Annotated in this window: 49 protein-coding genes and 3 pseudogenes (2 of these 52 running past the window's edge); 45 read left to right on the top strand and 7 right to left on the bottom strand. The window is 33.1% G+C overall.

The genetic code is table 11. The features are described from left to right. The 5 genes from carB to MHI13_RS13945 form a co-directional block, all read left to right on the top strand. On the top strand, positions 1 to 643 hold the 3' portion of the coding sequence (carB, locus tag MHI13_RS13965; RefSeq protein WP_058121861.1) for a carbamoyl-phosphate synthase large subunit. Its footprint begins 2,531 nt before the window's first position; only the last 643 of its 3,174 coding nucleotides appear in the window; its start codon lies beyond the left edge, outside the window; the stop codon is at positions 641 to 643. Positions 644 to 675: 32 nt separating this feature from the next. After that, positions 676 to 1,368 carry an orotidine-5'-phosphate decarboxylase gene (gene pyrF, locus MHI13_RS13960; protein WP_064210536.1) on the top strand — a complete coding sequence of 231 codons (693 nt, stop codon included), beginning with the start codon at positions 676 to 678 and terminating at the stop codon, positions 1,366 to 1,368. Continuing rightward, positions 1,368 to 1,979 carry an orotate phosphoribosyltransferase gene (gene pyrE, locus MHI13_RS13955; protein WP_030065303.1) on the top strand — a complete coding sequence of 204 codons (612 nt, stop codon included), beginning with the start codon at positions 1,368 to 1,370 and terminating at the stop codon, positions 1,977 to 1,979. The genes pyrF and pyrE overlap by 1 nt, the downstream gene beginning before the upstream one ends. Positions 1,980 to 2,005: 26 nt before the next feature. Then, positions 2,006 to 2,224 (top strand): hypothetical protein, encoded by a 219-nt coding sequence (locus MHI13_RS13950; protein ID WP_064210537.1) that lies wholly within the window; start codon positions 2,006 to 2,008, stop codon positions 2,222 to 2,224. A gap of 373 nt (positions 2,225 to 2,597) precedes the next feature. Further along, a complete protein-coding gene (locus MHI13_RS13945) occupies positions 2,598 to 2,999 on the top strand; it encodes a VOC family protein (protein WP_064210538.1) in 402 nt (133 codons plus the stop codon). 62 nt (positions 3,000 to 3,061) lie between these two features. Here the strand turns inward: MHI13_RS13945 and MHI13_RS13940 are convergent, their stop codons facing one another. Further along, positions 3,062 to 4,759, bottom strand: coding sequence for an Rqc2 family fibronectin-binding protein (locus tag MHI13_RS13940; protein WP_064210539.1), 1,698 nt, complete (start codon positions 4,757 to 4,759; stop codon positions 3,062 to 3,064). A gap of 300 nt (positions 4,760 to 5,059) precedes the next feature. Between MHI13_RS13940 and gmk the strand changes: the two genes are divergently transcribed. The 4 genes from gmk to priA all read left to right on the top strand — a co-directional run bounded on the left by gmk (position 5,060) and on the right by priA (position 9,725). Continuing rightward, positions 5,060 to 5,683, top strand: a complete 624-nt coding sequence (gene gmk / locus MHI13_RS13935; protein WP_002435146.1) for a guanylate kinase — start codon at positions 5,060 to 5,062, stop codon at positions 5,681 to 5,683. After that, a complete protein-coding gene (rpoZ, locus tag MHI13_RS13930; RefSeq protein ID WP_064210540.1) occupies positions 5,683 to 5,895 on the top strand; it encodes a DNA-directed RNA polymerase subunit omega in 213 nt (70 codons plus the stop codon). Before gmk ends, rpoZ begins: the two co-directional genes overlap by 1 nt. 222 nt (positions 5,896 to 6,117) lie before the next feature. Beyond that, positions 6,118 to 7,317, top strand: coding sequence for a bifunctional phosphopantothenoylcysteine decarboxylase/phosphopantothenate--cysteine ligase CoaBC (gene coaBC, locus MHI13_RS13925; RefSeq protein WP_064210541.1), 1,200 nt, complete (start codon positions 6,118 to 6,120; stop codon positions 7,315 to 7,317). Beyond that, complete coding sequence (priA, locus tag MHI13_RS13920) at positions 7,317 to 9,725, top strand: primosomal protein N' (RefSeq protein WP_064210542.1); 2,409 nt, start codon at positions 7,317 to 7,319, stop codon at positions 9,723 to 9,725. Before coaBC ends, priA begins: the two co-directional genes overlap by 1 nt. Before the next feature lie 110 nt (positions 9,726 to 9,835). Here the strand turns inward: priA and MHI13_RS13915 are convergent, their stop codons facing one another. After that, positions 9,836 to 10,039: a TM2 domain-containing protein gene (locus MHI13_RS13915; protein WP_002435184.1), complete on the bottom strand. Its 204-nt coding sequence runs from the start codon at positions 10,037 to 10,039 to the stop codon at positions 9,836 to 9,838. Between the two features lie 221 nt (positions 10,040 to 10,260). On the opposite strand from MHI13_RS13915, the gene MHI13_RS13910 reads away from it, so the two are divergent. Genes MHI13_RS13910 through pknB form a run of 6 tightly spaced genes read left to right on the top strand, consistent with a single transcriptional unit; the run spans position 10,261 to position 16,825 of the window. Then, positions 10,261 to 10,749: a peptide deformylase gene (locus tag MHI13_RS13910; protein WP_064210543.1), complete on the top strand. Its 489-nt coding sequence runs from the start codon at positions 10,261 to 10,263 to the stop codon at positions 10,747 to 10,749. Continuing rightward, positions 10,742 to 11,674 (top strand): methionyl-tRNA formyltransferase, encoded by a 933-nt coding sequence (fmt, locus tag MHI13_RS13905; RefSeq protein WP_064210591.1) that lies wholly within the window; start codon positions 10,742 to 10,744, stop codon positions 11,672 to 11,674. Before MHI13_RS13910 ends, fmt begins: the two co-directional genes overlap by 8 nt. Continuing rightward, positions 11,671 to 12,978: a 16S rRNA (cytosine(967)-C(5))-methyltransferase RsmB gene (rsmB, locus tag MHI13_RS13900; RefSeq protein ID WP_064210544.1), complete on the top strand. Its 1,308-nt coding sequence runs from the start codon at positions 11,671 to 11,673 to the stop codon at positions 12,976 to 12,978. The genes fmt and rsmB overlap by 4 nt, the downstream gene beginning before the upstream one ends. 2 nt (positions 12,979 to 12,980) lie before the next feature. Beyond that, a complete protein-coding gene (rlmN, locus tag MHI13_RS13895; protein WP_002435140.1) occupies positions 12,981 to 14,075 on the top strand; it encodes a 23S rRNA (adenine(2503)-C(2))-methyltransferase RlmN in 1,095 nt (364 codons plus the stop codon). A 6-nt stretch (positions 14,076 to 14,081) separates the two neighbouring features. Beyond that, positions 14,082 to 14,825 (top strand): Stp1/IreP family PP2C-type Ser/Thr phosphatase, encoded by a 744-nt coding sequence (locus MHI13_RS13890; protein ID WP_064210545.1) that lies wholly within the window; start codon positions 14,082 to 14,084, stop codon positions 14,823 to 14,825. Further along, entirely contained in the window at positions 14,822 to 16,825 is a 2,004-nt protein-coding gene (gene pknB, locus MHI13_RS13885) for a Stk1 family PASTA domain-containing Ser/Thr kinase (RefSeq protein WP_064210546.1), read from the top strand. Before MHI13_RS13890 ends, pknB begins: the two co-directional genes overlap by 4 nt. A 63-nt stretch (positions 16,826 to 16,888) precedes the next feature. Here the strand turns inward: pknB and MHI13_RS13880 are convergent. Next, a pseudogene (locus tag MHI13_RS13880) lies at positions 16,889 to 18,076 on the bottom strand (CynX/NimT family MFS transporter). A gap of 176 nt (positions 18,077 to 18,252) precedes the next feature. Between MHI13_RS13880 and rsgA the strand changes: the two are divergent. From rsgA to MHI13_RS13865, 3 genes are read left to right on the top strand one after another with little or no spacing between them, the layout of a single operon-like run. Further along, positions 18,253 to 19,128, top strand: coding sequence for a ribosome small subunit-dependent GTPase A (rsgA, locus tag MHI13_RS13875; RefSeq protein ID WP_064210547.1), 876 nt, complete (start codon positions 18,253 to 18,255; stop codon positions 19,126 to 19,128). Beyond that, positions 19,128 to 19,772 carry a ribulose-phosphate 3-epimerase gene (gene rpe / locus MHI13_RS13870; RefSeq protein ID WP_047796184.1) on the top strand — a complete coding sequence of 215 codons (645 nt, stop codon included), beginning with the start codon at positions 19,128 to 19,130 and terminating at the stop codon, positions 19,770 to 19,772. Before rsgA ends, rpe begins: the two co-directional genes overlap by 1 nt. A gap of 6 nt (positions 19,773 to 19,778) precedes the next feature. Further along, a complete protein-coding gene (locus tag MHI13_RS13865) occupies positions 19,779 to 20,414 on the top strand; it encodes a thiamine diphosphokinase (protein ID WP_064210548.1) in 636 nt (211 codons plus the stop codon). A 98-nt stretch (positions 20,415 to 20,512) separates the two neighbouring features. Here MHI13_RS13865 and rpmB read toward each other — a convergent pair whose 3' ends face one another. Further along, on the bottom strand, positions 20,513 to 20,701 hold the full coding sequence (gene rpmB / locus MHI13_RS13860) for a 50S ribosomal protein L28 (RefSeq protein WP_002435210.1): 189 nt from the start codon (positions 20,699 to 20,701) through the stop codon (positions 20,513 to 20,515). A gap of 366 nt (positions 20,702 to 21,067) precedes the next feature. Between rpmB and MHI13_RS13855 the strand changes: the two genes are divergently transcribed. The 20 genes and pseudogenes from MHI13_RS13855 (at position 21,068) to rplS (ending at position 42,569) form a co-directional block, all read left to right on the top strand. Further along, the gene (locus MHI13_RS13855) at positions 21,068 to 21,442 is read left to right on the top strand and encodes an Asp23/Gls24 family envelope stress response protein (protein ID WP_002435187.1); all 375 of its coding nucleotides are present in this window, start codon (positions 21,068 to 21,070) and stop codon (positions 21,440 to 21,442) included. 14 nt (positions 21,443 to 21,456) lie between these two features. After that, positions 21,457 to 23,118 carry a fatty acid kinase catalytic subunit FakA gene (gene fakA, locus MHI13_RS13850; protein ID WP_064210549.1) on the top strand — a complete coding sequence of 554 codons (1,662 nt, stop codon included), beginning with the start codon at positions 21,457 to 21,459 and terminating at the stop codon, positions 23,116 to 23,118. Positions 23,119 to 23,342: 224 nt separating this feature from the next. Next, entirely contained in the window at positions 23,343 to 24,410 is a 1,068-nt protein-coding gene (locus tag MHI13_RS13845; protein ID WP_064210550.1) for a Leu/Phe/Val dehydrogenase, read from the top strand. Positions 24,411 to 24,702: 292 nt separating this feature from the next. Continuing rightward, positions 24,703 to 25,308 (top strand): annotated as a pseudogene (locus MHI13_RS13840) (thermonuclease family protein); the annotation flags it as partial. Next, entirely contained in the window at positions 25,288 to 25,563 is a 276-nt protein-coding gene (locus MHI13_RS13835; RefSeq protein ID WP_227416344.1) for an excalibur calcium-binding domain-containing protein, read from the top strand. The pseudogene MHI13_RS13840 and the gene MHI13_RS13835, both read left to right, overlap by 21 nt. A 193-nt stretch (positions 25,564 to 25,756) precedes the next feature. Continuing rightward, a complete protein-coding gene (recG, locus tag MHI13_RS13830) occupies positions 25,757 to 27,805 on the top strand; it encodes an ATP-dependent DNA helicase RecG (RefSeq protein WP_340761318.1) in 2,049 nt (682 codons plus the stop codon). Between the two features lie 314 nt (positions 27,806 to 28,119). After that, the gene (gene fapR / locus MHI13_RS13825) at positions 28,120 to 28,689 is read left to right on the top strand and encodes a transcription factor FapR (protein WP_002435186.1); all 570 of its coding nucleotides are present in this window, start codon (positions 28,120 to 28,122) and stop codon (positions 28,687 to 28,689) included. Then, positions 28,682 to 29,668: a phosphate acyltransferase PlsX gene (plsX, locus tag MHI13_RS13820; RefSeq protein ID WP_064210553.1), complete on the top strand. Its 987-nt coding sequence runs from the start codon at positions 28,682 to 28,684 to the stop codon at positions 29,666 to 29,668. The genes fapR and plsX overlap by 8 nt, the downstream gene beginning before the upstream one ends. Then, the gene (fabD, locus tag MHI13_RS13815; protein ID WP_002435219.1) at positions 29,661 to 30,587 is read left to right on the top strand and encodes an ACP S-malonyltransferase; all 927 of its coding nucleotides are present in this window, start codon (positions 29,661 to 29,663) and stop codon (positions 30,585 to 30,587) included. The genes plsX and fabD overlap by 8 nt, the downstream gene beginning before the upstream one ends. Beyond that, positions 30,580 to 31,314 (top strand): 3-oxoacyl-[acyl-carrier-protein] reductase, encoded by a 735-nt coding sequence (gene fabG, locus MHI13_RS13810; RefSeq protein WP_002435264.1) that lies wholly within the window; start codon positions 30,580 to 30,582, stop codon positions 31,312 to 31,314. Before fabD ends, fabG begins: the two co-directional genes overlap by 8 nt. Positions 31,315 to 31,903: 589 nt before the next feature. After that, entirely contained in the window at positions 31,904 to 32,137 is a 234-nt protein-coding gene (locus MHI13_RS13805) for an acyl carrier protein (RefSeq protein WP_001830184.1), read from the top strand. Between the two features lie 140 nt (positions 32,138 to 32,277). Further along, positions 32,278 to 32,991: a ribonuclease III gene (gene rnc / locus MHI13_RS13800; RefSeq protein WP_211181864.1), complete on the top strand. Its 714-nt coding sequence runs from the start codon at positions 32,278 to 32,280 to the stop codon at positions 32,989 to 32,991. A gap of 126 nt (positions 32,992 to 33,117) precedes the next feature. After that, positions 33,118 to 36,687, top strand: a complete 3,570-nt coding sequence (gene smc / locus MHI13_RS13795; protein WP_340761314.1) for a chromosome segregation protein SMC — start codon at positions 33,118 to 33,120, stop codon at positions 36,685 to 36,687. Next, a complete protein-coding gene (ftsY, locus tag MHI13_RS13790; protein ID WP_002435227.1) occupies positions 36,684 to 37,943 on the top strand; it encodes a signal recognition particle-docking protein FtsY in 1,260 nt (419 codons plus the stop codon). The genes smc and ftsY overlap by 4 nt, the downstream gene beginning before the upstream one ends. After that, the gene (locus MHI13_RS13785) at positions 37,930 to 38,262 is read left to right on the top strand and encodes a putative DNA-binding protein (RefSeq protein WP_002435170.1); all 333 of its coding nucleotides are present in this window, start codon (positions 37,930 to 37,932) and stop codon (positions 38,260 to 38,262) included. Before ftsY ends, MHI13_RS13785 begins: the two co-directional genes overlap by 14 nt. Before the next feature lie 29 nt (positions 38,263 to 38,291). After that, a complete protein-coding gene (ffh, locus tag MHI13_RS13780; RefSeq protein ID WP_002435148.1) occupies positions 38,292 to 39,659 on the top strand; it encodes a signal recognition particle protein in 1,368 nt (455 codons plus the stop codon). A gap of 675 nt (positions 39,660 to 40,334) precedes the next feature. Then, on the top strand, positions 40,335 to 40,610 hold the full coding sequence (gene rpsP / locus MHI13_RS13775) for a 30S ribosomal protein S16 (protein WP_002453071.1): 276 nt from the start codon (positions 40,335 to 40,337) through the stop codon (positions 40,608 to 40,610). 262 nt (positions 40,611 to 40,872) lie between these two features. Then, on the top strand, positions 40,873 to 41,376 hold the full coding sequence (gene rimM / locus MHI13_RS13770; RefSeq protein WP_030064768.1) for a ribosome maturation factor RimM: 504 nt from the start codon (positions 40,873 to 40,875) through the stop codon (positions 41,374 to 41,376). Next, positions 41,376 to 42,113: a tRNA (guanosine(37)-N1)-methyltransferase TrmD gene (gene trmD, locus MHI13_RS13765; protein WP_064210555.1), complete on the top strand. Its 738-nt coding sequence runs from the start codon at positions 41,376 to 41,378 to the stop codon at positions 42,111 to 42,113. Before rimM ends, trmD begins: the two co-directional genes overlap by 1 nt. 105 nt (positions 42,114 to 42,218) lie before the next feature. Further along, a complete protein-coding gene (gene rplS / locus MHI13_RS13760) occupies positions 42,219 to 42,569 on the top strand; it encodes a 50S ribosomal protein L19 (RefSeq protein ID WP_002436293.1) in 351 nt (116 codons plus the stop codon). 576 nt (positions 42,570 to 43,145) lie between these two features. Here rplS and MHI13_RS13755 read toward each other — a convergent pair. The 3 genes from MHI13_RS13755 to MHI13_RS13745 all read right to left on the bottom strand — a co-directional run bounded on the left by MHI13_RS13755 (position 43,146) and on the right by MHI13_RS13745 (position 49,410). Further along, entirely contained in the window at positions 43,146 to 43,763 is a 618-nt protein-coding gene (locus MHI13_RS13755) for a hypothetical protein (protein ID WP_241497411.1), read from the bottom strand. A 447-nt stretch (positions 43,764 to 44,210) separates the two neighbouring features. After that, on the bottom strand, positions 44,211 to 46,817 hold the full coding sequence (locus MHI13_RS13750; protein WP_064210556.1) for a YfhO family protein: 2,607 nt from the start codon (positions 46,815 to 46,817) through the stop codon (positions 44,211 to 44,213). Further along, positions 46,810 to 49,410: a YfhO family protein gene (locus tag MHI13_RS13745; RefSeq protein ID WP_064210557.1), complete on the bottom strand. Its 2,601-nt coding sequence runs from the start codon at positions 49,408 to 49,410 to the stop codon at positions 46,810 to 46,812. The genes MHI13_RS13750 and MHI13_RS13745 overlap by 8 nt, the downstream gene beginning before the upstream one ends. A 279-nt stretch (positions 49,411 to 49,689) precedes the next feature. Here MHI13_RS13745 and ylqF point away from each other — a divergent pair. The 7 genes and pseudogenes from ylqF to trmFO form a co-directional block, all read left to right on the top strand. Further along, a pseudogene (ylqF, locus tag MHI13_RS13740) lies at positions 49,690 to 50,573 on the top strand (ribosome biogenesis GTPase YlqF). Continuing rightward, positions 50,557 to 51,327 (top strand): ribonuclease HII, encoded by a 771-nt coding sequence (locus MHI13_RS13735; RefSeq protein WP_064210558.1) that lies wholly within the window; start codon positions 50,557 to 50,559, stop codon positions 51,325 to 51,327. The pseudogene ylqF and the gene MHI13_RS13735 overlap by 17 nt, the downstream one beginning before the upstream one ends. Before the next feature lie 107 nt (positions 51,328 to 51,434). Next, positions 51,435 to 52,601: an ADP-forming succinate--CoA ligase subunit beta gene (gene sucC, locus MHI13_RS13730; protein ID WP_002436291.1), complete on the top strand. Its 1,167-nt coding sequence runs from the start codon at positions 51,435 to 51,437 to the stop codon at positions 52,599 to 52,601. Positions 52,602 to 52,622: 21 nt separating this feature from the next. Beyond that, positions 52,623 to 53,531 carry a succinate--CoA ligase subunit alpha gene (gene sucD / locus MHI13_RS13725; protein ID WP_064210559.1) on the top strand — a complete coding sequence of 303 codons (909 nt, stop codon included), beginning with the start codon at positions 52,623 to 52,625 and terminating at the stop codon, positions 53,529 to 53,531. A gap of 225 nt (positions 53,532 to 53,756) precedes the next feature. Continuing rightward, positions 53,757 to 54,629, top strand: a complete 873-nt coding sequence (gene dprA / locus MHI13_RS13720; protein ID WP_064210560.1) for a DNA-processing protein DprA — start codon at positions 53,757 to 53,759, stop codon at positions 54,627 to 54,629. A 177-nt stretch (positions 54,630 to 54,806) separates the two neighbouring features. Continuing rightward, a complete protein-coding gene (gene topA, locus MHI13_RS13715) occupies positions 54,807 to 56,882 on the top strand; it encodes a type I DNA topoisomerase (protein ID WP_030064789.1) in 2,076 nt (691 codons plus the stop codon). Between the two features lie 25 nt (positions 56,883 to 56,907). After that, positions 56,908 to 57,671, top strand: partial view of an FADH(2)-oxidizing methylenetetrahydrofolate--tRNA-(uracil(54)-C(5))-methyltransferase TrmFO gene (trmFO, locus tag MHI13_RS13710; protein ID WP_030064791.1) — the 5' portion only. It continues 544 nt past the right edge of the window; 764 of the gene's 1,308 nt are visible here — the first part of the coding sequence; the start codon lies at positions 56,908 to 56,910; the stop codon falls past the right edge of the window.

Here is a 57,671-nt window from a genome sequence, read left to right as displayed (position 1 = left end):
GAGTAAAATTACTGACATTCAAATGGCACAACTTGCTATGCGTTCTATTATGGGACATAAATTAGCTGATTTAGGTTATCATCAAGGAATTCAACCATACTCTGAGGGCGTCTTCGTTAAAGCTCCTGTATTTAGCTTTAATAAATTGAAGAACGTAGACATTACGCTTGGACCTGAAATGAAGTCAACTGGAGAAGTTATGGGTAAAGATCTTACTCTTGAAAAGGCGCTTTACAAAGGACTTACAGGTAGCGGTGTAGAAGTAAAAGATCACGGAACAGTATTAATGACAGTAAGTGATAAAGATAAAGATGAAATCGTGAAAATAGCACATCGCTTAAATGAAGTTGGCTATAAAATTTTAGCAACAAAAGGTACAGCTGAAAAACTTGAAGACAATCAAATACCTGTTGAAGTTGTAGGTAAAATCGGTGGCGAAGATGATTTACTTACTCGTATTCAAAATGGTGAAGTACAAATCGTTATTAATACGATGACGAAAGGTAAAGAGGTTGAACGTGATGGATTCCAAATCCGCCGTACAACTGTTGAAAATGGTGTACCATGTCTGACATCACTTGATACTGCAAGTGCATTGACTAACGTAATTGAAAGTATGACTTTCACGATGAGAAATATGTAATACAAAGAATGAATGATTGAAGGAGTATTTAAATGAGAAATTTACCAATCATTGCATTAGATTTTAAATCTGCAGAAGAAGTGAATACCTTCTTAGACCAATTTAATGAACCATTGTGTGTCAAGGTTGGTATGGAATTGTTTTACCAAACAGGTCCTGGACTTATTCAATCTCTAAAAAAGAGAGGCCATGATATCTTTTTAGATTTAAAATTGCATGATATCCCTAATACTGTAAGTAAAGCTATGGAAGGATTAGCGCGATTAGATGTAGATTTAGTTAACGTTCACGCAGCTGGCGGTGTGAAAATGATGGAAGAGGCTAAAAAAGGTTTAAGTAAAATTAATCCAAATACTAAAATCATTGCAGTAACGCAACTTACCTCTACTACTGAACAACAGTTGCATGAAGAGCAAAATATTCATACGACTATTGATGAAGCGGTACTGAATTATGCTCGCCTTGCTCATAAATCTGGTTTAGACGGAGTGGTGTGCTCACCACTTGAAGCTGAGTTAATTTCTCAAGAATTAGGTCCTGAATTTATGAAAGTCACTCCCGGAATTAGACCTAAGGGCGCGGCTCAAAATGATCAACAGCGTATTACTACTCCCGAAGAAGCGCAAACTTTAGGATCTACACATATAGTAGTAGGGAGACCTATAACACAAAGTGATCGTCCTGTAGAGAGCTATCAAAATATCAAAGAAAGTTGGTTAGGTTAATGGCTAAAGAAATTGCAAAAGCTTTATTAGATATTGAGGCAGTCTCCTTGTCTCCGAATGATTTATATACTTGGAGTTCTGGGATTAAATCTCCAATCTATTGTGATAATCGTGTCACTCTAGGTTACCCGTTAGTGCGTAATGCTATTAGAGATGGTTTAGCACGCTTAATAGATGAACATTTTTCAGAGGTAGAAATTGTGTCTGGTACTGCAACTGCAGGTATTCCTCATGCTGCTTATATTTCTGAAAAGATGGAACTACCAATGAACTATGTTCGTTCTAAAAGTAAAAGCCATGGTAAACAGAATCAAATTGAAGGCGCTAAAAGCGAAGGTAAAAAAGTTGTAGTTGTTGAAGATTTGATCTCTACTGGTGGTTCTTCAGTAACAGCTGTAGAAGCTTTAAAAGAGGCTGGTGCTGATGTACTTGGTGTGGTAGCAATTTTCACGTATGGTCTGAAAAAAGCAGATGATACATTCCACAAAGCAGGAATTCCGTTTTATACTTTAAGTAATTATAATGAATTAATTGAAGTTGCGAGGGAAGAAGGAAAAATTTCTGAAGATGATATTCAGACTTTAGTTGATTGGAGAGACAACTTGTCATAAGATAAGTTTATAAAGGGGGAAAGTGAATGACGCAAAGAGATAAAAATAATCATCTTTATATTACGATGAAGCATTGTAATGATTTTCTAAAAAGACAAGATGATTATAGAACCCCAAAAAACTTAAAAAGTATTGACGAAAGTGTTCGAGATTTCTCAGAATCAGTAAATGATAATGCGTTTACACATTCTGGTGATATATTTAAAAGAGCTAAAGAAAGTTTACGTCATAAAGGTCAATTATAGACGAAAATTAAATATGAAAATTTTAAGAGCCAAAGTACTTGGAATTTCAAGACTTTGGCTCTTTCTCATTAGCGTATAAATACTTTAGTGAGCAACCAACCGATTAGTAAAACAATTAATAATATTAAAATGGGTAAACCGTAGTGAATTAACATCTTCCGTAAACCTCCCTATATATAAAATATTATATTCATATTGTTATGTGAGAATAAGATTAGGGTAAGCGATCTTATAAATCATCAAATAAACGAAGACATAGTTTTTTCATCTGTATCACGATATTCTACAATATAAGAGTTATCATGTTAAAATAATATACGAGATACTTAAATTGGTAAAGTAATTAAATTTTTAAAACTAGGGGAGATATAAAGTGGAAATACCTAAAATAACAACATTTCTTATGTTTAATGACCAAGCTGAAGAAGCAATTAAGTTATATACAAGTTTATTCGAGGATAGTGAAATATTGACGATGGTTAAATATGATGAAGATGGCCCTGGTACTCCAGGATCAGTACAACACTCTATCTTTACTTTAAATGGCCAAGTATTTATGGCAATTGATGCTAATAATGGTGAAGAATTACCTATGAATCCTGCCATGTCATTATATGTCACTGTTAAGGATACTATGGAAATGGAACGTTTATTTAGTGGTTTGAAAAAAGAAGGCGCTATTCTAATGCCTAAAACTGAAATGCCACCTTTTAGAGAATTTGCATGGGTGCAAGACAAGTTTGGCGTGAGTTTCCAACTCGCTTTACCAGAATAAGAATAAAATATATTAAAAACTCCGTACGGTAACTTATCAAGGTTATCGTACGGAGTTTTTTATTAAGATTCTTTCATTTGTTGAATTTTATCATAGTCAGGTGTTGCATATAATGTTTTTTGATTATCATATGTCACAAAGCCAGGTTTTGCACCTGAAGGTTTGTGAACATTTCTAATTTCTGTATAATCCACTGGAATTTGACCAGAATTTCCTGCTTTAGAGAAGTAACCAGCTAACATTGCAGCCTCTTTAATTGTTTCATCACTAGGGCTATCATTTAAGATAACGACATGAGAACCTGGTATATCTTTAGTATGGAACCAAATATGAGATTTTTGTGCTTTTTTATTTGTTAAGTAGTCATTCTGCTTATTATTTTTACCGACTAAGATCGTATCTCCGTCACTTGAGCGATACGTTTGAAGTTGAATTTGCGCATTCTTTTTCTTTTTAGTATTTTTACGCTGTTTCATGAAACCTTGGTCAGCTAATTCGTCACGAATATCATCTATATCGTCAACAGTAATATGTTCTAATTGTTGTTCAATATTTGAAAAGTAATCAATGTTTTCTTTCGTTAATTGTATTTGATGATCTAATTCATGTTCTCGTGTTTTTAGACGATTATACTGCTTATAGTAGTATTGAGCATTTACTGAAGGTGATTTGGTTGGATTGAGCGGAATGGTTACCTCTTCGCCAGTATAATAATTTAGTGCTGTTACCGATTCATCACCTTGTTTAATTCTGTAAATGTTTGCAGTGATTAATTCACCATAAAGTTGTTGAGTTTCTTTATCCTTAGCACTCTCATATTCATCAATTAACTTACTTAATTTATTTTGTTGTTTTTGCAACTGTTGTTGTACAAATCTTACTAAATCATTTGCACGTTGTTTAACACGTTCTCGCTCTCCTCGAGCATCATAATAACGATCAAGTAAATCGTTAAGTGAATCATATTCTACTACATCATCATAAAACTGATTTAATTTCATAAAATAAAAATCTTCCTTGCCTGTCTCATGATTTTTATGAAAAACAGGGGTCGGAGATAATTGAGTTTCAGCCATAACTTCATCGTATGCTTCAGGTAGCGTATCTTGCGTCATAAATTGTCGGCGACTAACTATTTCATTTGTAATAAGTGGGCTAAACCCTTCAAATGAATTTAATAATTGTTTTGAAATTTTACCTGAATTAAAATCAATATATTTTAGAGCCTCTTGTCCAGAAATTTCGTAAGGATTTAACTTATTTTGGCTTGGAGGAGCTTCATATTCAAACCCAGGCATTACCGTACGATATTGGTTAGTATTTGGTGTTAAATGCTTAAATCCTTCAATAATTTTACGATTTTCATCTACAAGAATAAGGTTACTGTGTTTACCCATAATTTCTAATATAATTGTACGATGCAGTGTGTCGCCGATTTCATCTTTACTTTTTATATCAATTTCAACGCGACGGTCATTGCCAATTTGGCGTATATTTTCTATAAAGCCACCTTCTAAATGCTTACGAAAGACACGTGCGAACATAGGTGGATTAAATGGGTTATCATATTTTTTATCAGTAATTTGTAACCTTGAAAAGCTAGGGTGAATTGATAATAGTAATTGATGATTTTTGCGGTTTTGTCGTACTACCATAATAATAGTATCGTTTTCCGGTTGATTGATTTTGTGAATACGGCCTGAAACTAAACTTTGAAGTGATTCAACCATCTTTTTAGTGAATAAGCCATCATATGCCATATTTATCTGCCACCTTAAAAATTTTCATTCATCATATTTTAACATGCGTTGTTTATACGGTCATTGTTTTAGTTTTATAAAATATAAAATGGTGATAATAGAAGTAAAATAATTTAATTGATATGAAGGCATTAAGGCGTACTATTTATCAATATGAGAATTTAAGGATTACATTAACTAAAGTTAATGCATTAAGAGTCACTAAATCGTTTTTAACTATTAAGTGACTCTATACATTCTTTAGTTTGGTATGATATTATATTTAAATAATAGAAGAATAGCTTAGAGAGGTCGTAAGGCATGGATAATGAAAAAGGATTGCTAATTGTTCTTTCAGGTCCTTCTGGTGTTGGCAAAGGAACTGTTAGAAAACAGATTTTTGATGATCCCACTACTTCATATAAGTACTCTATATCAATGACTACTCGTAACATGCGCGAAGGTGAAGTAGATGGTGTAGATTACTTTTTCAAAACGAAAGAGCAGTTTGAAGAGTTAATTAAGGACGATCAATTTATTGAATATGCGGAATATGTAGGCAATTATTATGGTACGCCAGTTCAATATGTTAAAGATACTATGGATCAAGGTTACGATGTTTTCTTGGAAATAGAAGTTGAAGGCGCAAAACAAGTAAGAAAAAAATTTCCTGATGCATTGTTTATCTTCCTTGCGCCACCAAGTCTTGACGACTTAAGAGAGCGCTTAGTTGGCAGAGGCACTGAATCAGATGAGAAAATTCAAAGTCGTGTTAACGAAGCACGTAAAGAAGTTGAAATGATGAATCTATATGACTATGTAGTCGTAAATGATGAAGTTGAACTTGCTAAAAATCGAATTCAGTCTATAGTAGAAGCTGAACATTTAAAAAGAGAGCGCATCGAAGCTAAATATAGAAAAATGTTATTGGAGGCAAAAAAATAATGTTAAATCCACCGTTAAACCAACTTACTGCAAAAATTAATTCTAAATATCTTATCGCAACTACTGCCGCGAAAAGAGCGCGCGAGTTAGACGAAAAACATGAAACAGCACTTATTGAAAATTATCATTCAGCTAAACCAGTTGGTAGAGCATTAGAAGAAATTGCTGATGGTAAAATTGAACCAGTCATTCCTGAAGAATTCTTAGGTTAAAATTTTACTTTAATCTATAATTTTGACACACCTTATTAAGGACACATATTAGAGACGTGTGATCCGTAATAAATTAAGGTGTGTTTTTTTAATTATTAAACTTATTTGTGTATAATAAAATTAAATTTGAAGAACAGGTATCATGCTCTACTTAAGCATAGAACTTAAACATTTTAACCTTTTAAATGAATATTTTAAGTAAAGTATCAAGGAGATTATATAATGAAACACATTTTATTAGCTGTAACTGGTGGCATTGCAGCATATAAAGCGATAGATTTAACGAGTAAGCTAACACAAGCGGGTTATGAAGTGAGGGTAATGCTTTCTAACCATGCACAAGAGTTTGTTACACCACTTTCATTTCAAGCAATTAGCAGAAATCCAGTTTATACCAATACTTTTAAAGAAGAAACACCAGAAGAAATTCAACACGTGTCATTAGGTGACTGGGCTGATGCAATTATTATAGCGCCAGCTACAGCTAATACAATTGCGAAGTTAAGTGTTGGCATCGCTGACGACATTATTACATCAACGTTACTTGCTACTGAAACACCGAAGTTTGTTGCACCAGCAATGAATGTGCACATGTATGAGAATCCTCGTACTCAACATAATATTGAAGTTCTCAGAGGAGATGGCTATCAATTCATTGAACCAGGAGATGGCTATTTAGCTTGTGGTTATGTAGCGAAAGGCCGAATGGAAGAACCATTGCAAATTGTGTCCGTGATTAACCAATTTTTCAACAATGATAAAGTTTCGTCTGATAGTTCATTTTCAGGAAAGAGAGCTTTAGTAACTGCAGGCCCTACGGTTGAAGTGATTGATCCGGTGAGATATGTCACAAATCGTTCTTCAGGTAAAATGGGTTTTGCATTAGCTGAGGCTCTTAGAGATAAAGGAGCTGAAGTGACACTCATTACTGGCCCTACTCAGTTAACTGATCCTACGGGTATAAACGTGATACATGTTCAAAGTGCAGAGGATATGTTTAATGCCGTAAAAGAAAGATATGATGCACAAGATATTGTTTTTAAAGCGGCGGCTGTTTCAGACTATACACCTTCAGAAGTGCTTGAACATAAGATGAAGAAACGTGAAGGGGATTTATCTGTTACCTTCAAGCGTACTACTGATATCTTAAAGTATTTAGGTGATAATAAAAAGCATCAATACTTAGTAGGCTTCGCTGCAGAAACTCAAAATATTGAAGCATATGCGCAAGATAAATTAGCGCGTAAGAATGCTGATGTCATTATCTCGAATAATGTAGGTGACCAATCTATAGGATTTAGTTCTGATGATAATGAATTGATGATGCATTTTAAGAATAAAGATGTGGTTAGTATTAAGAAGGGTAAAAAAGTAGAATTAGCTAAACAAATTTTAGATGAATTAGAAACTAGGTGGCAATGATGATTGCAAAAGTAATTGTTGATATACCATCCAAGAGTGTTGATTTTAAATTTGATTATATTGTGCCAACTCATTTAGAAAGTGTAGTTCAGGTTGGTGTGCGTGTAATTGTTCCATTTGGGCCTCGTACTATTCAAGGTTACGTGATGGATATTCAAGATAAGCCAGATGAAGATGTTAACATCTCCAAGCTTAAAGCTATTAAAGAAGTTCAAGATATTCAACCAGAGCTAACTCCAGAGCTTGTTCAATTAAGCGAGTGGATGAGTCATTATCATGTCACCAAACGTATATCTGTACTTGAAGCAATGTTGCCAAGTGCAATAAAAGCAAAATATAATAAAGCTTTTGAAATAATTAAGGGAAATGATTTATCTGAAAAAATTTTGAAGAAATTTAATAAAGATGGTCATTATTTTTACAAAGACGCGCAACATAATAATGATTTAGACGACATGCTTTCTCTAATGAAAGAGGGATTGGTACAAGAAGTCACTTTATTGTCTCAAAATATTAAGAAGAAAACACAAAGAGCAATTGCTATAAAAGAAGAATTCAATGGTGATGATGTTCTAGCTCGACTTGAAAAGTATGCGAAACAATATGATTTATACGCTTTCTTATTAGAAGAATCGCATCGTACCATATTTTTAAAAGAGATAGAAGATATTGGGTTCTCTAAGTCTAGCTTAGATTCTCTAATTAAAAAGGGCTACGTTGAAAAATATGATGCTGAGGTTAACCGTGATCCATTTGCGAATCGTATATTTGAACAAGAAGAAAAACGTCAACTTACCACTGATCAACAACAAGCTTATGAAGCTGTTAAAAATAAAATTGATCATGATGAATCTAGAACATTTTTACTACATGGTGTAACAGGTTCAGGTAAAACTGAAGTTTACCTACAAACCATAGAAGCAGTTTTAAACAAAGGTAAAGAGGCGATGATGCTTGTACCAGAAATTGCACTTACGCCTCAAATGGTTTTACGATTTAAACGTCGTTTTGGAGATGATGTTGCTGTACTTCACTCAGGATTATCTAATGGTGAACGTTATGATGAATGGCAAAAAATCCGTGACGGTCGTGCACGTGTAAGTGTTGGTGCACGTTCGAGTGTGTTTGCACCTTTTAAAAATTTAGGAATTATTATTATTGATGAAGAACATGAATCTACATATAAACAAGAAGATTATCCAAGATATCATGCGAGAGATATTGCACAGTGGCGTAGTCAATATCATCATTGCCCTGTCATACTCGGAAGTGCGACACCAAGTTTAGAAACATATGCAAGAGCGGAGAAAGATGTTTACGAATTATTATCATTACCAAATAGAGTGAATCAACAAGGACTACCTCATATTGATATTGTAGACATGCGTGAAGAATTAAGCGAAGGGAATCGTTCTATGTTCTCCAATGCGCTTAAAGAAGCTATACAACAACGCTTAAATAAAAAAGAACAAATCGTACTTTTCTTAAATAGAAGAGGATATGCTTCATTTATGTTATGTAGAGATTGTGGGTACGTTCCGCAATGCCCTAACTGTGATATTTCATTGACATATCACAAAACGAGTGATCAACTAAAATGTCATTATTGTGGTTATCAAGAAACACCACCTAATTTATGCCCAAATTGTGAAAGTGATCATATTAGACAAGTAGGTACAGGAACACAACGTGTAGAGGAATTATTATATAAAGAATTTCCAGAATCAAGAATTATACGAATGGATGTAGATACAACTTCTAAGAAAGGTGCACATGAAAGATTATTAAATGACTTTGAAGCGGGTAAAGGGGATATCCTCTTAGGTACACAAATGATTGCAAAAGGTTTAGATTACCCTAATATCACATTAGTCGGAGTGTTGAATGCAGACACCATGCTTAATTTGCCTGATTTTCGGGCAAGTGAACGAACGTATCAATTATTGACTCAAGTTTCCGGTCGTGCTGGGCGCCATGAAAAAGAGGGTCAGGTCATCATACAAACATATAATCCGGAACATTATGCTATTGAAGATGTGAAACTTAACGATTACCTCACGTTTTATCAAAAAGAAATGAACTTTCGTAAACTAGGGAAATACCCACCTTATTATTTCTTAATCAATTTTACAATTTCTCATAGAGATATGAAAAAAGTGATGGAAGCGTCAAAACACATTCACCAAATATTATTGCAACATTTAACTGAGAAAGCTTTAGTATTAGGGCCATCTCCTGCAGCATTATCTAGAATAAATAATGAATACCGTTTTCAAATATTAGTAAAGTATAAAAGTGAACCACAATTACATCAGGCACTTCAATATTTAGACGATTACTATCATGACCAGTATGTAAAAGAAAAATTAGCACTTAAAATTGATATTAACCCACAAATGATGATGTGATATTAAAAAAGTGTACTAACATGATAAATATAAATGGCAATTTCTGTATTAACTTTACAGAAATTGCCTTTTTTAAAATTTATATTAGAAACAGCTATAAACTTCTAAATTTACATTGTAACATTACCATTTTCATCAGCTGGTCTGAATAGAGTTAAAATGGCACTGATAATAGCTAAAATATGAGGAATGGCTGTCCAACAGAATAAAAGATGCATAATACCCTGGAATGACTTACCAGCGTAAAATTTGTGGATGCCGAAGCTTCCTAGAAAAACAGCTAATAAAATATATATCACTTTATTTACTTCCATGATGGTCACCTCCGGTCAGAAATTTAAGTTATTATTAAACTTACCTTACTTAGTATTTTATTAGGTCACAATATAAAATCAATTATTTTACTTTCTCTTTAATCAAATTCAGACTAAAGTTGCAAGAAATTTAAATAATTATTCACACTTTCAAGAAAGGTCGCAATTTCAATTTAAGTAAGTTATAATGATATGATGAATTTTAATGAGGAGCCGTTAGCATGACAGTAAAGAAATTGGTTAAGTCTACACATCCGTTACTAAAAAAAGAAAGCAAGACCGTGAATCGATATGATGACCAGTTAAAATCATTGTTAAAGGATTTGGAAGATACTCTATATGAAGAAGAGGCTGCTGCAATTAGTGCACCACAAATTGGTGTGAATCAACGTGTTGCATTAATCGATATGGAACTTGAAGGGCTTCTTCAATTAATCAACCCAGTCATAAAAAGTTATTCTGATGAGGAAATTACAGACCTTGAAGGTTCAGTTTCTTTACCTAATGTTTTTGGTGAAGTAACTAGAAGTAAAATGATTGTTTTACAATGCAATGATGTAAATGGAAATCAAGTTGAATTGACTGCTTATGATGATGTAGCTCGAATGATATTACATATGGTAGATCATTTAAATGGTATCCTTTTTACAGATAAAGCGAATCGTATTTTAAATGAAGATGAAGTGGAGGCATATTTTGAAAATGAGTAAAATTATATTTATGGGAACACCTGACTTTTCAACTAAAGTACTAGAAATGTTAATTGCAGAACATGACGTGATTGCAGTAGTGACACAACCCGATCGTCCAGTTGGTCGTAAAAAAGTCATGACACCACCACCAGTTAAAAAAGTAGCGCTTGAACATAACATTGATATTTATCAGCCTGAAAAACTTAAAGATTCAGAAGAACTTGAAGAATTATTAACGTTAGATGCTGATTTAATTGTTACCGCTGCATTTGGCCAGTTACTACCTGAGTCTCTACTTAACGCACCACGTTTAGGAGCGATTAATGTACATGCTTCATTACTACCTAAATATCGTGGTGGAGCACCCATTCACCAAGCAATTATAGATGGTGAAGAAAAGACAGGTATAACGATAATGTATATGGTGAAAAAATTAGACGCTGGTAATATCATTTCTCAGAAAGCAATTAATATTGAGGAAGATGATAATGTAGGTACAATGCATGATAAATTAAGTTTCCTTGGTGCGGATTTACTTAAAGATACACTTCCTTCTATTATTAATGAAACGAATGACAGCATCCCTCAAGATGACTCAGAAGCGACATTTGCTTCTAACATTAGTAGAGAAGATGAACGAATTAAGTGGAATCAAAGCGCTCAAGATATTCATAATCACATACGTGGCTTATCTCCATGGCCAGTAGCATATACCACTATGGATGACAAAAATCTTAAATTATATTCATCTCACATTATCTCAGGTAAGAATGGTGAGCCTGGTAAAATCATTGAAACGACTAAAAAAGCTATCATTATTGGAACAGGTTCTAATGATGCTATTGCATTAACGGATATGCAACTTGCTGGAAAAAAACGTATGTTAGTAGCTAATTATCTTAGTGGCGTTCAAGAGTCACTAGTAGGGAAGCAATTGATATGATGAATTCTGTAAGAGCCCATGCATTCGAAACTATCCAACATATATTAAATGAAGGCGCATATAGTAATTTAAAAATTAATGAAGTTTTATCTTCCAATATCATCGCTGATGTTGATCGGAATTTATTTACTGAGCTTGTTTATGGAACAATTAAACGAAAATATACATTGGATTATATTCTAAAACCTTTTGTTAAAACTAAAATAAAAGGGTGGGTACGCCAGCTTTTATGGATGAGTATTTATCAATATGTTTATCTCGACAAAGTTCCCGATCATGCGATTATTAATGAAGCAGTTGATATTGCTAAGCAAAGAGGTGGCCATCATAATGGTAATATCGTCAACGGTATTTTACGTTCAATGATGAGAAGTGAATTGCCTCATTTTCAAGAAATAAAAGATGATAAGAAACGAATTGCTTTAGAGTATAGTTTACCTAAATGGTTAGTTAATCACTGGGTAACGCATTATGGTCTTGTGACGACGGAAGAAATTGCTCAGTCATTATTAGCTCCTGTCAAGACAACAGTTAGAGCGAATATTTCACGTGGTTCTGTAGATGACATTATTAATAAATTGGAAAATGAAGGATTCAATGTTGAAAAAGATGATATTTTACCTTTTTGTTTGCATGTAAGCGGGCAAACTATTGTAAATTCAGGAGCGTTTAAAGATGGTTATGTCTCCATTCAAGATAAGAGTTCGATGATGGTAGCTCATATCATGAAGTTAGGTAGAGATGATAAAGTATTAGATGCTTGTAGTGCTCCTGGAGGAAAGGCTTGTCATATGGCGGAAATATTATCTCCAGAAGGGCAAATTGATGCTACAGATATACATTCCCATAAAATTGATCTTATTAAGCATAATATTAAAAAATTAAAGCTAGATAATATTCATGCGTTCCAACATGATGCAACTGAACCTTATGATGGGCTGTACGATAAAATTTTAGTCGATGCACCTTGTAGTGGTTTAGGTGTGTTAAGACATAAACCTGAAATAAAATATACTCAGTCTCAAGATAGTATTCAATCACTTGTTGATTTACAACTACAAATATTAGAGAATATTAAACATAATATTAAACCTGGTGGTACAATTACGTATTCAACATGTACAATAGAACAGATGGAAAATGAGAATGTAATTTATACATTTTTAAAACAAAACGAAGAGTTTGAATTTGAGCCTTTCCAACACCCTGTTACTGGAAAGCAAGTTAAGACATTACAGATATTACCACAAGATTTTGACTCTGATGGATTCTTTATAACTCAAATTAAAAGAAAGGAAAGTTAAGAATGATTACTGCAGAAAAAAAGAAAAAGAATAAGTTCTTACCTAATTTTGATAAACAATCGATTTATTCTTTGCGTTACGATGAAATGCAGCAGTGGTTGATTGATCATGGGCAACAAAAATTTAGAGCTAAACAAATTTTTGAATGGTTATATCAAAAAAGAGTGGATAGTATTGATGAAATGACGAATCTCTCTAAAGATTTACGTCAAGTTTTAAAAGATAATTTTGCGATGACTACGTTGACGACAGTAGTTAAACAAGAAAGTAAAGACGGAACGATTAAATTTTTATTTGAATTACAAGATGGTTATACAATTGAAACTGTATTGATGAGACATGAATACGGTAATTCAGTTTGTGTCACAACACAAGTGGGTTGTCGTATCGGTTGTACATTCTGTGCTTCAACTTTAGGTGGCTTAAAGCGAAACTTAGAAGCGGGCGAAATAGTATCTCAAGTACTAACAGTTCAAAAAGCTTTAGATGAAACAGATGAACGCGTCTCTCAAATCGTAATCATGGGCATTGGTGAACCTTTTGAAAATTATGATGAGATGATGGATTTCTTAAGAATCGTTAACGATGATAACAGCTTAAATATTGGGGCACGTCATATTACAGTGTCCACTTCTGGTATTATTCCTAGAATTTATGATTTCGCTGAAGAAGACATCCAAATCAATTTTGCAGTTAGTCTACATGGTGCTAAAGACGAAATTCGCTCTCGTTTAATGCCGATTAACCGAGCTTATAATGTTGAGAAATTAATGGAAGCAATTAAATATTATCAGGAACAAACTAATCGACGTGTTACATTTGAGTATGGTTTATTCGGTGGAGTGAATGACCAACTAGAACATGCAAGAGATTTAGCACATCTAATTAAAAATTTAAATTGCCATGTTAATCTAATTCCAGTCAACCATGTACCTGAACGTAATTATGTGAAAACTCCAAAGGATGATATTTTTAAATTTGAAAAAGAATTAAAGAGATTAGGAATCAATGCTACAATAAGACGTGAACAAGGATCAGACATTGATGCAGCTTGTGGTCAATTAAGAGCAAAGGAACGACAAGTAGAAACGAGGTAAAGACATATGTTAAACGCACAATTTTTCACGGATACTGGTCAACACAGAGAAAAGAATGAAGACGCTGGCGGTATTTTTTATAACCAAACTCAGCAACAATTGTTAGTTTTATGCGATGGCATGGGTGGTCATAAAGCCGGTGAAGTAGCGAGTCAATTCGTTACGTATGAACTTCAAAAACGTTTTGAAGATGAAAACCTCATTGAAATCCATCAGGCTGAATCATGGTTGCGTTCAAACATTAAAGATATCAACTTTAATTTGTATAACTATGCTCAAGAAAATCCAGATTATCATGGTATGGGTACAACACTCGTGTGCGCTATTGTTTATGACAAGCAAGTTGTGGTAGCTAATGTTGGAGATTCTCGCGCTTATGTTATTAATCAAAGACAAATAGAGCAAATTACAAGTGATCATTCCTTTGTTAATCATCTCGTTGTCACTGGTCAAATTTCTAAAGAAGAAGCTTTTAATCATCCACAAAGAAATATCATCACTAAAGTTATGGGGACTGACAAACGCGTGTCACCTGATTTATTTGTTAAAAGAACTAACTTTTATGACTTCTTGTTATTAAATACGGATGGCTTAACAGATTATGTTAGAGATTACGAAATCCAGGAGGAGCTTAATCAAGATGACACAATTGAATCACATTGTGAACGTCTAATGCGCTTAGCGATGTCCCATGACTCCAAAGATAATGTAAGTTTCATACTGTCATCGATAGAAGGTGACAAAGTATGATAGGAAAGATTGTTAATGACCGCTACAAAGTAATTGATAAACTTGGTGGCGGAGGAATGAGTATTGTATATTTAGCAGAAGATACAATACTTAATCGTAAAGTCGCAATAAAAGCTATTTCTATTCCACCTCGTGAAAAGGAAGAAACCTTAAAACGCTTTGAACGAGAGGTACATAATTCTTCTCAGCTATCACATGAAAATATAGTGAGTATGATTGATGTAGATGAAGAAGACGAATGTTTCTACCTAGTAATGGAATATATTGAAGGCCCTACATTAGCTGAATATATACATAGTCATGGTCCTCTAAGTGTAGAAACAGCAATAAAATTTACCGAGCAAATTTTAAGTGGTATCAAACACGCACATGATATGAGAATTGTGCATCGTGACATTAAACCACAAAATGTATTAATAGATAAAAACAAAACATTGAAAATCTTTGATTTTGGTATAGCTAAAGCGCTAAGTGAAACATCCTTAACACAGACGAATCACGTGCTCGGAACAGTACAATATCTTTCACCAGAACAGGCAAAAGGTGAATCAACTGATGAAGGTACAGATATTTACTCTATTGGTATAGTGCTATATGAAATGTTAGTAGGTGAACCTCCGTTTAATGGAGAAACTGCTGTTAGTATTGCCATTAAGCATATTCAAGATTCAATACCAAACATTACTACTGATAAACGCGAAGAAGTACCACAAGCATTAAGTAATGTTGTGCTACGCGCTACTGAAAAAGATAAACATAATCGTTATCATACCGTTCAAGAAATGTGTGATGACTTAACGAGTGCTTTACATGAGAATCGTGCGAACGAGGAAAAATATGAATTAGATAAAACTAAAACAGTTCCGCTTACTAAAGATGAACTCAATAAAAAGATAAATGATACTCATAACGATGATGATTTAAATAAAACAATGCAAATCCCTATTGTTAACGAACCTGTACGTCAGCAAGAATTTCAATCGTTAGAAGGTCGCTATTCACCACCACCTAAGAAGAAACACTCTAAGATGAAAATCACTGTCCTATCTTTAATATTTGCGTTATTGTTAGCGGGATTAGTTGGTTTTATAGGTATGGGAGTTTTTGGTAGTAAGTATGAGGAAATGCCAGATTTATCAGGAAAAACTGAAAAAGAAGCAGAGCAAATATTAAAGGATCATCATTTGACCATGGGTGACATATCTAGGAAATATAGTGATAAATATCCTGAAAACCAAATCATCAAATCTGAACCCAATAGAGGTGAACGGGTAGAAGAAGGAGAAGCGATTGATATTATTCTTTCTAAAGGTCCTCAAAAAGTAAAAATGCCAAATCTTGTAGGACTGCCTAAAGATGAAGCAGTTAAAAAGCTGAAAAATTTAGGTTTAAAAGATATTGATGTTGAACAAGCTTATAGTCACTCAGTAGACAAAGGTTTAATTTCAGAACAAAGTGTTGAAGCAAATAGTGAAGTTGCTCTAAATGATCATCACATTAAAATCTATGAGTCACTAGGTGTGCGTCAAGTTTATGTTAGTGATTTTGAAAATAAATCTTATTCATCAGCCAAAAAAGAGTTGGAATCTAAAGGATTTAAAGTACAAGCTACTCAAGAAAATGATGATAAAGTTAAAAAAGGAAATATTATATCTCAATCACCTAAAAATAAATCTGTAGATGAAGGTTCTGTAATTAATTTAACAGTTTCAAAAGGCAAGTCAGGTGAGGACGATGATGACAGTGATGATAGCGATGTGAAATCAACGTCTGAAACAGTTAAAGTGCCCTACTCAGGTAGTAAAGGTAAAAGCCAAACAGTAGAAGTCTTTATAAGAGACAAAGATAACTCTGGAAATTCCGCATCTCAAACTTTTAAAATTACTAAGGATAAAACAATAAGCATACCTTTAAAAATAGAAAAAGGTAAAACTGCGGGATACACTGTACGTGTTGATAATAAAATTGTTGCCGATAAAGATGTTGGCTACGATGACTAATAATAAAATATGAAATGAGCCCCTTTCAACTTTTGAAAGGGGCTCATTTGTATTATTCTGTATTTATTTCGCTTTCGTTTGTTCAATAGTTGTTTGACTACCTGCTTTCGTTCCGAATAGAAGAATGAGTAGTGAAGTAACTAATAACACACTTAGTGAAAGTGTCCAGTTATGCGTGATATCGTGGAAAATTCCAAATAAGAATGGGCCAATAGCAGCTAATAAGTAACCAATAGACTGTGCCATCCCAGACAATTTCGCTGCTGTTTGTCCACTTTCGGTACGTACAACAAATAATGTGTTAGCTAATCCAAATGCTAGACCACTTGCTACACCTATGAGTATGATGCCTAACCATACATATTTGTAATCAACGAATATTAAACAAAGTACACCTATCATGAATAGAACGCTCGTTAATAATGTTAGGGGTACTTGTGATTTCATTTTTGTAGCAACAATAGGTGTGATGAAAGTTAAAGGTATAATAGCGATTTGTAATATTGATACGTAAATACCTGAAGTTTGTATAGATATGCCATGATCCGTGAGTAATTCTGGTAACCAATTAATAATTGTATAAAAGATCAGAGATTGTGCTCCCATAAAAATGGTTACTCTCCAAGCCAATAGAGACTTCCAAATGTTGATTTGACTATGAACAGAGTTGGTAGCTTTAGGTGGTTGTTGCTTCAGTTGAAAAGTCCAAATTAGAATTGTGAATAATGTAATAATAGACATTAGTCCTAATGCAATTGCATAGTTATAACGTGAGGTTAATGGACTTATGACTGAAGAACTTAAACTTCCAACTACATTCATTACTACGGTATATAGCCCTGTCATGATACCAATATGAAAGGGAAATCATGTTTTGACTATGGCTGGTGCTAATACATTGCCAAAGGCAATACCTATACCAATGAGTGTTGTGCCAATATAAAGCCAACTCAATCCAATTATTGACCGTAATATAATACCTATAAATATAAAGATTAAAGCTCCAAATATTGTTCGTTCTAATCCAAATGTATTGCCTATTTTTGAAGCAAAAAATGATACAACTCCAAATGCTATTAAAGGTACTACAGTCATTAAACTAAGCGCACTATTAGTTGTATGTAATGTATCTTTAATTGAAGGTAACGCCACGCCAACAGAGGTAATGGGTGCTCGTAAGTTTGCTGCTACCAACATGATTCCAATTAATAATAAAAAATTAATGTGCCTGTCTATATTTTGCTTAGGCATGACTATCCCTCCTTTTTCACAGATGTAAAAATCGTATCACTTGCTTAGAAAAGTGACAAGATAGTTTTATCGATTTTTAATCAAAGTATATACTATTGAGAAACGAAGTTATACGTATTATATTTATAACGATTTTGATATACTATGAATAGAAAAAAATCTAGAGAGGTGTCGATTTGAAGACTGGACGTATCGTCAAATTAATTAGTGGTGTCTACCAAGTAGATGTTGATGGTGTTCGATTTGACACTAAGCCACGAGGATTGTTTAGAAAGAAAAAATTTTCTCCAGTAGTAGGAGATATCGTCGATTTTGAAGTTCAAAATGAACAAGAAGGCTATATTCATCATGTTCATGACAGAGACAATGAACTCAAACGACCACCTGTCAGTAACATTGATGAGCTTGTTATTGTAATGAGTGCTGTTGAGCCTCAATTTTCAACTCAATTACTTGATCGTTTCTTAGTCGTAGCACATTCTTATGATTTAGAACCTCGTATATTAATTACTAAGAAAGATTTAACGACACAGGATAATCAAGAATATATTCAAGCTATGCTAGACCTATATCAAGATATAGGATATCCTACACAGTTTATTAGTAAAAATGATGATAGGGTCTCTATTGTAGATGAGTGGAATCATGGTTTAATTGTTTTAAGTGGACAATCAGGTGTAGGTAAAACTACTTTTCTTAATCATTATCGCCCAGAGTTAAACCTTGAAACAAATGATATCTCTAAATCATTGAATAGAGGTAAGCATACGACGAGACATGTTGAATTATATGAGAGAAATCATGGGTTTATTGCTGATACGCCAGGATTTAGTGCGCTTGATTTTGATCATATTGAAAAGGATGAACTTAAAAATTACTTCGTTGATATTAAGGACGCGGGACAAGATTGTAAATTTAGAAATTGTAATCATATCAAAGAACCTAAATGTAATGTTAAACATTTAGTTGATGAGGGGAAAATTGCTCAATTTAGATATGAGCATTATTTACAGTTATTTAATGAAATCTCTAATAGAAAGGTACGATATTAATGGTTAAGGTTTTACCTTCACTTTTATCCGTTGATTTTTTAAATTTAAAAGAGGAATTAGACCATTTAGAAAAAGCGAATGTCGATGGCTTACACTTCGATGTGATGGATGGGAAATTTGTACCTAATATTTCGATAGGTATACCACTTTTAGATGCAGTACGCAGTTATTCTAACCTACCAATTGACGTACATTTGATGATCGAACAGCCTGAAAACTATATTCAATTATTTGCAGATCATGGCGCAGATATGATTTCAGTGCATGTTGAAGCTACACCTCACATACATCGTGCAATTGAAGAAATTAAATTACTTAACAAGAAAGCTGGAGTTGTAATCAATCCAGGCACACCTGTAGAGTCCATTTTACCTGTGTTAAGTATTGTAGATTATGTTTTGGTTATGACAGTTAATCCTGGATTTGGTGGGCAATCATTTATTGAACAATGTATTAATAAAATCGAACAACTTAACCAAATAAAACATGAGAATAATCTTACATTTGATATTGAAGTTGATGGTGGCATTAATGATTCAACAAGTAAATATTGTGTAGAGCAGGGAGCAACAATGCTTGTTACAGGTTCTTACTTTTTTAAACAAAATGATTATGCAAAGGTCACTAATGCATTGAAAGGCTAATTTATTATGAAAATTAACTTATTATGTTCGGATCGATTATTGCCCACTCAATTATTTAAGTTAGAACAACAATCACAATGGGCCGGTATTGATAGAGGTGCATTGATACTAGTTGAAAATGGTATAGAGCCTGTATTTTCAGTAGGAGATTTCGACTCGGTTAATGAAGAGGAACGTCATATATTAAAAGATCAATTAAATATTCATCCAGTAAAAGCTGAAAAAGATGATACTGATCTCGCTCTAGGCGTACAAAAAGCCGTTCAACAAGGATATTCTACAATAACTATTTACGGAGCAACTGGTGGGAGATTAGACCATTTTATGGGTGTACTTCAAATTTTACAAAAGCCTGAATATTTAGAGCGTCATATTCATCTTCAAGTTATAGATGTTCAAAATGAAATTACATTACTCAACGAAGGTGAACATCAAGTTAAACAAGATAGCACCTATCCATACATTTCATTTATTCCATTAAATGATGAAGTAAGTTTGTCTTTAGAAGGGTTTAAATATAATTTGAGCAATGAACATTTAGAATTGGGGTCAACATTAACTATTTCTAATGAAATTACAACAAAGGTTGCAAAAGTCAATGTGGAAAAGGGCACTGTCTTACAAATGAGAAGTACTGATTAAAATTTTTATAATAATAAAAAAGACCTTAGAGGCAAATTGCCTTTAAGGTCTAAAAATGTGCTCCTCCACATAAGGGCATTTTTTGTGCATTATATTTATTAAACTCTAGTAACTTTACCAGATTTTAAAGCACGTGCAGAAACCCAAACTTTTTTTGGTTTTCCGTCTACAAGAATTCTAACTTTTTGAAGGTTAGCGTTCCATCTGCGTTTGTTCGCATTTAAAGCGTGTGAACGATTATTACCAGTCGAAGCTTTACGACCTGTTACGTAACATTGTTTACCCATGAAAGTACCTCCTTTAATAAATATAAATACACATTACTACTTACATACTTTATTAAGATAACACATAAAGGGTAATTGAGCAATAAATATTTAAGCTAATTAAAATCTAATACGCTATATCTGTCATTATTATGGTATAATTGTAAGCTGTGGAGTTATATAGTATGATACTGTAAAGCAATAGTTGAAATTATACAATTAAATTATAATTTAGGTAGAATGATAACGAAATTGAAACGATTAGTAATTGTTAATTTTTTACAATTGCTCTATTTTTTAGAAATTTTGAATTAAAGAATTTAAAATATTAAGATAAAGCTTAAACACCTTTAACATAAACCATGAGAATTCCAGGAGGAAACAAAAATGACATTAGAAATTTCAAATGATTATGGCAAAATTGATATTTCAAATGAAGTGATTGCATCTGTAGTAGGTGGTAAAGCCGTTGAAAGTTATGGCATAGTTGGTATGGCATCTAGACAACAAGTAAGGGACGGTATTGCTGAAATTCTAGGACATGATAACTATGCTAAAGGCATTAAAGTAAGAGAAGAAAATGGCACGATAGATGTAGATATGTATATTATTGTGAGTTACGGAGTGAAAATTTCTGAAGTAGCAAGTAATCTTCAATCAACAGTTAAATATACACTTGAAAAAACACTTAATGTAAAAGTCAATTCTATTAATATTTTCGTACAAGGTGTACGTGTAAACGATACAGGCAAAAAGGTTTAGGAGGACATCGTGAAATGATTAGCAAAATAAATGGTAAATTATTTGCCGATATGATTATACAAGGGGCTCAAAATTTATCAAATAATGCAGATTTAGTAGATTCATTAAATGTATATCCTGTACCAGATGGAGATACTGGGACGAACATGAATCTAACAATTACTTCTGGTCGTGAGGAAGTAGAAAATAATTTATCTCAAAATATTGGTGAATTAGGAAAGACGTTCTCTAAAGGATTACTTATGGGGGCACGTGGTAATTCGGGCGTAATTCTTTCTCAATTATTTAGAGGTTTTTGTAAAAACATTGAAAATAATGATGAAATCAACGCACAGCAATTAGCTGAGAGTTTTCAAGCAGGAGTAGAAACTGCATATAGAGCTGTAATGAAACCAGTTGAAGGTACAATTTTAACTGTAGCTAAAGATGCAGCAGCTGCATCAGTCGATAAAGCTCAAGATACAGAAGATTGTATTGAACTTATGGAACATACTATACAAGCTGCCAAGGAATCATTAGACAATACACCTAATTTATTGCCAGTGCTTAAAGAAGTAGGAGTCGTTGACAGTGGTGGTAAGGGATTATTATGCGTTTATGAAGGATTTCTTAAAGGTCTAAAAGGAGAAAAAGTAGAAGCGCAAGCTCCCAAATTAGATACCGAATCACTTGTCAATGATGATCATGATTTCCACGGTGTTATCAATACAGAAGATATTGTCTATGGTTATTGTACTGAAATGATGGTTCGTTTTGGTAAAAATAAAAAAACGTTTGAAGAACAAGAATTTAGAAATGATATGAGTGAATTTGGTGATTCATTACTTGTAATCAATGATGATGAAATTGTAAAAGTTCATGTTCACACTGAACATCCTGGCGATGTATTTAATTATGGTCAACAGTATGGCGAATTAATTAAACTCAAAGTTGAAAATATGAGAGAGCAACACAGAGAGGTTATCCGCAAAGAACAAAGCGGACAAGAACAAAAGGATAATAAAGATGAACCTAATACAGTAGAAACAGCTGTGATTACAATTTCTATGGGTGAAGGTATTTCTGAATTGTTTAAATCTATGGGTGCTACACACATTATTAGTGGAGGACAGACAATGAATCCTTCAACAGAGGACATTGTCAAAGTTATTGAGCAATCACAATGTAAACGTGCAATTATCTTACCTAATAACAAAAATATTTTAATGGCAAGTGAACAAGCAGCAAATATCGTTGATGTTGATACTGTAGTGATTCCAACTAAATCGATACCTCAAGGTATTACTGCTTTATTCCAATATGACGAAGAATCATCTCTTGAAGATAATAAGAATCATATGGAAACAGCACTTGAGGCAGTTCAATCAGGTTCAGTGACTTATGCAGTACGTGATACTAAAATCGATGGTATTGAAATTAAAAAAGATGAATTTATGGGTCTAGCAGAAGACAAAATTGTAACAAGCGATGCTGATCAATTAACAGCAGTAAAAGGTCTATTAGACAAATTACTTACGGACGATAGTGAAATTTTAACTATGATAAGTGGGGAAGAATCTGATCAAGAAGTCACAGAACAATTAAGTGAATGGATTGAAGAAACTTATCCAGATGTAGAAGTTGAACAACATGAAGGCGGTCAACCAATTTATCAGTATTTCTTTGCAGTTGAATAGCAATTTCATACTTTTTATATAACAGTAATTTCTATTTTAAAGAGATAGGAATTACTGTTTTTTTGTTGAATTTTGTTTTGGAAAATTAAGTTAAAAAAGTATAATAAGAATTTTCATATAATTCCCAATTTAGCTAATATTGTGCGTGTTTAATATTGAGATTAATAGCTATAAGTCAGGGTATGCGAATAGTGGATAAAAATTTAAGTAAAGGGGTATTCTTAATGATTTTTGAAACTATGGAGCAAAAAGACTATGAACAACTTGTCTTCTGTCAAGATGAAGTAACAGGATTAAAGGCTATCATTTGTATCCATGATACTACATTGGGACCAGCTTTAGGTGGATGTCGTGTTAGAAATGATTATGAATCCGAAGAAGAGGCCATTGAAGATGCTATGAACTTAGCACGCGGTATGACATATAAAAATGCAGCTGCTGGATTAAATCTTGGTGGTGGAAAGACTGTAGTTATGGGCGCACCTGACAAACAGAATGAAGAGGCATTCTACAGAGCATTAGGTCGCTATGTTAATACATTAAATGGACGTTATTATACTGCAGAAGATGTTGGTACTTCTGAACATGAAATGAATTTAATATATAAAGAAACACCATATGTATGTGGAACTAGTAAGTCATTTGGTTCAGCAGGTAATCCAAGTCCGATGACTGCCTATGGTATTTATATTGCATTGAAACGCACTGTAGCAGAAAAATTTGATGGAGATAAACTTGAAGGTAAGACAGTGGCTGTTCAAGGTGTAGGCCATGTATCATATGAGTTATGTCGTTTATTAAATGAAGATGGTGTGAAATTAATTGTCACTGATATTAATAAAGACAATGCACAACGAGCTGTTGATGATTTCGGTGCGGAATTTGTAGAACCTGATGATATATTCTCAGTAGATGCTGATATCTTTGCACCTTGCGCATTAGGTGGCGTCTTAAATGATGATACAATTCCACAATTAAAAGTAAAAGCTGTGTGTGGTTCTGCTAACAATCAATTAAAAGATGAAGATAAACACAGTAAAATGTTAGAAGAAAAAGGTATTCTATATGCACCAGATTATATTGTTAATAGTGGTGGAGTTATTAATACTGCAGATGAATTGAATGGCTACAATGAAGAGAGAGCTAAAGAAAGTATTGAAAATATAGATCAAATTTTAAAACATATCTTCGACATTTCAAGTGAACACAAAGAAACACCACTTGAAGCCTCTCAACATTTTGCTGAAACTAGAATGAAGCAAATTTCTCATATTAAAGATATTAGAAAATAAGAGAATAAACTTTAAATAATTTTTAGCACGACAATGATTGAATGTGAAACAATCATTGTCGTATTTTTTATAAATATATAATTAAATATTATAGGTATGGATAAGAGAGTTTTACAGAATCTAATTTAATGAAGCGCAACGATACACAATATTATTTTATTTTAAGTGTTCTATTTAACTTAAAAAGTTATGACAAAAATTAATAATAAAAACACTATTTACAAAAAATATACACTACTCTAAATAAAAATGTTATAGAATAAATGTATATTACAAATAAAAGAGGTGTGAAATGGAACCAATGATTCTCTTATCGATTCTAGTTACTTTTTGTTTAAGTTTTATATTTGTTCGAAAATATATGTCACAAACATCTAGTTTAAAATTCAAACGTGTCTTCTCACTAATAGCTATATTGGCTATTGTATTTTCAACATTAGGGCAAACGCTTAATGCACAACAGGCACATGCAGCTAATGGATTACATAAAGAAAAAGCAACTTTAGTTAAAGTGATTGATGGCGACACAGTGAAATTAAATTATAAAGGTAAAGTTTCAACGTTTAGACTATTACTTATTGATACACCAGAAACGAAAGATCCTAGAAAACCAGTTCAAAAATATGGTCCAGAAGCAAATGCATTTACTACAAACATGATGACTAAAGCTAAAAAAATTGAAGTAGCGTTTGATAAAGGACAAAGAACTGACAAATACGGAAGATTATTAGCTTACGTGTATGCTGATGGGATAATGGTTAACAATGCGGTTGTAAGACAAGGTCTTGCAAGAGTAAAATATGTTTATCCGCCAAACAATACGTATGAACAATTAATCAGAGCAAGTGAAGCTCGAGCTAAAGCTGAAAAACTTAATATTTGGAGTGAGTCCAATAGTGTAAAAACTTCTCTAACTTCAACTAAAAAAACTCATAAAGTAGTAAAACCGACATCAGCTAAAACAACAAGTTTACATCATTATTCAAAAAAATCTAAGACACCATCCAAAGCTAAAAGTACCACTAAGAAAGAATATTTTAAAAATTGTACTGCTTTAAGAAAGAAATATCCACACGGTGTAAAAAAAGGACATCCTGCTTATCAAGCTAAACTTGATCGAGATAAAGATAACTATGCTTGCGAAGTTAGATAAATAAAAAGATAATTCTTTGAAAGCTATTAACATTTTCAAAAATGTTAGTAGCTTTTTGTATGCTGACTAAGAATAATATTTAGGATTCATTTTCAAAATAAATAACGCGTGTGAATCAAATAATTAGGATGAACATGATAAAATATACAATGACTATTGGAGAAAAACATTATAAAGTTTTAGGTGATGGATCATGACAAAAGTACATTTAATCGAAAGTCCTTACACTTTAGACAAAATTAAAGGAATTGGTCCGAAACGATTAACTATATTAGAAGAATTAAATATAAACACTGTAGAAGATCTTGTACTCTATTTACCTACACGTTATGAAGATAATACTGTGATTGACCTAAACCAGGCTGAAGATCAATCGACAGTTACTGTACAAGGAGAAGTATATTCGACACCGGCGGTAGCTTTTTTTGGTAGAAATAAGTCTAAATTAACCGTTCATATAATGGTGAACAACATTGCGGTTAAGTGTGTCTTCTTCAATCAGCCTTATCTGAAAAAGAAAATTGAATTACACGGTACCGTGACTGTCAAAGGCAAGTGGAATCGTGCTAAGCAAGAAATTAATGGGAATCGTATGTTCTTTAATGAACAAACAACTCAAGATGATGTTCAGTTAGAGCCTGTGTATCGTATTAAAGAAGGTATTAAACAGAAACAAATTCGAGATAACATTAGACAGGCATTAGAGGATGTCACGATACATGAGTGGTTATCAGACGATTTAAGAGAAAAGTATAAATTAGAAACATTAGAATATACACTACGCACTTTACATCACCCTAAGGATAAACAAAGTCTTTTAAAAGCACGTCGCACATATGCATTTACAGAACTTTTTATGTTTGAATTACGCATGCAGTGGTTGAATCGTTTAGAGAAGTCATCAGATGAAGCGATTGAAATCGAATATGATATATCTAAAGTTAAACAATTTATCAATCGCTTGCCTTTCGAACTCACAGATGCGCAAAAAACAAGTGTTAATGAAATATTTAGAGATTTAAAGGCACCTATTCGAATGCATCGTTTACTTCAAGGAGATGTAGGTTCTGGTAAAACAGTAGTCGCGGCAATTTGTATGTACGCATTGAAAACAGCAGGTTTCCAATCTGCTTTAATGGTACCTACAGAGATATTGGCTGAGCAACATGCTGAAAGTTTAATTGAATTATTTGGAGATACGATGAATGTCGCACTTTTAACTGGCTCGGTTAAGGGTAAGAAACGACGTATTCTGTTAGAGCAGTTGGAGAATGGCTCAATTGATTGTTTAATAGGGACACATGCACTTATTCAAGATGATGTAGTTTTTGAAAATGTTGGTTTAGTGATTACAGATGAACAACATCGTTTTGGTGTTAATCAGCGTCAAATGTTGAGAGAAAAAGGTGCTATGACGAATGTTTTATTTATGACAGCAACACCAATACCTCGAACGTTAGCGATTTCAGTGTTTGGAGAAATGGATGTTTCTTCTATTAAGCAATTACCTAAAGGTAGAAAGCCTATCATCACAAGTTGGGCTAAACATGAACAGTATGAGCAAGTCTTAGCACAAATGACGAGCGAATTACGTAAAGGTAGACAAGCATATGTCATCTGTCCATTGATAGAGAGTTCAGAGCACTTAGAAGATGTTCAAAATGTGGTTGCGCTATACGAATCGTTACAAGAATATTATGGCGCTGAAAAAGTTGGATTATTACATGGTAAACTAACCTCTGATGAAAAAGATGAAGTGATGCAAAGATTCAGTGATAAAGACATTGATATACTTGTTTCAACTACTGTAGTTGAAGTCGGCGTTAATGTTCCTAATGCTACATTTATGATGATTTATGATGCAGATCGTTTTGGTTTATCTACGCTACATCAATTACGTGGACGTGTGGGAAGAAGTGAACATCAAAGTTATTGTGTACTTATTGCTTCTCCTAAGACAGAGACAGGTATAGAGCGTATGACAATTATGACTCAAACTACAGATGGATTTGAACTAAGTGAGCGAGATTTAGAAATGCGAGGTCCAGGAGATTTCTTTGGAGTCAAACAAAGTGGACTACCAGATTTCCTCGTGGCAAACGTAGTAGAAGACTACCGCATGTTAGAAGTAGCAAGAGACGAAGCAGCCGAACTCATACAATCAGGACAATTCTTCCAACAACACTATACACAACTCAGAAACTTCATCCAAAACAACCTCCTACACACCAGTTTTGATTAGGGGCCCCCAGCACAGAGACTTTCGAGAGCGAAAGTCAACAGACAGTGCAAATTGAGGTGTTCCCTACACAGAGCATTTCGTAAAGAGATGCAACCGGCCATGGAAGTAGGGATTATATATTTAAACTAAATTCCATCATTGTGACCACTGATGTTGTATTACATTAGTTAATAAATTTATTTCTAGCAATCGGTGATAGATATTCTTAATGAATTAAAAGCCCCGTTGCAGTTATTTGTTGAGGAATTGAATCAGAAAGTGTTATGATATGTTAGGAATATTTAAGACTTGGTACTAAAATGAGGGGTGAAAGTTTGAAACTAAAGAAAGACGAACGCAGAATAGCTATTCAAAATGCAATTGATGCTAACCCCTTTATTACTGATAATGAACTTTGCGAAAAGTTTGGAGTGAGTATTCAAACAATTCGCTTAGACCGTACGCATTTAAATATTCCTGAGTTACGTAAAAGAATTAAGTTAGTGGCAGAACAAAATTATGGCCAAATTAGATCGATTGAAGCTAATGAAATTATTGGAGATTTAATACAAGTTGAGCCTGATATCGAAGCACAGTCTTTAATAGAAATTACTGAAGATACTGTCTTTGCTAAAACTCAAATTGCTAGAGGACATATTCTCTTTGCCCAGGCTAATTCTTTGTGCGTGGCATTAATACATAATCCAACAGTACTGACACAAGAAAGTCAGGTTGAATTTATCGAAAAAGTGAAATTAAATGATACGGTAAGAGCAAAGGCTCAAGTTATAGATAAAACATGTAAGCACTATATTATAGAAGTTAATTCATATGTGAAAGATAAATTAGTTTTTAAAGGGAAATTTAAAATGTTTTATATAAGTGAGGATGAATTCAATGGTTAAAATTGCAGTTGATATGATGGGTGGAGATGATGCACCAGGTATCGTACTCGATGCAGTTAAAAAGGCTGTAGAAGATTTTAAAGATTTAGAGATAATTCTTTTTGGAGATAAAGAACAATACAACTTAAATCATGATCGTATTGATTTTAGACATTGTTCTGAAAAAATTGAAATGGAAGATGAACCTGTTCGTGCAATTAAACGTAAGAAAGATAGCTCAATGGTGAAGATGGCAGAAGCTGTCAAATCTGGAGAAGCTCATGGATGTGTTTCAGCCGGAAACACTGGAGCATTAATGTCAGCAGGATTGTTTATTGTTGGTCGTATAAAAGGTGTTTCAAGACCTGCATTAGTAGTTACCTTACCAACAATGGATGGAAAGGGCTTTGTCTTTTTAGATGTAGGAGCTAATGCGGATGCTAAGGCAGAACATCTATTACAATACGCACAATTAGGTAATATCTATGCTCAAAAGATTCGTGGTATAAAGAATCCTTCAGTGTCACTTTTAAACATAGGCACTGAAGCAGCTAAAGGTAATTCTTTAACTAAAAAAGCTTACGAATTATTTGAAAATGATCATTCATTTAATTTCCAAGGTAACATTGAAGCTAAAACGTTAATGGATGGTAATACAGATGTAGTTGTTACCGATGGTTATACTGGAAATATGGTATTAAAGAATCTAGAAGGTACAGCAAAATCAATTGGTAAAATGTTAAAAGAAACTATTTTAAGTAGTTTTAAAAATAAAATTGCGGGTGCTATCCTTAAGAAAGACCTAGACGCATTCTCTAAGAAAATGGACTACTCCGAATATGGTGGTTCAGTACTTTTAGGCTTAGATGGAACTGTTGTAAAGGCACATGGTAGTTCAAATGCTAAAGCATTTTACTCAGCCATTAGACAAGCTAAAATCGCTGGAGAAGAAAATATAGTTCAAACAATGAGAGAAACGGTGGGTGGTAAAAATGAGTAAAACGGCAATTATTTTTCCTGGTCAAGGCGCTCAAAAAGTTGGAATGGCAAGTGACTTATATAATGAAGAAACACGTTCAACTGAAATCTTAAATCAAGCACAAGAAGCACTTGATTTCGATTTATTAGAAACAATGTTTACTGATGAAGAAGGTAAACTAGGTGAAACTGAGAATACTCAGCCAGCTTTATTAACTCATAGTGTGGCACTGTTAGAGGCGTTACAAAATTTAAATGCTGATTACACAATGGGACATAGTTTAGGTGAATATTCAAGTTTAGTAGCTAGTGGAGTACTTTCATTTGAAGATGCGGTTAAGATTGTTCGTAAACGTGGACAACTTATGGCTCAAGCATTTCCTAATGGTGTAGGTAGTATGGCTGCTGTACTTGGATTGGACTACGAAGAAGTTGATAAAATTTGTAAAGATTTATCTAATGAAGAAGAAATAATTGAACCTGCCAACATTAATTCACCAGGACAAATTGTTGTTTCAGGTCATAAAACTTTAATTGATAAATTGGTTGAAGAAGGAAAAACTTTAGGCGCTAAACGTGTACTTCCTCTAGCAGTTTCAGGACCATTCCATTCATCTATGATGAGCGTGATTGAAGAAGATTTCGCTTCTTACATTAATGAATTTGAATGGCATGATGCCAAATTCCCTGTTGTCCAAAACTTTAACGCACAAGGTGAAACGGACGCGGAAGTGATTAAACATAATATGGTAAAACAATTGTATTCACCTGTACAGTTTATAAAATCAACAGAATGGTTGATTGAACAAGGTGTAGATCACTTTATTGAAATTGGTCCAGGTAAAGTATTATCAGGATTAATTAAGAAAATTAATAGAGACGTTAAAATTACTTCAATTCAAACACTTGAAGATGTGAAAGGATGGAATGAAAATGAGTAAAAGTGCTTTAGTTACAGGTGCTTCACGTGGTATTGGACGTAGCATCGCATTACAATTAGCTGAAGAGGGTTATAATGTAGCTGTCAATTATGCAGGTAGTAAAGATAAAGCAGAAGCTGTTGTTGAAGAAATCAAAGCTAAAGGTGTAGATAGCTTTGCTATTCAAGCTAATGTGGCGAATGGCGACGAAGTGAAGGCTATGATTAAAGAAGTTGTAAGTCAATTTGGTTCTGTTGATGTATTAGTGAACAACGCTGGTATTACTAGAGACAATTTATTAATGCGTATGAAAGAACAAGAATGGGACGATGTGATTGACACAAATTTAAAAGGTGTATTTAATTGCATTCAAAAAGTGACGCCTCAAATGTTACGTCAACGCGGAGGCGCGATTATTAATTTATCAAGTGTTGTTGGTGCAGTGGGTAATCCTGGCCAAGCAAACTATGTAGCAACTAAAGCAGGAGTGGTTGGTTTAACTAAATCATCTGCTCGCGAGTTAGCTTCACGTGGTATTACTGTTAATGCAGTGGCTCCAGGCTTTATTGTTTCTGATATGACTGATGCTTTAAGTGATGAACTTAAAGATCAAATGTTAGAGCAAATTCCGTTAGCACGCTTTGGTGAAGATACTGATATTGCTAATACAGTTGCATTCTTAGCTTCAGATAAAGCTAAATATATCACTGGTCAAACAATTCATGTTAATGGTGGTATGTATATGTAAAGTAACACTTCTTTCACGAAGTGAAAGTTAGTGTTACTTATGCAACCGTAAAGCGGTTGTAATCCACAAAATAAGCACGAATGACAAGAGAAATGAGAATAAAAGAAGTTTCAAGAAAGTCATGAAGTGCAACTCCACTTCTTTCACGAAGTGAAAGTTAGTGTTACTTATGCAACCGTAAAGTGGTTGTAATCCATAAAATAAGCACTAATGACAAGAGAAATGAGCATAAAAGAAGTTTCAAGAAAGTCATGAAGTGCAACTCCACTTCTTTCACGAAGTGAAAGTTAGTGTTACTTATGCAACCGGAAAGCGATTGTAATGAAAGAAGTATTAAAGCAATTACTTTTTAATGATCACAATGGACAAGCCATTGTGTAAGTATCACTAATCATTAAAATGAAAGTGATACTATATAAGCACTAAAGTGCTAAGCTAATTTAAGGAACGCCTGAGCTAAAGCTCATGCATAAGAAACACTAAGCACTAAAGTGCTAAGTGTTTCTAAAAATTCTACTTGTATTTTAGAAAGTAAAATGGGAAAATATAGTAGTCTATGGATAGACACTTTTAAAGGAGGTGAATCGACGTGGAAAACTTCGATAAAGTAAAAGATATCATCGTTGACCGTTTAGGTGTTGATGCTGACAAAGTAACTGAAGACGCATCATTCAAAGATGATTTAGGCGCTGACTCACTTGATATCGCTGAATTAGTAATGGAATTAGAAGACGAATTTGGTACTGAAATTCCTGATGAAGAAGCTGAAAAAATCAACACTGTTGGTGATGCTGTTAAGTACATCAATAGCTTAGAAAAATAATAAACTTACATCTGAGTCGTCACTCACGTCGGCTCAGATTTTTTCTTTAGTTTTACTTTATTTTCACGTAAAATTAAGATGTATAATTATTTATTTTAGAGTTAGGAGGTTAGGCAGTGGCTAACCATAAAAAGAGAGAGATGGTCAAAGAATTTCAACAAAAATTTACCAACAAAATGAATGAGTGGGGTTTTAATTTTAATAATATCGATTTGTATCAACAAGCGTTCTCACATTCGAGTTTTATCAATGATTTTAATATGAATCGACTTGATCATAATGAACGTTTAGAATTTTTAGGTGATGCGGTATTAGAATTGACGGTTTCACGCTATTTGTTTGATAAGCATCCTCATTTGCCAGAAGGTAATCTGACAAAGATGCGTGCAACAATTGTTTGTGAGCCCTCACTTGTAATATTTGCAAATAAAATTGATTTAAATGAACTTATTTTATTGGGTAAAGGTGAAGAAAAAACAGGCGGTAGAACTAGACCATCATTAATATCTGATGCTTTTGAAGCATTTGTTGGTGCTCTATATTTAGACCAAGGTTTAGATACTGTATGGAAATTTGCTGAGAAAGTCATTTTCCCATATGTAGAAGATGATGAATTAGTTGGTGTGGTCGACTTTAAAACACAGTTTCAAGAATACGTACATCGACAAAATAAAGGTGATGTGACCTATCGCCTTATTAAAGAAGAGGGTCCTGCCCACCATAGGTTATTTACTTCTGAAGTTATTTTAGAAAATAATGCAGTTGCAGAGGGTAAAGGAAAGACGAAGAAAGAATCCGAACAAAAGGCAGCCGAGCAAGCTTATAAGTCAATGAAGAAAAATGAGTCATTTTAATGTAGATGAGTGACATCTATAGAGAAGCATACGCATACATAATTATTAATTAATTAGAAATAGTAATAATGAGATTGTATTGTGACATGCTGATAAACTCAACATGAATGTGATAAGGAGAATAAGATGGTTTATTTAAAATCAATAGATGCCATAGGATTTAAGTCTTTTGCCGACCATACCAATGTCCAATTTGATAAAGGTGTGACAGCTATTGTTGGTCCTAATGGTAGTGGTAAAAGTAATATTACTGATGCAATTAAATGGGTATTGGGTGAACAATCAGCTAAATCGTTACGTGGTTCTAAAATGGAAGATATTATCTTTTCAGGAGCAGAACATAGAAAGGCTCAAAACTATGCTGAAGTAAAACTCAAATTAGATAATCATTCTAAAAAATTGCAGATTGATTCAGATGAATTAGTAGTCACTCGGCGTCTATACCGTAGTGGAGAAAGTGAATACTACTTAAATAACGATCGTGCTCGTTTAAAAGATATTATTGAAATCTTTTTAGATTCAGGTTTAGGAAAAGAAGCATTCAGCATCATCTCACAAGGTAGAGTTGACGAAATTTTAAACGCTAAACCTATCGACCGACGACAAATTATTGAAGAATCAGCTGGCGTATTAAAATATAAAAAGCGGAAAGCTGAATCTATTAACAAGTTAGATCATACTGAAGATAATCTAACTCGTGTTGAAGATATCTTATATGATTTAGAAGGTCGAGTTGAACCACTTAAAGAAGAAGCAGCAATTGCTAAAGAATATCAACAGTTATCCAAACAAATGGAACAAAGTGATGTTATCGTTACGGTACACGACATCGATCAATATACGGAAGACAACACTAAATTAGACCAACGTTTAAATGAGTTGAAAAGTCAGCAAGCAGATAAAGAAGCACAACAAGCTCAAGTAAATCAATTGTTGCAAAAGTTCAAGGGCGAACGTCAGCAAGTTGATTATGATATTGAAAAATTAAACTATGAATTAGTTAAAACAACAGAAACATATGAACAACTCACTGGGAAATTAAATGTATTAGAAGAACGTAAAAAGAATCAATCAGAAACAAATGCTAGATATGAAGAAGAACTTGAGAACTTGAATGCTCAAATTGAATCGATTGATCATGAAAAGCAACAAAATGAAGAAACGTTAAATGAACTTAAAGGTAAACAGAAACATCTAAATAAAGAAGTACAAGATCTAGAGTCACTTCTGTACGTATCTGATGAACAACACGATGAAAAGCTTGAAGAAATTAAGAATAATTATTATACGCTAATGTCTGAACAATCGGACGTTAATAATGATATACGTTTTCTTGAACATACGATTAATGAAAACGAAGCAAAAAAATCTAGATTAGATTCGAGACTTGTTGAAGCATTTAATCAGTTAAAAGAGATACAAAATAATATTAATGAAACTGAAAAAAGTTATGAAATTTCTAAAAAGGCTTTAACAGAAGCGGAACAACACATTCACCGTATTGAAAACGATTTAACCAAATCTAAAAAACAGCAATCTGAATATGAAGATAAGCTGTATCAAGCCTACAGATATAATGAAAAATTAAAATCTAGAATTGATAGTTTAGCTACTCAAGAGGAGGATTATACGTATTTCTTCAATGGGGTTAAACACATTCTCAAAGCTAAAGATAACGAATTGAGAGGAATTCATGGCGCAGTAGCTGAAGTGATTGATGTTCCATCTCAAATGACTCAAGCAATAGAAACAGCTTTAGGTGCATCACTTCAACATGTCATCGTTGATAATGAGAAAGATGGGAGACAGGCGATTCAATTTTTAAAGCAACGCAATTTAGGGCGTGCGACATTTTTACCTTTAAATGTTATTAAGCCACGACATATTGCGTCAGATATTAAAGAGATAGCTCGTCAAACTGAAGGGTTTATTAATATTGCGTCAGATGCTGTAAATGTTTCTTCCAAGTACCAAAGTGTCATTGAAAATTTATTAGGAAATACAATCATCGTTAATGATTTAAAACATGCTAATGAATTAGCTAGAGCTATACGTTATCGTACTCGAATTGTAACTTTAGAAGGAGATGTAGTTAATCCTGGTGGTTCAATGACTGGCGGTGGTGCACGAAAATCGAAAAGTATTCTTTCTCAAAAGGATGAACTATCAAAAATGCGTCATCAACTTGAGGATTATCAACGCCAAACTGCAGATTTTGAACGTCATTTTAAAGAATTAAAAGACAAGTCCGAACAATTAAGTGAGCAGTATTTCGATGCGAGCCAACAATATAATACGTTAAAAGAAAAAGTGCATCATCATGAATTAGAGTTAGATCGTTTAAAAACACAAGAGACGCATCTTAAGAACGAACATGAAGAATTTGAATTTGAGAAAAATGATGGTTATCAAAGTGATAAAAGTAAAGAAACTTTAACGCAAAAACAGGCGCTTTTATCTGAAATCCAACAACAATTGACTGAATTAGAGAGTGAAATTGAACGTTATACTCAATTGTCTAAAGAAGGTAAAGAATCAACAACTAAAACCCAACAACAACTTCATCAAAAACAATCCGATTTAGCAGTGGTGAAAGAGCGAATAAAATCTCAAAAAGTCGAGATTGAACGTTTAGTTAAACAAGAAGAATCAACGCAGCAACAAATTAAGACTGTTGAAGAGAAAATAAGGCTGTTTAATTCTGACGAAATGATGGGTGAACAAGCATTTGAGGATTTGAAATCTCAAATTCAAGAACAAGAAGAGGCACGTGATCAGCTTAATCAACAACATGAAGAACTTAAACAACAACGTATCAATCTAAATGAAACGATTGAGAATAATGAAAGTCAGCTTCAAGTTTGTCATCAAGATATTTTAGCTATCGAAAATCATTATCAAGATATTAAAGCAAAACAATCAAAATTAGATGTGTTGATTAATCACGCAATAGACCATCTGAATGATGTATATCAGTTAACTGTAGAGAGAGCACGCGCTTTTTATGAATCTAATGAACCTATTGAAAGTCTACGTAAGAAAGTCAAACTTACGAAGATGTCTATAGATGAGTTGGGTCCAGTAAACTTAAATGCTATTGAACAGTTCGAGGAATTAAATGAACGTTATACCTTCCTCAATGAGCAACGCACGGATTTAAGAGAAGCTAAAGAGACACTTGAACAAATCATTAATGAAATGGATCGTGAAGTAGAAGGACGTTTTAAAGAAACATTCCATGCGGTACAAGACCACTTTACAACTGTCTTCAAACAATTATTCGGTGGCGGACAAGCTGAACTACGTTTAACAGAGGATGATTACTTATCAGCAGGTGTTGATATTATTGTTCAACCTCCTGGTAAAAAGCTTCAACATCTTTCTTTATTAAGCGGTGGTGAACGTGCATTAAGTGCTATAGCATTATTATTTGCAATTCTTAAGGTACGTTCTGCTCCATTTGTTATACTAGATGAGGTAGAGGCAGCGTTAGATGAAGCGAATGTGATTCGCTACGCTCAATACTTAAATGAACTATCAGAACAAACACAATTTATAGTTATTACTCATCGTAAAGGAACGATGGAGTTCTCTGACCGTTTATATGGAGTCACAATGCAAGAGTCAGGTGTTTCTAAGTTAGTTAGCGTTAACCTAAATACTATAGATGAGGTTATGAAGGAGGAACAAGCATGAGTTTTTTTAAACGCTTAAAAGATAAATTTTCAGGTAAAAGTGAAGATGAGATTCAAAAAGAATTAACTGAAGATGTGGAATCAGACGAAACAAGTGATTCGGATGCATCAAGTGAATCAGGTGAACCAAATGTCACTGATACAATCGAAGAGCCTAAACCTAAGAAAAAACCAAAAAAATTAAGTGAAGCTGATTTCGACGAAGATGGTTTAATCTCAATTGAGGACTTTGAAGAAATTGAAGCCCAAAAAATTGGTGCGAAATTTAAAGCTGGTTTAGAAAAATCACGTCAAAATTTCCAAGAACAGTTAAATAATTTAATTGCACGCTATAGAAAAGTAGACGAAGATTTCTTTGAAGCACTTGAAGAAATGCTTATTACGGCTGACGTTGGTTTCAATACAGTAATGAAATTGACAGATGAATTACGCACGGAAGCGCAAAGACGCAATATTCAGGAAACTGAAGATTTACGTGAAGTTATTGTTGAAAAAATTGTCGAGATTTATCACCAAGAAGACGATCATTCAGAAGCAATGAATCTTGAAGATGGTAGATTGAACGTTATCTTAATGGTTGGTGTCAATGGTGTTGGTAAGACCACTACAATTGGTAAGTTAGCATATCGATATCAACAAGAAGGTAAAAAAGTGATGCTTGCAGCTGGAGATACATTCAGAGCTGGCGCAATCCAACAATTAAAAGTTTGGGGAGACCGTGTAGGCGTGGAAGTTGTAAGTCAGAGTGAAGGCTCTGATCCAGCAGCAGTAGTATACGATGCAATTAACGCCGCAAAAAATAAAGGTGTAGATATTTTAATTTGTGATACTGCAGGTCGTCTACAAAATAAATCTAACTTAATGCAAGAACTTGATAAAATGAAACGTGTAATTAGTCGAGCAATCCCTGATGCACCTCATGAAGCATTACTATGTTTAGATGCTACAACAGGTCAAAATGCGTTGTCACAAGCGCGTTCATTTAAAGACGTGACAAATGTTTCAGGTATTGTATTAACCAAATTAGATGGTACTGCTAAAGGTGGTATCGTTCTTGCCATACGTAATGAATTGCATATCCCTGTTAAATATGTAGGCTTAGGTGAAAAACTTGATGACTTACAACCATTTAACCCTGAAAGTTACGTATACGGTTTATTTGCTGATATGATCGAACAAAATGAAGATATTCCTGATGAATTAATTGATGAATCATCGAATGAAACTGAAGAAGGTACTCAAGATGGGCCAAGATGATTTAGTTAAAACAATTAGAATGAATTATTTGTTTGATTTTTATCAATCATTATTAACTCAAAAGCAGAAAAGCTATCTAGAATTATTTTATTTACGAGATTATTCATTAAGTGAAATCGCCGATACATTTGAAGTGAGTAGACAGGCAGTTTATGATAATATAAGAAGAACTGGCGATTTAGTAGAAGATTATGAAACTAAACTAGGTTTATATAGAAGATTTGAGAAACGCCAAGAAATTTATGATTTAATGAAACAATCTCTTAATAATCCAGATTTACTAAAAGAATATATCGCTCAATTAGAAGAGTTAGAGTAGTAATAATTAAAAAAAGGAGGGCACTAGTAATGGCATTTGAAGGATTATCCGATCGATTGCAAGCCACGATGCAAAAAATGCGTGGTAAGGGTAAAGTTACTGAAGCGGATATCAAAACAATGATGCGAGAAGTACGATTAGCATTATTAGAAGCCGATGTTAACTTTAAAGTTGTTAAAGAGTTCGTTAAAACTGTTTCTGACCGTGCTTTAGGTTCAGATGTTATGCAATCTTTAACACCCGGTCAACAAGTGATTAAGATTGTTCAAGAAGAACTTACAAGCTTGATGGGTGGAGAAAACACATCTATTAAAATGGCAAATAAACCACCTACTGTTGTCATGATGGTTGGTTTACAAGGTGCCGGTAAAACTACAACTGCTGGTAAATTAGCATTATTAATGCGTAAAAAATATAATAAAAAGCCGATGTTAGTTGCAGGAGATATTTATCGTCCAGCTGCGATTGACCAATTACAAACTGTTGGTAAACAAATTGACATACCTGTATATAGTGAAGGTGACCAAGTTCAGCCTCAACAAATTGTTGAAAATGCATTGAAACATGCTAAAGAAGAACATTTAGATTTTGTCATCATCGATACAGCGGGACGTTTACACATTGATGAAGCGTTAATGAATGAGTTACAAGAAGTTAAAGAAATTTCTAAACCAGATGAAATTATGCTAGTTGTTGACGCAATGACAGGTCAAGATGCTGTCAATGTTGCGCAATCATTTGACGATCAACTAGATGTATCAGGTGTAACTTTAACGAAACTTGATGGTGATACACGTGGTGGTGCTGCACTATCTATACGTTCGGTGACTCAGAAACCTATTAAATTTGTAGGTATGAGTGAGAAATTAGATGGTTTAGAACTATTTCATCCTGAACGTATGGCTTCTCGTATCTTAGGTATGGGTGACGTGTTAAGCTTAATTGAAAAAGCACAACAAGATGTTGACCAAGAAAAAGCTAAAGATTTAGAGAAGAAAATGCGTGACTCTTCATTTACATTGGATGATTTCTTAGAACAATTAGATCAAGTTAAAAACTTAGGTCCTTTAGATGATATTATGAAAATGATTCCTGGAATGAACAAAATGAAAGGATTGGATAAGCTTAATATGAGCGACAAACAAATTGACCATATTAAAGCGATTATTCAGTCTATGACTCCTAAAGAACGTTCAAACCCAGAAACACTAAATGTTTCTCGTAAGAAACGTATAGCTAAAGGTTCTGGTCGTTCATTACAAGAAGTCAATCGTCTTATGAAACAGTTCAATGATATGAAGAAAATGATGAAACAATTTACTGGTGGCGGCAAAGGTAAAAAAGGTAAGCGAAGCCAAATGGAGAATATGTTAAAAGGTATGAATTTACCATTTTAATAAACATTTTTAAAACATCGGACAATTTTGATGATTGTTCGATGTTTATTTATTGTGGAAACCCTAGCTAAAAGCTAGTGTGTAAGTCCCACTAACTAAATAAATATAAAGGTTCGCCTGAGCTAAAGCTCATATACGCAGTGATTGATTGGGAATTATGCTTATAATACCCTAATCAATTGTGCGGGGACGAGAAGACGAATTCATGATGAATTCTGTCTCGCTCCCATAACCAAATCTACGATTTATTTCATAAATTGAGTAAAGGAACGCCTGAGCTAAAGCTCATGCATAACCAAATCTGCGATTTATTTCATAAATTCAGTAAAGGAACGCCTGAGCTAAAGCTCATGCATAACCAAATCTACGATTTATTTCATAAATTGAGTAAAGGAACGCCTGAGCTAAAGCTCATGCATAACCAAATCTACGATTTATTTCATAAATTGAGTAAAGGAACGCCTGAGCTAAAGCTCATGCATAACCAAATCTACGATTTATTTCATAAATTCAGTAAAGGAACGCTTGAGCTAAAGCTCATGCATAACCAAATCTACGATTTATTTCATAAATCTAGATTTGGTAAAGAAAAAAGTCTTTACAAACTTTTGTGTAACTGTTAATATTTATTCTTGTAGAAAATAAAATGAAAACACATAAAGGAGAGTAATTTAAATGGCAGTTAAAATTCGTTTAACACGTTTAGGTTCTAAAAGAAACCCATTCTATCGTATCGTAGTTGCTGATGCACGTTCACCACGTGATGGTCGTATCATCGAGCAAGTAGGTACTTACAATCCAGCAAATGTTAATGCACCAGAAGTTAAAATTGATGAAGAGTTAGCTTTAAAATGGTTACACGATGGTGCTAAACCAACAGATACAGTTCACAACATTTTATCAAGAGAAGGTATCTTGAAAAAATTTGATGAACAAAAAAATGCTAAATAATTAGCTTAAATTGTTGTAAGTCTGAGACATTATTAATGTCTCAGACTTTTTTAACTTTTGGATAGAATTAAACACATTTAAAAGAGGTATGACTTATTCTCTTTTTTCTAAAGTTTCTCTTATATATCATGCTTACATCGTAATTTCCAAACAATTTGAAATGATTGTTATATCACTTTTTATATAACCACGCATACGTGATAAAATATACATAATTCATTTTCAAGAAAGTTAAAAATAGATAGACTAGGAGGGGCGTTGAATGGAAGTAGAAGTAGGACAAATTGTAAATACACATGGAATTAAAGGCGAAATTAAAGTTAAGTCGAATTCAGATTTTACAGAAACACGATTTCAACCAGGTGAAAATTTAATTGTTAAACACAATAATGAAGATATCGAATATACTGTTTCATCTTATCGCATACATAAAGGGTTTCACATGTTAAAATTTGAAGGAATAAACAATATTAATGATATTGAACATCTCAAAGGTGATTATCTATATCAAGAACGTGATCATGAAGATATCGAGTTGGATGAACATGAGTTTTATTATTCGGATATCATAGGATGTACAGTTTTTGATGATACAGATACTCCTATCGGTCGCGTAATTAATATCTTTGAGACTGGCGCCAATGATGTGTGGGTTGTTAAAGGAGATAAAGAGTATCTTATTCCATACATTGAAGATGTGGTTAAAGATATAGATGTGGAAGGTAGATCAATTAAAATTACACCTATGGAAGGATTGTTAGATTAATGAAAATTGATTATTTAACGTTATTTCCAGAAATGTTTGATGGTGTGCTGAATCATTCGATTTTGAAACGCGCTCAAGATAAAGAAATTATTGATGTAAATACAATAAATTTTCGAGATTATTCAATCAACAAACATAATCAAGTAGATGATTACCCATTTGGCGGTGGGCAAGGCATGGTGTTAAAACCTGAGCCTGTTTTTAATGCTATGGAAGATTTAAAAAGAGATGACGATACGCGTGTGATATTGATGTGTCCTCAAGGTAAAACTTTTACTCAAGAGATAGCTCAAGAGTTAAGTAAAGCGCAACATATTGTATTTATTTGTGGTCATTATGAGGGCTATGATGAACGAATCAGAGAGCATCTTGTTACTGATGAAATTTCTATGGGAGATTATGTGCTTACAGGTGGAGAGTTACCTGCAATGACTATTACTGATGCAATTGTGCGCTTAATTCCTGGAGTGTTAGGCAATGAAGCTTCCCATCAAGATGATTCATTTTCAGATGGATTATTAGAATTTCCTCAATATACAAGACCAAGAGAATATAAAGAAATGAAGGTGCCGGATGTCTTATTATCCGGAAATCACGCTCACATTGAACAATGGAGACATGAACAAAAATTGATTCGCACTTACGAAAAACGACCGGATCTTTTAGAAAATTATGAGCTCAGTCAAAAAGATAAAGAAATTTTAGAAACGTACAAAAAGCAATTGAAAAACAAGTAGCGTTATGCTAACATAATTTAAGTGTGAAAAAACACTAAAAATCACTATGATCCGCTGCTATACTTTTGTCTAGGCAAGAACATAGGTTGAAGGAGAGAATTTATAATGAGTAATCATAAGTTAATCGAAGCAGTAACTAAATCACAATTACGTACTGACTTACCTACTTTCCGTTCTGGTGACACTTTACGTGTACACGTTCGTATCGTAGAGGGTTCACGTGAACGTATCCAAGTCTTCGAAGGTGTTGTAATTAAACGCCGTGGTGGAGGAATTTCTGAAACTTTCACAGTTCGTAAAATTTCTTCAGGTGTAGGTGTGGAAAGAACATTCCCATTACACACTCCAAAAATTGAAAAAATCGAAGTTAAACGTCGCGGTAAAGTACGTCGTGCTAAATTATACTACTTACGTAGTTTACGTGGTAAAGCTGCTAGAATCCAAGAAATTCGTTAATCAGCAAACTCGACATTTTCAACACAAGTTATTTGTAACTTGTAATAAAGATAAAGCTTTCAAATATCTTAATCAAAGGTGTTTGAAAGCTTTTTTGTTTCATTTGAATGTTAAGTACTTACAAAATCGTATAAATAAAACACACCATTGTATTTAAGAATGATATGCCTCCTAAAAGTTGGACTGAAAATCTAAAATTAGGGGCGGACATTTTATAAGTAAATATTACAAATTTAAAATCAAGTTAAAAATAGTTCAAGACTATTTAAATGAATGTTTAAGAATGTCATATTTATACAAAATAACCCATCAACAACTCTGTTGATGGGCAATATTCTAACTTATATTTAATTATTACAATTTAACATTCACTAAAAGGAAATCATTTTCCTCTTAAAAACAGAATTAATATAATAAATCCTGCAACAATATAGTAAAATAATAAAAAATATATCGCATGTATTGGATTGTTGTCTACAATAATTCCTTTATTCCAAATTACTTTAGATATTGTGTACAGACATACAAAAGCCAATGGAAATGCGAATAATATGTATTTTTTCAAAGAACCACATCCTATTTCACTTTACTATTGGCATATCTACTACATTCACCATAAGTCCATGTCAAACTAGCTGCTAATCCAACTACAGTACCTTTACCGCCTAATTTCAATATTATTTTAGCTGCTTTTTGCCAACTTCCTGTAGTCATTGTGTCAATTAAAGTACCCGTAGCAGACACACCTAATATTTCAGGAATTTTATTGTAAAGGCAACCATTACGTACTTTCAGCCATTTCTTCGCATGTTTTTGTTCTGCTGGACTTGCATTTAGCGCATCATCTCCATAATTACCGGCGGCTCTTGATGCTGTTCCGCTATGTTTATATTGATTTGCATCTTGATCTGACAAAAGTAGTCCTTTTTTACTTAACCCATTTATTATTTCTGATTTATATTTGTTATTTTGCAAATTATTCACAATGGTAGATTTTTGATATCCTATAATTTTACCTTCTGACTTTATTGAAGACTGTTCAAACGTAACCTGTAATGCTTGTGCTAATTCATCGACTTCTTTTTGATTATATTTATGCCCTTCCTCAGCTTTAGAAGAAAATGGAGAAACTACAGTTAATGCTAATACAAACGACAGCAAAGAGATTACAAATCTTGACAATAGTTTATTCATTTTTACAAACAAAACCAAAACTACAATCTTGATATTTTGTGATACATTTTACTTTTATCATATTGTATAGTTAGGTTTTGTATTATTGCCTATATGTCTGAGTTAAGTTCTTAAACGTCCTATATTAGTTTTTGACTGTTGTTTTAAATAATAATTATAAATTAATGTCCAAGCGTTATTTATCGCCTGAGAGTTCGCTTTGACTATGTGTAGCATGACCTAGAAAGAAGTATATATGTTCAAAGAGAATCACATATTTCAAAGTATGTCTAAAAAAGGTAACTGGCTATATAATTTTTATAATAATACTAGAATTAAGTCAAAATTTAAAGACTTGTCTCCTAAACAACATTGGAAACAAATCTTTAAAATAACATACTGAACTAACATAGAACTTTTAGGATTCACTACATAAGTTAACGCAGTGCAAATCAAAATGATTAAACTTTATTTTTTTCTTACTTTTTTAGTAAACATGATACTTAAAATGACTCCAATGATACTTAAAATAATTAACCAATAAAAATGTGGCGGTGTGTAAGTCAATCTAATCGTTGTTTGTCCAGCTTTAGCTGGAATTGTAGTCATAATTCCGTTACCTTTTTTTACATCTAAAGGCTTACCGTTGGCTCTAGCTTGCATGCCATTTTCATAAGCTATAGGTAACACGATATATCCGTTATCGTTTTTATTTTTAGTAATCGTATAACCATTTCTCTCTTTTTTTACTTCTACTGAATGTAATTGTTTAGAAGCTTTTTTAAGTGTGTGATAATTTTCCCCATAAATTCCTTTAATCTTAAATCTATACGTACCTTCAGACATATGAATATTAAGTTTGTCTGAAGCTTTCACACGCATTGTTACAGGTGATACCACACGTCGATATTTATATGACAACGCATTTCGATTTTGACTATATTCATTTACGCCAATACTATGTTCCTTATCAGGAGTGAGCAGTTCAACATCCATTTCGAGATACATGTCTTTATACTTTTTAGTTAAAGAATGAGGTAATGTGAGTTGAACGCCTCCATTATTTTTATCTACCTTTAGCTGATTTTTCTTTTTCCATTGTGAATCTTTTAATTGTAGTTGAGCATCATTTAATAGATTTTTATTTGGGCTAAACGTAGTGTTAACACTTTTCGTATTATTATCGAATACCACACCTTGAAGCATCGCTTGTTCTCTATCTAGAGGTGATTTTAAGTTATTAGAATCATAGACTTTATGCGTAATGTGTGCGCTTGGATAAGAAATCGTATTCTTTGAGTGGATCCATTGATCTTTCCCATCTTTGATAAGATTTTTCTTTTTAAATCCATAAGGCATGTTTAAGTCATTGGGATGTCTTAATCTATCTTGTACATTCCATAAAGCCATCAAATTCGCTCGATTACCTAAATAGCGATATGTACTATTTTTATCTACAGGCATGTTGATTTGCATTGTTTTATCATAGTATTTTAAAATTTGACCGTTGAAAATGCTTGAATATAAAGATGTACCATTGTAGTGATATATAAATGGTGAGTTAAGTGCGTAAAATGAAAAATAATCTAATCTTTTCAAAGGATCTAGTTTATCACTAGTCAATTGATTAATTTTATTGTTTAATACTTTACTTCTATAACTTGAATCGTTAATAGTGTCCATCGTAGTTTGGTATGGTTCAATAGTTATTTTTTTTGAATCATTTACCATAATAACTTGTTCAACTAAAAATAGAATAACTAGCCCGATTGCTATCCATTTTCTTTTTAAAAGTGATTTTCTGTATAATAATAAGCCAATAACTATCATTATTATAATTGCAATATACATCCAATTTACAGAGCGATCAGTGTAAGTGATGTAAAAACAGCTATATAAAAATATAGGTATAGCTATAATTAAATAATTCTTTAGAGATAATTCGCTTAAATGTTGTATGAAAAGTGCAATTAAAGCGCCTGATGATAACGCTAAAAAGTAAACCCAACGTCTTTGAGGTAATGAGAACCCATTGAATGCACTATCAAACCATTGTGATAAAGAACCAATGAGTAGTAACCAAGTTGCAATGGCGAATAACTTATAATAATAATGTTGATATAGCTTGAATGAAAATAGCGCAATAATTACAATAATAGAAATTGTTATATAAAATCCATCAGTAAATATATTATAATTTTTTTCAAATAAATTGGTTAAAAAGGTAATTCCAAATTTAGGATTCTGTGATCTATCATTATTTAAAAATGAAGAAACACCAGTATAAAGACCAAATAAACTTGATAAAACACTTAATAAAGTAGCGATAATTAATATGTAAAATTTTTGCCAACGATTAACAATATCTTGCGGATGTACTGCAATGAGGCGATAAATAAAATAAAATCCTAATACAACCGCTTCATAATAACTAAAATAGAAATTAGTGAATAGTGTAAATGTAATTGCAAAGATAAACCATCCTAACTTGCGCTCTCTAAAAAATCTTTCCATAGCCCAAATTGACATAGGTAGCATGATAAGTAAGTTACCATAAAATGACCAAGTAAAATTATAATATGTCATAACGGTAGACATGCCATACAAAATAGTTGCAATAAACATAGGTGCGGGTTTGAATTTCAGATACATAAACAAATAAAAAGTAAAAATCAAAGTAATTACAGTTCGCACATATGCCATAACAAGTTGATTAGTTGGCCAAAAGCTAATGTCATGTGGATTAATATGAATAGTATGTTCAAGTCCCCAAATACATGCAAAATTGATCCACATAAGTGGTGACATTGAGTAGTAATATGCTAATGATTTCACATAATCTCCACCCAAACCAAAAGAGGCATCATAGAACCCTTTAAAAGAAGCAAAATGTTCATACATATACATTTGGAAAGGCATCATTTGCCTAAAACCATCACCACTTCCACTAAAAACGTCGCCTTTAGTCATGTAATGATAGATAAATGGAAAGTAGAGTATTAATGAAAGGATACAGCTTAATATTAGGATGGATAGAAATCGCCTTTTAGGTGTTTGCCAAAACTTTTTAATCACGGTGAATCCTCATCTTTCTTTTTATTGAATTCGTATATCTTATATATATCATACTAAAAATAATACTTATAAATGAAATAAATATCATTGTTTTCCAATAAGGGGGCTGATATTTAATAATTATAGTTTGATCATTCTTGTTTACTGGAACACCAGTCATCATATAATTTACTTTATGGATGTTAACTTGACGGCCGTCAATATAAGCACGCATACCAGCTCGATAAGGAATATTTATGGTAGCTAAACCTTCAGAGTGTTGACCGAGATTCACTTTCACACCATTTTTAATATCATAGTAATCCATATTAAAGTTTGCATTATGATGTGCAGTTTTAAGTGTCTTATAATTTTCTCCACTGAGATTGAGTAACTGAAATCTGAAACCTCCATTTGGAGATAATTTAATAGAAATATTGCCATTTTTATCAGGTTGGGTCCGATAAAGTTGTGTGTTTATCCCAGTTTTGTAGACTGAATTATTATAAAGACGGTTATTAAAGTAATTATTAACATTTACAGTGTAATTACTGTCTGGATTACCTCGTTTAATATATAAAGATATATAAAAGTCCTGATATTGCTTACGGATTTTTTTAGGTATATGAATGTTAACAGTTCCTATATTATTTTTAACTTCTAACTGATTATTTCCTTTACTTTTAATATTCTTAGTTGTTATACGTGCATGTTTTAGTAAATTCTTACTTTGAGAATTGAAATCTTTGCCATTTGAATCTACAATCGCTCCTTTAAGCATTGCATGTTCACGGTCTATCGGTGTTTTTAAGCTTTGACTATTATATAGGTTATTAGTCACTTTAACGCTAGGTAAATTAAGCTGATTTTCATATATGTCATATTGGCCGCTCGATTTCACTTTTTTGAAGTAAGTAGGTATATTATTTTGATATTTTTTTAACATTACATATTTAATTGAGAATAAACTATCGATATTTTGTCTAGCATTGGTCGATTGATAACGACTAAGTGATTCCTCTGCTAAATTAATTTTTAAAGCATCATAATAGAAATCCAAGATATTGTGATGAAAGATACTAGAATAAAGACTCAAACCTTTAAAGTTTTGATACATCGGCGTATTGTCCTGCTCGTTAACCCGCCAATCAATACGTTGGTCATCCTTCTTACTATTCTTCATTTCTTTAACTAATGCTCTTTGTAAATCAGAGCTATATAGACTTGAATTCGCATAAAATGTATTCGCACGATCCTGATGGTCTTGGAAGTAAATTTGATTTTTTATAAAAACAAAACTCACCATCATACTTAAGGCAACAATTGAAATAATATAAATATATGTAAGTTGTATGCGAACCTTTCTCTCTTTTAAAAATAAAATTAATAATCCAATAATTGAAACTACAGGTACAAGTATTAACCATGGTAAGAAATGATGATAACAATAGGCGCTAATATAAATAATGAGTTGGGCGATCAAACTTGTAGTGATATATGATTTAACACTCACCGTTCTAAAGTACTTTATATATAGTCCGATTAATAAAGATGATGAAAAGGCTAAAATAAAATGCCAACGCTTCTGAGGTGCTGAAAATCCATTAAAAATTTGATCTATAAGTGGTATAAAAGTAAATATGATGAGTACTACGGTCATTAGTGCAAATAATCGATAATAGTAGTGTCTATATAATTTAAAGGTTAATATACTTTGAATTGTTAAAAATAAAATGACGATAAGATAGTTATCGAAGAATATGTTTGTATTAATATTCAGATGCTCAAAAGTTGGAACATTTCCAGAGAATGATACCCGTATATTGTTTACGAAACTTTGTACGCCGTGAAAGAAAATAAATAAGCTATTTCCTAAAGCTAATACTGCTGGGATAAGTAAAGTGCACAAGGTTCTTATTCGTGTTGAATCATCATCAGGATGCCTAAACATAATTCTAATTAATGCATAAACACTAGCAATAATTAAAAAATAGTAAGCAAAATAGAAATTATTTATTAATACTAATGTAATAGTTAAGATTAACAGACCACTTTTACGCTGTTGAATTGACTTTTCCATGGCCAATAAAAGTAAAGGTAACCAAATAAACACATCACTGAAAAATGGCCAATAAGCTGTAAATCTGAAATAGAGTGGTGAGATTACAAATAAAAATGCGGTAAATATACTCAAAATTTTATTTTTAGAAATGTATTGAGCATATAAAAATGTACAATAAAGCGCAATCGCCCCCTTGAAAATTGAGACGATTAAAGCGTTATTCATCCAAAACATCACTTGATGAGTATCCAAAGATATGAATAATTTTACAAACGAAATAATTAGAACATTAATGATAAATAATAAATTTGTTGAAAAATAATAACTCAAATCAGTGAAGAAATCCCCACCTAAGCCAAAATTAGACGCATAAAATAGATTCCCTTGATGCCACTGATTGTAAAGATACATTTGTATTGGAACCATTTGTTCCATGCCATCATTTGGACCAGTTGATAAAATACCATCGTGATAAAAACGATATACGACATAACTATGTCCAATTAGTGATAGCGCTATAAATAATACGGTATAACTTAAAACTCTTTTCATTAATTACTCCTAAATAACTTGATGCTTGTTATCTAATTCTCTTATTAGTTATTTAAATTGTAGGCGATAGCGTCAATGAATGAAAGTGATTTTGTTTAAGATATGTGATGTTTACACAAACTTAAATTTTGAGTTATTTAATGTTGTTATTCATTTTTAAAAATAAAAGATAAGCATGTTACACTTAAAGTGGTTGTATAAACAGAATTAAAGTATAATTAGTAAGTCGAATTAATTATACGATTATTATAAATTGAATATGAAAGTAAGGTGATATTAATGGCGATACAATGGTATCCAGGACATATGGCGAAAGCTAAAAGAGAAGTGAGTGAGCAACTCAAAAAGGTTGATGTAGTATTTGAGTTAGTTGATGCTCGTATACCATATAGTTCTAGAAATCCTATGATCGATGAAGTTATTAAACAAAAACCGCGAGTGGTTATTTTAAATAAAAAAGACATGACTAACTTAAAAGAATTAGAAAAGTGGGAGGGATTCTTTAAGGAACAAGGGTTCTTTCCGGTAGCAGTTGATGCTAAACATGGTAAAAATTTAAAAAATGTAGAGGCTGAAGCAATAAAAGCTACGAAAGAAAAATTTGAACGTGAAAAGGAGAAAGGGCTTAAACCGAGAGCGATACGTGCAATGATTGTTGGTATTCCAAATGTCGGGAAATCAACTTTAATTAATAAATTGGCGAAACGTAGTATTGCAGAAACAGGTAATAAACCAGGTGTTACTAAACAACAACAGTGGATTAAAGTTGGGAAATCACTTCAATTGTTAGATACACCAGGAATATTATGGCCTAAATTTGAGGACGAGGAAGTCGGTAAGAAATTAAGTTTGACTGGTGCAATCAAGGATAGCATCGTTCATTTAGATGAAGTAGCAATTTATGGCTTAAACTTCATGATTGAACATGATTTAGAAGGTCTCAGACAACATTACAATATAGATGTAGACAAAGATGCAGAAATTTTAGAGTGGTTTGATGCGATTGGTCGTAGGAGAGGCCTTCTTCAAAAAGGTAATGAAGTAGATTATGAATCAGTCATTGAATTAATCATTAATGATATGAGAAATGCTAAGATAGGGACATATTGTTTTGATATTTTAAAAGAAATGAAGAGTGACTTATAAATGACATCAACAATTAAAGAAATACGTGATCAACTTGCATTAATTCAATCTATAGAAGAACTTGAAGCGCATGTAGCTAATGAAGATACCCGAAAAGGAGTTCAAAAAGCTATAGAATCACGTAAAAAGTATTTAATCAAACAACAAGAACTAGAAAACAATTATATTAGTATGAATCACTATGAAAATGAAATATTGAATCATGACAACGAGTCATTAATATGTGGAATCGATGAGGTAGGACGAGGACCACTCGCTGGTCCTGTTGTTGCTTGTGCAGTCATATTAAATAAAGGCCATCATTATCTTGGGTTAAATGACTCTAAAAAGGTACCAGCTAAACAGCGCTTAATTTTAAATGAAGAATTGAAAAATAATGTTACGAGTTACGCTTATGGAATTGCAACTCCACAAGAAATTGATGACTTGAATATTTATAAAGCTACACAGGTAGCGATGCAAAGAGCGATTAATCAATTAAGTATTCAACCTACACATTTACTTATTGATGCAATGAAACTCGATAATGATATTCCTCAAACATCAATTATAAAAGGAGATGCTAAAAGTGTTTCAATTGCTGCAGCTAGTATTATGGCGAAAGAATATCGTGATAATTATATGAAAGAACTAGCTAATGATTATCCTAATTACGGATTTGAAAAAAATGTTGGATATGGTACTAAACAGCATTTAGAGGCAATTGACACATTTGGTGTAATAAATGAACATCGCAAATCCTTTGAACCTATCAAGTCGATGTTAAAATAATTTGAATTTTAATTTAATTGCAAAAAATATGGTCTTTCAGTTTACAATAGCGCTTTCATTTTTTATAATTAAAAGGGAACTTAACCTAAGAAACAGGAGGATGGAAGATGAATATCCACGAGTATCAAGGTAAAGAAATATTTCGTTCTATGGGCGTAGCCGTTCCAGAAGGACGAGTAGCATTCACTGCTGAAGAAGCGGTGGAAAAAGCGAAAGAATTAGATTCAGATGTATATGTGGTTAAAGCACAAATACACGCTGGGGGTAGAGGTAAAGCAGGCGGTGTAAAAATTGCTAAATCACTTTCTGAAGTTGAAACTTACGCTAATGAATTATTAGGGAAACAATTAGTTACTCACCAAACAGGACCTGAAGGTAAAGAAGTTAAACGCTTATATATCGAACAAGGTTGCGATATTCAGAAAGAATATTATGTTGGTTTCGTAATTGACCGTGCAACAGACAAAGTTACTTTAATGGCGTCTGAAGAGGGTGGTACTGAGATTGAAGAAGTGGCAGCTAAGACACCTGAAAAAATCTTTAAAGAAACAATCGACCCAGTTGTAGGTTTATCTCCTTATCAAGCACGTCGTATTGCTTTCAACATTAATATTCCTAAAGAATCTATTGGTAAAGCAACTAAATTCTTATTAGCACTTTATAACGTGTTCATTGAAAAAGATTGCTCTATCGTAGAAATTAATCCACTAGTAACTACTGGTGACGGACAAGTATTAGCTCTAGACGCTAAATTAAACTTCGACGATAATGCATTATTTAGACATAAAGATATCGTTGAATTACGTGATTTAGAAGAAGAAGATCCTAAAGAAATCGAAGCATCTAAATATGACTTATCATATATCGCTTTAGACGGTGATATCGGTTGTATGGTTAACGGTGCAGGTTTAGCTATGGCAACAATGGATACTATTAATCATTTTGGTGGAAATCCAGCTAACTTCTTAGATGTTGGTGGCGGTGCTACTAAAGAAAAAGTTACTGAAGCTTTCAAAATCATTTTAGGTGATGACAATGTTAGAGGTATCTTTGTAAATATCTTTGGTGGAATTATGAAATGTGACGTTATCGCAGAAGGTATCGTAGCAGCAGTTAAAGAAGTAGAATTAACTTTACCATTAGTAGTACGTTTAGAAGGTACAAATGTTGAGCGCGGTAAAGAAATCTTAAACGACTCAGGTTTAGCAATTGAACCAGCAGCTACTATGGCTGAAGGTGCACAAAAAATCGTTAAACTTGTTAAAGAAGCGTAAGGAAAGGATGGGAGCACTAAGATGAGTGTATTTATTGATAAAAATACGAAAGTAATGGTACAAGGTATCACAGGGTCTACTGCCTTTTTCCATACAAAACAAATGCTTGATTATGGAACACAAATTGTCGCAGGGGTAACACCAGGTAAAGGTGGACAAGTTGTAGAAGGTGTTCCTGTTTATAATACAGTTGAAGAAGCTAAAAATGAAACTGGCGCTAACGTATCAGTTGTATATGTTCCAGCACCATTTGCTGCAGATTCAATTTTAGAAGCAGCTGAAGCTGAATTAGATATGGTTATCTGTATTACTGAACATATTCCAGTTGTGGATATGGTTAAAGTTAAACGTTATTTACAAGGACGTAAGACACGTTTAGTAGGACCAAACTGCCCAGGTGTTATTACGGCAGATGAGTGTAAAATCGGAATTATGCCTGGTTACATCCATAAAAAAGGTCACGTAGGTGTTGTATCTCGTTCAGGTACTTTAACTTATGAAGCCGTACATCAATTAACTGAAGAAGGCATCGGTCAAACAACGGCTGTTGGTATCGGTGGTGACCCAGTTAATGGTACAAACTTCATTGATGTATTAAAAGAATTCAATGAAGATCCTGAAACTAAAGCAGTAGTAATGATTGGTGAAATCGGTGGTACTGCTGAAGAAGAAGCTGCACAATGGATTAAAGATAATATGAATAAACCAGTAGTAGGATTTATTGGTGGTCAAACTGCACCTCCAGGAAAACGTATGGGACACGCTGGTGCAATTATCTCTGGTGGTAAAGGTACTGCAGATGAAAAAATCAAAACATTAAATGATTGTGGTGTTGAAACTGCAGATACACCATCAGAAATTGGTACAACTTTAATCGAAGCAGCTAAAAAAGCTGGAATCTATGATGAATTATTAACAGTTGATAAATAATTGATAGATTTTTATTAGACTCGAACCTTTAATTAGGTTCGAGTTTTTTTATAGTCTTAGTGGAAGTGATATATATAATAGTAGAAACTCGTCACCGTTTAATGAATGATGAGTTTGGAAAATTACTCCTTACAATCACATTAAATTTAACACTTATATGTCTTTGAATAGTAATAACCAACTGGGTTAAATTGAGCTATAATACTTCTAAAGGAGTAATGCATAGTGATTCAACACACTTTATTGAAGCTCTATTGGGCTAATTTCGCCACAACGCAAGTTCATCAATTTATTAAAGAATATCCAAAAGTAATTTCAGAAAACGCACTAATTCAAAATGAGATGATTGAGGATTGGGCTAAAAGACAAACCTCATCCACAGTCAGGAGAAAATTGAGCTTATTTAAATCACTTAATACAGAAGTTATATTTCAAGAAATGACTAAAATGAACCTCAAATATTTAACTTACTTTGATAAACATTATCCTCAATTACTTAAAGAAATTTATGATTTTCCATATGTAATTTTTTATAAAGGAAATAAACAACTATTTAATTGCCCTCATACTTTAGCTGTTATAGGCTCAAGAAAGTCAACCTTATATACAACTCAAGCTTTGGAATATCTTTTCCCATCATTTAAATCACTAAAAATGACGATTATTTCCGGATTAGCATATGGTGCAGATAGTATAGCTCACCAAGTCGCACTAAAAAATAAACTTCCAACAATAGGCGTTCTTGGCTTCGGCCATTCATATCATTATCCTAAGTCATCTTTAAAGACAAGAGAGAATATCGAACGAAAAGGACTAGTTATAAGTGAGTATCCACCTCATTCTCCCATAACCAGATATAAATTTCCTGAAAGAAATAGATTGATTAGTGGACTCGCTCGGGGGCTATTAATTACAGAAGCAGAGAAAATAAGCGGTAGTCAAATAACAGTAGACTGCGCTTTAGAACAAAACCGGAATGTATATGTTTTACCAGGATCAATGTTTAATCCTATGACCAAAAGTAATTTACTTAGACTTCAAGAGGGGGCACAAGTCGTTTTAGATGAAAGTAGTATTCTTTCAGACTACATTTTCTAAAATACTTTTGAATATACCTCTATTTATAGTGAATGACATGTATTAAATTAGTTAAAGTTTTATGAGACAAAATTAATAATATTTGTAACAAAATGTGAATTTAAAAATTAAAACGTTGACAAACACAAAATTAAGCGTTTATCATTTATCTTTAGTAATTCAATTTGCAAGGGGGAAATCACTTTGGCAGATAATTTAGTCATAGTTGAGTCGCCTGCAAAAGCTAAAACCATTGAAAAATATTTAGGAAAAAGATACAAAGTTATCGCTTCAATGGGACACGTACGTGACTTGCCTAGAAGTCAAATGGGTGTCGATACTGAAGATAACTATGAACCAAAATATATTACAATTCGCGGTAAAGGTCCGGTTGTTAAAGATTTAAAGAAATATGCTAAAAAAGCTAAAAAAGTTTTTCTCGCTAGTGACCCCGACCGTGAAGGTGAAGCGATTGCCTGGCATTTATCAAAAATTTTAGAACTAGAAGACTCAAAAGAAAACAGAGTAGTATTCAATGAAATTACAAAAGATGCGGTAAAAGATAGTTTCAAACACCCTAGAGGTATTGAAATGGATTTAGTTGATGCTCAGCAAGCACGTCGTATTCTAGATAGACTCGTGGGTTATAATATCTCTCCTGTATTATGGAAGAAAGTTAAAAAAGGTTTATCTGCAGGACGTGTTCAGTCAGTAGCTCTTCGTTTAGTTATCGACCGAGAAAATGAAATACGTAATTTCAAACCAGAAGAATATTGGACTATTGAAGGGGAATTTAGATATAAAAAGTCTAAATTTAATGCTAAGTTCCTCCATTATAAAAATAAACCTTACAAATTAAATACAAAAGAAGACGTTGAGAAAATTACAACAGCTCTTGATGGAGATCAATTTGAAATTACGAATGTAAATAAGAAAGAAAAAACACGTAATCCAGCTAACCCATTTACTACTTCAACCCTTCAACAAGAAGCTGCACGTAAGTTAAACTTCAAAGCTCGTAAAACTATGATGTTAGCGCAGCAACTATATGAAGGTATTGATTTAAAACGTCAAGGTACTATCGGTTTGATTACTTACATGCGTACAGATTCTACTCGTATATCGGACTCTGCAAAGTCAGAAGCTCATAACTATATTACTGATAAATATGGTAAAGAATATGTGTCTAAACGTAAGGCAACCGGTAAACAAGGTGACCAAGATGCCCATGAAGCGATTAGACCTACAAGTACTTTAAGAACTCCAGATGAAATGAAACCTTATTTAACTAGAGATCAACATCGTCTTTATAAATTAATTTGGGAACGTTTTGTGGCAAGCCAAATGGCTCCAGCAATTTTGGATACTATTGCACTCGATGTTACTCAAAATGATATTAAATTTAGAGCAAATGGTCAGACTATAAAATTCAAAGGTTTCATGACACTATATGTTGAAGCTAAAGATGATAAAGAAAATGATAAAGAAAATAAACTTCCTAAATTAGAGGAAGGCGATAAAGTTACAGCAACTCAAATTGAACCTGCACAACACTTTACTCAACCGCCTCCACGTTATACAGAAGCACGTTTAGTTAAGACACTAGAGGAACTTAAAATAGGAAGACCTTCAACTTATGCTCCGACTATAGATACTATTCAAAAGCGTAACTACGTTAAATTAGAAAGTAAACGATTCGTACCAACAGAACTTGGCGAAATTGTTTATGAACAAGTCCAAGAGTACTTCCCAGAAATTATTGATGTAGAGTTTACTGTTAACATGGAAACTTTATTAGATAAAATAGCTGAGGGAGATACGAATTGGCGTAAAGTAGTTGGTGATTTTTATAATAGTTTCAAGCAAGATGTTGAACGTGCTGAAGAGGAAATGGAAAAAATAGAGATTAAAGACGAACCAGCTGGAGAAGATTGTGAAGTCTGTGGTTCACCTATGGTTATTAAAATGGGAAGATATGGTAAGTTTATGGCTTGTTCTAATTTCCCTGATTGTCGAAATACTAAAGCTATAGTTAAATCTATCGGAGTAACATGTCCTAAATGTAATGAGGGTGAAGTAGTTGAACGGAAATCCAAGAAGAATAGAATATTTTACGGATGCTCTCAATACCCTGATTGTGACTTCATTTCTTGGGATAAACCAGTAGGAAGAGAATGTCCTAAATGTAACCACTACTTAGTAGATAAGAAAAAAGGTAGAAGTAGCCAGGTCGTTTGTTCTAACTGTGATTACAAGGAAGAAGTTCAAAAATAGATTAAATTAAATTAGGAGGAAAATGATGACTCAAACAGTTAATGTCGTTGGAGCTGGATTGGCAGGTTCTGAAGCGGCATATCAGTTAGCTCAGCGTGGTGTAAAAGTTAATTTAATTGAAATGAGACCAGTGAAACAAACTCCAGCTCATCACACTGATAAATTTGCTGAACTTGTATGTTCTAATTCACTAAGAGGTAATTCTCTGACAAATGCAGTTGGTGTGCTTAAAGAAGAAATGAGACGTCTGGACTCTCTAATTATTCAAGCAGCTGATAAAGCACGTGTCCCGGCTGGGGGAGCTCTAGCTGTAGATAGACACGATTTTGCTGGTTATATCACTGATACGCTTCGTAATCATCCCAATATAACAGTATTAAATGAGGAAGTTAATCATATTCCTGAAGGATACACAATTATAGCTACAGGTCCACTAACGACAGAACACTTAGCTCAAGAAATAGTTGATATTACAGGTAAAGATCAACTTTACTTTTATGATGCAGCGGCACCGATTGTAGAAAAAGATACAATAGACATGAACAAAGTTTACTTAAAATCTCGTTATGACAAAGGTGAAGCTGCTTATCTTAATTGTCCTATGACAGAAGAAGAATTTAATAGATTTTATGATGCTGTATTAGAAGCTGAAGTAGCACCCGTCAATGAATTTGAAAAAGAAAAATATTTCGAAGGATGTATGCCTTTTGAAGTAATGGCTGAAAGAGGTCGTAAAACTTTACTATTTGGTCCAATGAAACCTGTAGGACTTGAGGACCCTAAAACAGG

It is taken from the genome of Staphylococcus sp. FSL K6-0223 (assembly GCF_038008285.1).
Note: the sequence above shows the minus strand (reverse complement) of the source record. Positions and strands in the feature narration are given on the sequence as shown.

What these genes read in the sequence shown, in the direction of transcription:
- pyrF (WP_064210536.1), top strand. Translation starts at nt 676, where the DNA reads ATGAGAAATTTACCAATCATTGCATTAGATTTTAAATCTGCAGAAGAA.
- pyrE (WP_030065303.1), top strand. Translation starts at nt 1,368, where the DNA reads ATGGCTAAAGAAATTGCAAAAGCTTTATTAGATATTGAGGCAGTCTCC.
- MHI13_RS13950 (WP_064210537.1), top strand. Translation starts at nt 2,006, where the DNA reads ATGACGCAAAGAGATAAAAATAATCATCTTTATATTACGATGAAGCAT.
- MHI13_RS13940 (WP_064210539.1), bottom strand. Translation starts at nt 4,759, where the DNA reads ATGGCATATGATGGCTTATTCACTAAAAAGATGGTTGAATCACTTCAA.
- gmk (WP_002435146.1), top strand. Translation starts at nt 5,060, where the DNA reads ATGGATAATGAAAAAGGATTGCTAATTGTTCTTTCAGGTCCTTCTGGT.
- rpoZ (WP_064210540.1), top strand. Translation starts at nt 5,683, where the DNA reads ATGTTAAATCCACCGTTAAACCAACTTACTGCAAAAATTAATTCTAAA.
- coaBC (WP_064210541.1), top strand. Translation starts at nt 6,118, where the DNA reads ATGAAACACATTTTATTAGCTGTAACTGGTGGCATTGCAGCATATAAA.
- priA (WP_064210542.1), top strand. Translation starts at nt 7,317, where the DNA reads ATGATTGCAAAAGTAATTGTTGATATACCATCCAAGAGTGTTGATTTT.
- MHI13_RS13915 (WP_002435184.1), bottom strand. Translation starts at nt 10,039, where the DNA reads ATGGAAGTAAATAAAGTGATATATATTTTATTAGCTGTTTTTCTAGGA.
- MHI13_RS13910 (WP_064210543.1), top strand. Translation starts at nt 10,261, where the DNA reads ATGACAGTAAAGAAATTGGTTAAGTCTACACATCCGTTACTAAAAAAA.
- fmt (WP_064210591.1), top strand. Translation starts at nt 10,742, where the DNA reads ATGAGTAAAATTATATTTATGGGAACACCTGACTTTTCAACTAAAGTA.
- rsmB (WP_064210544.1), top strand. Translation starts at nt 11,671, where the DNA reads ATGATGAATTCTGTAAGAGCCCATGCATTCGAAACTATCCAACATATA.
- rlmN (WP_002435140.1), top strand. Translation starts at nt 12,981, where the DNA reads ATGATTACTGCAGAAAAAAAGAAAAAGAATAAGTTCTTACCTAATTTT.
- MHI13_RS13890 (WP_064210545.1), top strand. Translation starts at nt 14,082, where the DNA reads ATGTTAAACGCACAATTTTTCACGGATACTGGTCAACACAGAGAAAAG.
- pknB (WP_064210546.1), top strand. Translation starts at nt 14,822, where the DNA reads ATGATAGGAAAGATTGTTAATGACCGCTACAAAGTAATTGATAAACTT.
- rpe (WP_047796184.1), top strand. Translation starts at nt 19,128, where the DNA reads ATGGTTAAGGTTTTACCTTCACTTTTATCCGTTGATTTTTTAAATTTA.
- MHI13_RS13865 (WP_064210548.1), top strand. Translation starts at nt 19,779, where the DNA reads ATGAAAATTAACTTATTATGTTCGGATCGATTATTGCCCACTCAATTA.
- rpmB (WP_002435210.1), bottom strand. Translation starts at nt 20,701, where the DNA reads ATGGGTAAACAATGTTACGTAACAGGTCGTAAAGCTTCGACTGGTAAT.
- MHI13_RS13855 (WP_002435187.1), top strand. Translation starts at nt 21,068, where the DNA reads ATGACATTAGAAATTTCAAATGATTATGGCAAAATTGATATTTCAAAT.
- fakA (WP_064210549.1), top strand. Translation starts at nt 21,457, where the DNA reads ATGATTAGCAAAATAAATGGTAAATTATTTGCCGATATGATTATACAA.
- MHI13_RS13845 (WP_064210550.1), top strand. Translation starts at nt 23,343, where the DNA reads ATGATTTTTGAAACTATGGAGCAAAAAGACTATGAACAACTTGTCTTC.
- recG (WP_340761318.1), top strand. Translation starts at nt 25,757, where the DNA reads ATGACAAAAGTACATTTAATCGAAAGTCCTTACACTTTAGACAAAATT.
- plsX (WP_064210553.1), top strand. Translation starts at nt 28,682, where the DNA reads ATGGTTAAAATTGCAGTTGATATGATGGGTGGAGATGATGCACCAGGT.
- fabD (WP_002435219.1), top strand. Translation starts at nt 29,661, where the DNA reads ATGAGTAAAACGGCAATTATTTTTCCTGGTCAAGGCGCTCAAAAAGTT.
- fabG (WP_002435264.1), top strand. Translation starts at nt 30,580, where the DNA reads ATGAGTAAAAGTGCTTTAGTTACAGGTGCTTCACGTGGTATTGGACGT.
- rnc (WP_211181864.1), top strand. Translation starts at nt 32,278, where the DNA reads ATGGTCAAAGAATTTCAACAAAAATTTACCAACAAAATGAATGAGTGG.
- smc (WP_340761314.1), top strand. Translation starts at nt 33,118, where the DNA reads ATGGTTTATTTAAAATCAATAGATGCCATAGGATTTAAGTCTTTTGCC.
- ftsY (WP_002435227.1), top strand. Translation starts at nt 36,684, where the DNA reads ATGAGTTTTTTTAAACGCTTAAAAGATAAATTTTCAGGTAAAAGTGAA.
- MHI13_RS13785 (WP_002435170.1), top strand. Translation starts at nt 37,930, where the DNA reads ATGGGCCAAGATGATTTAGTTAAAACAATTAGAATGAATTATTTGTTT.
- ffh (WP_002435148.1), top strand. Translation starts at nt 38,292, where the DNA reads ATGGCATTTGAAGGATTATCCGATCGATTGCAAGCCACGATGCAAAAA.
- rpsP (WP_002453071.1), top strand. Translation starts at nt 40,335, where the DNA reads ATGGCAGTTAAAATTCGTTTAACACGTTTAGGTTCTAAAAGAAACCCA.
- rimM (WP_030064768.1), top strand. Translation starts at nt 40,873, where the DNA reads ATGGAAGTAGAAGTAGGACAAATTGTAAATACACATGGAATTAAAGGC.
- trmD (WP_064210555.1), top strand. Translation starts at nt 41,376, where the DNA reads ATGAAAATTGATTATTTAACGTTATTTCCAGAAATGTTTGATGGTGTG.
- rplS (WP_002436293.1), top strand. Translation starts at nt 42,219, where the DNA reads ATGAGTAATCATAAGTTAATCGAAGCAGTAACTAAATCACAATTACGT.
- MHI13_RS13755 (WP_241497411.1), bottom strand. Translation starts at nt 43,763, where the DNA reads ATGAATAAACTATTGTCAAGATTTGTAATCTCTTTGCTGTCGTTTGTA.
- MHI13_RS13745 (WP_064210557.1), bottom strand. Translation starts at nt 49,410, where the DNA reads ATGAAAAGAGTTTTAAGTTATACCGTATTATTTATAGCGCTATCACTA.
- MHI13_RS13735 (WP_064210558.1), top strand. Translation starts at nt 50,557, where the DNA reads ATGACATCAACAATTAAAGAAATACGTGATCAACTTGCATTAATTCAA.
- sucC (WP_002436291.1), top strand. Translation starts at nt 51,435, where the DNA reads ATGAATATCCACGAGTATCAAGGTAAAGAAATATTTCGTTCTATGGGC.
- sucD (WP_064210559.1), top strand. Translation starts at nt 52,623, where the DNA reads ATGAGTGTATTTATTGATAAAAATACGAAAGTAATGGTACAAGGTATC.